A 55,775-nucleotide genomic window follows, 5' to 3' on the forward strand; every position below is an offset into this window, starting at 1 on the left:
CACGGCCACGGCATCCTTGCGGTCCTGCTCGGCACGGCAGGGCCCGAGGCGTTCGTCCTCCTCCCAGTTCTGCATGAACATCCCGGCCGGTTGCTCGCCGGCCCGCACCAGCAGCAGCGCGGCGACCGAGGAATCGACCCCACCGGACATGCCGACGACGATCTTGCGGGGTGGGTTCATCGTGGCGGGTCCAGCATTCCGGCGATCAGTGACAAGGGACGATGTGCGAGGGCAATGGCAGTGTGGGAGCGCAGCCGGTGCGCAATTGCATTTCCGCGAGGCCTGAACCGCGCACGGGCCGCACTCCTACAGCAACCGCACCGCATCCAAAGGCAGCCGCCTCCCCGACAGCCAGTCATCGATGCTGTCGAGCACGAGCGGGCTGCGCAGGCGGGCCTGCTCGGCGGCGAGTTCGGCGCGGCTCATCCACAGCGCGCGCACGATGCCCTGGTCGAGCGTACGCCTTTCGTCGTGGACGAGCGGGCGTGCTGCGAAGTTGAGCCGCACGAAATGGCTGCCCGTGCGTGGGCTGGTCCACTGCTGCACGCCGAGCAGGTGTTCGAGCTCTACCGTCCAGCCGGTTTCCTCGAGCGTCTCGCGCAGCGCCGCGGCCTGCAGGCTCTCGCCGGGCTCGAGGTGGCCGGCCGGCTGGTTCAGCACGAGCTGGCCGCGCGCACGCTCCTCGACCATCAGGAAGCGGCCGTCGCGCGCGACCACGGTAGCGACGGTGACGTGCGGGAACCAGGAGCGATCGTCGTCGCGGCCGGTGCTCTCTGCGGCAAGGGGAGTGCTCATGTGGCGCGCAGTCTACAGGATGGGTCGCGGCATCCGGCTTGAACCGGCGGCACCGCACCCTATACTGGCCGCAGCATCCTGTTCATCCGCGCGAGCGCATGTCTCCGACGCCCGACCACGAACACAGCCACGGTACCGCCATCGAGGTCGCTCCACCCCAGGTGGCGAAGCCGCCGATGTACCAGGTGGTGATCCTCAATGACGATTTCACGCCCATGGATTTCGTCGTCGTCGTGCTGGAGACGTTCTTTTCGATGGATCGTGAGCGCGCCACCCAGGTCATGCTCCACGTGCACACCCGCGGCAAGGGCGTATGTGGGCTGTACACGCGCGAGGTCGCCGAGACCAAGGTCACCCAGGTCAACGAGTTCTCGCGCAGCCACCAGCATCCGCTCCTGTGCACCATGGAAAAGGCCTGAGCGCTCCCCATATCCGTCGCAGCATTCACGTCCAGAGAGGCATCCGGGATGTTCAGCAAGGATCTCGAGCTCACCATCGGCCAGTGCTACAAGGAGGCGCGTGAGCAGCGCCACGAGTTCATGACGGTGGAGCACCTGCTGCTGGCGCTGCTGGAAAATCCATCGGCGATCGCGGTGCTGCGCGCCTGCAACGTCGATCTCGACCGGCTCGGCCGCGATCTGCGCTCGATCATCGTCGAGACGGTGCCCGTGTTGCCGCACGGCGACGAGCGCGACACCCAGCCGACGCTCGGCTTCCAGCGCGTGCTGCAGCGTGCCGTCTATCACGTGCAGTCCTCGGGCAGGAAGGAGGTGTCCGGCGCCAATGTGCTCGTCGCGATCTTCGGTGAAAAGGATTCGCACGCGGTCTATTTCCTCGCCCAGCAGGACGTGAACCGCCTCGACGTGGTCAACTACATCTCGCATGGCGTGGCCAAGCTCGGCCACGAACAGGGTCAGTCACAGACCTCCGGCACCGAGGGGCAGCGCGAGGGCGAGGGTGGCGAGGAGCCGAAGGGCAATCCGCTGACCGAGTACGCCAACAACCTCAACGAGCTTGCTCGTGAAGGCAAGATCGACCCACTGATCGGTCGGGCCGAGGAGATCGAGCGCACGATCCAGGTGCTGTGCCGGCGGCGCAAGAACAATCCGCTGTATGTCGGCGAGGCCGGCGTCGGCAAGACCGCGCTCGCCGAGGGCCTGGCCAAGCGCATCGTCGAGGGTGACGTGCCCGAGGTGCTTAAGGACGCGACGATCTACGCGCTCGACCTCGGTGCACTGGTGGCTGGCACCAAGTACCGCGGCGATTTCGAGAAGCGCCTCAAGGCCGTCATCGGGCAACTGAAGAAGGAACCCGGCGCGATTCTGTTCATCGACGAGATCCACACCATCATCGGTGCCGGTTCGGCCTCGGGTGGCACGATGGACGCATCCAACCTGATCAAGCCGATGCTCGCCTCGGGCGAAATGCGCTGCATCGGTTCGACCACGTTCCAGGAATACCGCGGCGTGTTCGAGAAGGACCGTGCATTGGCACGGCGCTTCCAGAAGATCGACGTGGTCGAGCCCTCGGTCGCCGACAGTATCGAGATCCTCAAAGGATTGAAGTCGCGATTCGAGGAGCATCACCACGTCGAGTACACCGGCGAGGCGCTGAAGGCTGCCGTGGATCTTTCGGTCAAGCACATCGCCGATCGCCTGCTTCCCGACAAGGCCATCGATGTCATCGACGAAGCCGGCGCGCGCCAACGCTTGCTGCCGGAGAACCAGCGCAGCGGTACGGTCGATGTTGCCGAGATCGAGTACATCGTCGCGCGCATGGCGCGCATCCCGCCGAAGCAGGTGTCCGCGTCCGACCGCGACGTGCTGCGCAATCTCGACCGCAACCTGAAGATGGTCGTGTTCGGCCAGGACGCGGCGATCGATGCATTGGCCAGCGCGATCAAGATGGCGCGATCTGGACTCGGCAACCCGAACAAGCCGATCGGCAATTTCCTGTTTGCCGGCCCGACCGGCGTCGGCAAGACCGAGGTCACGCGCCAACTCGCCCTGCAGCTTGGCGTCGAGCTGGTGCGCTTCGACATGTCCGAGTACATGGAGGCGCATTCGGTATCGCGCCTGATCGGCGCGCCGCCGGGCTATGTCGGCTTTGACCAGGGCGGCCTGCTGACCGAGCAGATCGTCAAGCATCCGCATTGCGTGCTCCTGCTCGACGAGATCGAGAAGGCGCATCCGGACGTCTACAACGTGCTGCTGCAGATCATGGACCGCGGCGTGTTGACTGACACCAATGGCCGCGAGGCGAACTTCCGCAACGTCATCCTGGTGATGACGACCAATGCGGGTGCCCAGGTCGCGGCGCGGCGCACGATCGGTTTCGTCGAACAGGATCATGCCACCGACGCGATGGAGACGATCCGCAAGACCTTCACGCCGGAATTCCGCAATCGTCTCGATGCGGTCGTGCAGTTCGGTGCACTCGACTTCGAGCACATCCTGCGCGTGGTCGACAAGTTCCTGATCGAGCTCGAACTGCAACTGCAGGAAAAGCACGTCAGTCTCGATGTCGACGCCGCCGCGCGTCGCTGGCTGGCCGAGCATGGCTTCGACCCGACCATGGGCGCACGGCCGATGGCGCGCGTGATCCAGGACCACATCAAGCGCGCGCTGGCGGACGAACTGCTGTTCGGCAAGCTCGCCGACGGCGGCAAGGTGCACCTGTCGTTGCGGGATGACACGCTGGCGGTGGACTGCGAACAGGCCGAGAAGATGCCGGTTCCGGTGGATTGAGCGGATTTCCTCGTTGCAGGAGCCCCTTCAGGGGCGATGCTCCTTCTTTGGAGGTTGTTCAGAAGGAGCATCGCCCCTGAAGGGGCTCCTGCACGGCAATGCCGCCGGCCGCGAACGGGTTTGCCCCGGTGTTTCGACGGTGGGGGCCGCCCACCATGCGCTCCACGCCCGATCGTGTAGAATGCGCCCCCTTTCGCCCCGCGGCAGCCCAACCCAAGCCGGGAAAAATGTCCAAAGACGACGTCATCGAAATGGAAGGTGCGGTCCTCGAGACCTTGCCCAACACCATGTTCCGCGTGAAGCTTGAGAACGGCCACGTGGTCACCGCCCATATCTCCGGGCGCATGCGCAAGAACTACATCCGCATCCTGACCGGCGACAAGGTCAAGGTCGAGATGACGCCATACGACCTGACCAAGGGTCGCATCACCTACCGCATGAAGTAGGCGCGGGCGCCGCCGGCGCCCCTTTGGCATGACACTCCGCGAGGCTGCGCGCCTCGCCGACGACGAAACCTTCCTCCCACGAACCCTCGCGCTCCGATCGGGCGACGAGCGCCTCGATGTGCGTGCTGAACGCCGCGCGTGGCAGCTCGTATGCGCCGAGCGTGACGAGGTGGTCCGAACTGACCTGCGCGTCCAGCAGCGGAAAGCCGGCACGGGCGAGGCCGTCGGCCAGCGCGAGCAGGGCGACCTTCGAGGCATGGTCGCGTCGGCTGAACATCGATTCGCCGAAGAACATGCGTCCGCGTGCGACGCCGTAGATGCCGCCGACGAGTTCGCCGCCGTCCCAGACCTCGACTGAATGCGCATGTCCAAGCCCGTGCAGGCGCACATAGGCCTCGAGCATCGAGTGCGTGATCCAGGTACCGCGCTGGCCGGCGCGTGGCGCCGCGCAGGCGCGCATGACTGATTCGAAAGCACGATCGGCCGAGATCGTCCACGGACAAGCGCGCAACCAGCGGCGCAGGCGTCGCGGCAGGTGCATCGCGCCGGTGTCGAACACCATGCGCGGATCCGGTGACCACCAGAGGATCGGTCCGCCAGGTGAGAACCACGGAAAGATGCCGCGCGCATACGCGTCGAGCAGGCGTGGCACGGACAGGTCGCCACCGGCAGCGAGCAGGCCGTTCGGTTCCGCGAGCGCCTGGTCGACCGGCGGGAAGGGCGTGTCGCCGGCGAGGATCGGGATCATGCGGCCTCGTCCCGCCCGGCATACGGAGAATGTGCGAGCAGATCGTCATGGTAGCGTTCGAGCGCAACCGCTTCGCGCCGCAGCGCGTCGGCGATTGCGGCACGGAAACGCGGGTCGGCGATGAAATGGAACGAGCGTGTGCGTACCGGCAGGAAGCCGCGCGCGATCTTGTGCTCGCCCTGTGCGCCCGGCTCGAAGCGGGCAAGGCCATGGCGCAGGCAGTAGTCGATGCCTTGGTAGTAGCAGGCTTCGAAGTGCAGGCCGGGCACGTGTTCGCTCGCGCCCCAGTAGCGGCCGTACAGCGTGTCATGGCCGCGCAGGCACAGCGCCATCGCGACCAGCGCGCCGCCGCGCCGACACAGGATCGCCACGACCTGGCGTGGCATTGCCACACCGAGATGACGGAAGAATGCCGAAGTCAGCGCCGCATGGTTGCCGTGCGCATCGAAGGTTGCCAGGTAAAGCCGGTGCAGCGCGCGCCAGTCGGCATCGTCGAGTTCGTCGCCATGGCGGACCTCGCAGGTGATGCCGGCGCGCGCCACCTGGGCGCGTTCGTGGCGGATGTTCTTGCGCTTCTTCGCGGTCAGCGCCCCGAGGAAGGCCTCGAAATCCGGCCAGCCACGGTTGTGCCAGTGGAACTGCCAGTCGAAGCGGGGCAGCCAGTCGAGGTCGTCGAGGATGGCGGTATCGATGTCGTCCACGAAGTTCACATGCGCCGACGACAAACCAAGGCGCTCGACCTCCTGCGTGATCGCCCCCACCAGCGCAGCGCATCGCCCCTGCACACCATCCCCGGCACCCGCCAGCAAGCGCGGCCCGGTCACCGGCGAGTACGGCACCGCACCGAGCAGCTTCGGGTAGTAGTCGAGCCCATGCCGCGCATACGCTCCGGCCCACGACCGGTCGAACACAAACTCACCATGCGAATTGCCCTTGAGATAGAGCGGCGCGGCTGCGACGAGCGTGTCGCCTTCGTACAGGCCAAGGTGATGCGCCTGCCAGCCGGCGTGGCGGTCGATGCAACCGGTCTGCTCGAGCCCGGCGAGGAAGGCGTGCGCGGTGAACGGATTCGCATGCGCACCGAGCGCATCCCACGCCGCCGCGGAGATCTCGTCGAGCCGCTCGTGGAAGCGCGCATTCATCGTGATCCCGGATCGCCCGTGAACGGGCTCCTGCATGAAACGCGATCTCCCGTAGGAGCCCCTTCAGGGGCGATGCTTCCACGTTCTCGCAACATCCGTTGCCCGTGAATGCGCTCCGGCCTTACCCGGCCAGGCCGAGCTTGTCGAGATACTTCTCCGCATCGAGCGCGGCCATGCAGCCGAAGCCGGCGGAAGTGATGGCCTGGCGGTAGACCTGGTCGGCGACGTCGCCGGCGGCGAACACGCCGGGCACGCTGGTCGCGGTGGCGCCACCATCGAGGCCGGAACGGATCGTGATGTAGCCGTTGCGCATGGCGAGTTGGCCTTCGAACAGGCCGGTGTTCGGCGTGTGGCCGATGGCGACGAACATGCCGCTGACGGCGATCTCACGCGTGCTGCCGCCCTGCGTGTCCTTCAGGCGCAGGCCGGTGACGCCGGTGGCGTCGCCGAGCACCTCGTCGACGGCATGGTTCCAGACGATCTCGATCTTGCCGGCGCGTTCCTTCTCGAACAGCTTGTCCTGCAGGATCTTCTCCGCGCGCAGCTTGTCGCGGCGGTGCACCAGGGTGACCTTTTTCGCGATGTTGGCCAGGTAAAGTGCTTCCTCGACCGCGGTGTTGCCACCGCCGATGACGGCGACGTCCTGGTCGCGGAAGAAAAAGCCGTCGCAGGTCGCGCAGGCGGATACGCCCTGGCCCTTGAACTTTTCCTCGGAATCGAGGCCGAGGTACATCGCGGTGGCGCCGGTGGCGATGACCAGAGCGTCGCAGGTGTACTCGCCGTTGTCGCCCTTCAGGCGCAGCGGGCGGTCGCGCAGGTCGGCGCTGTGGATGTGGTCGAAAACGATCTCGGTGTCGAAGCGTTCGGCGTGCTTCTGCATGCGCTCCATCAGGGCCGGACCGAGCAGGCCCTCGACGTCGCCGGGCCAGTTGTCGACCTCGGTGGTGGTCATCAGCTGGCCACCCTGGGCGAGGCCGGTGATGAGCGTCGGCTTGAGGTTCGCGCGGGCTGCATAGATCGCCGCGGTCCAACCGGCGGGGCCTGAGCCGAGGATGAGGAGGCGCGTGTGCTTCGGAGTGGTCATGTATAATCCCGGCCGCTTTTTTCCGGCCTGTTCGTGGCGGTTTGAAGGTTGTCGCGCGCGGCACTGGAACGTCCGCGACAGACCGGCAGGATGGGGGGAAGCTCCGGCTGAATCAAGGCATGCCTGCTTCGTTCGCAGGCCCGTGACATTCGCTGCACACGCATGCCGCACGCCTGCGGCAACCCATCTATCTGGAGAATCCAATGCGCATCGGTATTCCGTCCGAGACGAAGACGCTCGAAGGTCGCGTGGCCCTCGTGCCTGCCGCGTGCTCCGATCTCGTGCGCCGTGGCCACGAGGTCTATATCCAGTCCGGCGCCGGCCTGAAAAGCGGCTTCAGCGATGCAGACTTCGAGCGCAACGGCGTCAAGGTCGTGGCCGATGCGGCTGCGCTGTATGAAGTCGGCCAGCTCATCGTCAAGGTCAAGGAGCCGATCGCCGGCGACCTTGCCCTGCTGCGCAAGGACCACCTGCTGTTCTGCTACCTGCACCTCGCCGCCGAGCCGGCACTGACGAAGCGCCTGCTCGAGATCGGCCTGACCGGCGTCGCCTTCGAGTCGGTCGAGGAAGCCGACGGTTCGCTGCCGCTGCTCGCGCCGATGTCGATCATCGCCGGCCGCATCGCCACCCAGGTCGGCACCCATCTGCTGCACCAGCCGGAAGGCGGCAAGGGCAAGCTGCTCGGTGGCCTGCCGTCGACCGAGCGCGGCAAGGTCATCGTCTTCGGCGCCGGTGCTGCCGGGCGCAACTCGGCCGAGCTGGCCGCCGCGGGCGGCTCCAATGTCATCGTCTTCGAGAAGCGCCCGGACCGCCTGCGCGAGATGATGAACCTCGCGCCGAACGTGACTGCCCTGTATCCGTACGAGGAGACCGTGGCACGCGAGATCCGCAACGCCGACCTCGTGATCGGTGCCGTGCTGATCCCGAGCGCGAAGGCCCCGCGCGTCGTCACCGCCGACATGGTCAAGTCGATGGAGCCGGGTTCGGTGCTGGTCGACATCTCGATCGACCAGGGCGGCTGCTTCGAGACTTCGCGGGCGACGACCTGGAAGGAGCCGACCTACACGGTCGACGGCGTGACGCACTTCTGCGTGACCAACATGCCGGGCGCGGTGCCGCAGACCTCGTCGCAGGCGATCTCGGCGGCGATCCTGCCGTACGTGCTGCGCCTCGCCAGCGGCCCGGCCTGGCGCGACTACACCCCGCTCAAGGTCGGCGTCAATGTCGATGGCGGCAAGATCGTGCACCCAGCACTCGAAGGGGTTGTCTGATTGAAAACAATCGCTTGCGCCACGGTTTTCGGGTAACTTCGAGCCGTGGCGCGCGAATCCAAACCCCCGCAGAAGACCCCGCTCAGTGGCGCCGTCCAGCGTCGCCTGCGCGAGGTTGGCTTCCTGCTGCTCCTGCCGCTGGCGATCTACCTGTTCGCCTGCCTGTGGACGTATGACAAGTACGACCCGAGCTGGGCGTACGCGGGGCAGGCCGACCGTCCGATCGGCAACTTCGGTGGCGCGATCGGCGCCTGGATCGCCGGACTGCTGCTGTACTTCTGCGGCGTGCTTGCCTACGCCTTCCCGGCACTCCTGCTGGTGATCGGTGCCGGCGTGCTGCGCGAGGGCAGGGCCGAGCACACCCCTCTCGAACCCGCGTTGCGCCTGATCGGCGGCATCGCCTTCTTCATTTCCGGTGCGGCGCTCGCCCACCTGCATTTCGGTGGGCCGAGCGACCTGCCAGCCCAATCCGGTGGCGTGCTCGGCGCGCTGATCGGCGGCTCCCTGGTGAACGGCTTCGGCTTCTCAGGAGCGACCCTGTTCCTGCTTGCCCTGTTTCTCGTCGCCACCACGCTGGCCACCGGCATTTCGTGGTTCCGCGTGATGGATGCGATCGGTCGTGGCCTGATCAGCGCATTCAACTGGATCGTCGCCAAGTCCAGGCGTGCCGAGGACTGGAGCGCGGCGCGCCAGGCGCGCGTCGAGCGCGAGGTCGTGCGCAAGGTCGAAACGGTCAGGCAGTCGAAGCGCGAACCGATCCGCATCGAGCCGGTGCTCGCGCCGATCGAAAAAAGCGAGCGCGCCCATCGCGAGACACAGATCCCGCTCTTCTCCGGCGCTTCCGGCGAAGGCGAACTGCCGCCACTGGCCCTGCTCGACGAGCCCAAGCAGCAGGCCAGGGGCTATTCCGAGGAGACCCTCGAGGCGTTGTCGCGCCAGGTCGAACTGAAGCTCAAGGACTTCCGCATCGACGCCCAGGTGGTGGGCGTGTTTCCCGGACCGGTGGTCACGCGCTTCGAGATGCAGCCGGCGGCCGGCGTCAAGGGCAGCCAGATTTCGAGCCTCGACAAGGACATCGCCCGTGGCCTGTCGGTGATGAGCGTGCGCGTGGTCGACGTGATTCCCGGCAAGTCGGTCATCGGTCTGGAGATCCCGAACGCCAACCGCGAGATCGTCTACCTTTCGGAAATCCTGCGCTCGGACAAGTACGACGCGACCAAGTCGCCGCTCGCGCTCGCGCTCGGCAAGGACATCGGCGGGCGTCCGCACGTGGTCGACCTCGCCAAGATGCCGCACCTGCTGGTCGCCGGCACCACCGGCTCGGGCAAGTCGGTGGCGCTCAACGCGATGGTGCTGAGCCTCTTGTACAAGGCCAGCGCCGCAGACGTGCGCATGATCATGATCGACCCGAAGATGCTCGAGCTGTCGGTCTACCAGGGCATTCCGCACCTGCTCGCGCCGGTCGTCACCGACATGAAGGAGGCCGCCAACGCGCTGCGCTGGTGCGTCGCCGAGATGGAGCGTCGCTACAAGCTCATGGCTGCGGTCGGCGTGCGCAACCTTGCCGGCTTCAACAAGAAGGTCAAGGACGAGGACGCGCGTGGCCAGCCGCTGCTCGACCCGCTGTTCCGCCCGGACGCCTCGCAGCCGTCGATGAAGGCCGAGCCGCTCAAGCCACTGCCGTACATCGTCGTCATCATCGACGAGTTCGCCGACATGATGATGATCGTCGGCAAGAAGGTCGAGGAACTGATCGCACGCCTCGCGCAGAAGGCGCGTGCCGCCGGCGTGCACCTGATCCTGGCCACGCAGCGCCCCTCGGTCGACGTCATCACCGGCCTGATCAAGGCCAACATTCCGACCCGCATCGCCTTCCAGGTATCGTCGAAGATCGACTCGCGCACGATCCTCGACCAGTCCGGCGCGGAAACCCTGCTCGGCCACGGCGACATGCTGTATCTGCCGCCCGGCACGGCCACGCCCGAGCGCGTGCACGGCGCCTTCGTCGACGACCACGAGGTGCACAAGGTCGTCGAATGGCTGCGCGCGCAGGGTGCGCCCGACTACATCGAGGGCGTGCTCGAGGAGACCCAGTCGATGGGCGATGGCCGCGTGATCGGCGAGACCGGCTTGCCGCAGGACGCCGACGAAGGTGAGGGCGGCGAGGACAACGCGCTGTACGACAAGGCGGTACGCATCGTCACCGAGACACGCCGTGCCTCGATCTCGGGTGTGCAGCGCCACCTGCGCATCGGCTACAACCGCGCCGCGCGCCTGATCGAGCAGATGGAACGCGACGGCGTCGTCAGTGGCCCGGAGCACAATGGCAATCGCACGGTCATCGCGCCGCCGCCGCCGAGGGATTGACGGAACGAATCGCGCCTGAAGGCGCTCCTACAGGCTTCCGCCATCCATGGCGTGGTTGCCACCGGTGAAAGAGGAACATCCCATATGTTGCGCCTGCTGGTTCTTCTTGCGCTCCTGCTGCCGCTTTCGGCGAACGCCGATGACGCGCGCGTGCGCATGCAGTCGTTTGCGCAGGACCTGCATTCGCTGAGCGGCGCATTCGAGCAGTCGGTGACCGGTGCCAGAGGCAGCCGTGGCGAGCCGTCGCGGGGCACGCTGGCGCTCAAGGCGCCGCGCCAGTTCCGCTGGCAGACCACGGCGCCATTCGAGCAGACCATCGTTGCCGACGGCGCGCGCGTATGGGTCTACGACCCCGATCTCATGCAGGCCAGCGTGCGCAGTCAGAGTGCGGAGGAGGCACAGAGTCCACTGACGGTGCTGACCGACCTCTCGCGCCTCGATGCCGACTTCACCGCGAGCGAGGCCGGCGAGCGCGAAGGGTTTGCCTGGCTGCGCCTCGTGCCGAAGGCCGATGAAGCCGAATTCGCGTTCGCCGAACTCGGCTTCGACCACGACGGCGCGCTGGCGCGCATGCGTTTCGAGGACGCACTCGGCAACACCACCGAGATCCGCTTTTCCGGCTGGCAGCGCAACCCGAAACTGCCGGACGACACCTTCCGCTTCACCCCGCCACCCGGCGTCGACGTGGTCGGCGATCCGGGCAAGGATGCGGAAGTCATCCCGCTGCTCGACTGAAACGCGTTACGATCGACCGATGCCACGCTTCCCGGCCATCGTCCTGCGCCTGCTGCTCGTGTTCGCCCTGGTCGCGAACGGCATCGGTGTGTCGGCGTATGCGATGCATGTGCAGGGTGGGGCGGCCGAGCTCGATGCGATGGCCGACACCGACATGCCCTGCCATGGCGGCGCCGGTTCCGGCATGGACCAGCCCGACGCGGTTGGGCAGGGCGCAGCGCACGACTGCTGCGGCAAGACCTGCGCCTGTGATTTCGCCGCCGCCGCGGCGCTCGCACCGGTGGCATGGCGGGTCGTCTCGGCCCCGGCACGCGTCGACCGCGACGCCTTCGATGCCGGCTTGCCGGCATCCGCACGCGCCAGCCTGCCGTTGCGACCTCCGATCGCCTGATCCGCCGCGCATCGCGGCCGAACTCCGACGCGGGCCACGCCGGCCCGTTCGTCTGATCGGACCTGTCCGCTTCCGGGAAACTCGAAAGAGCTCTCAAAGTTCCTCATCCCGGCTTCCGCCGGGATGAGGATCAAGAGCAGAGTCGTTCGAGGTTCCCTTCTGCACAGATGCAGGAGATTCCCATGAAATCCGCAACCCGCGGGGCCGTGCTCGGCCTCGCCGTCGCCGTGTCGGCTTGCGCACCGTTCGAGGCGCGCCGCGGCATCGACGAAACGCGTGCGCTCACCGCCGCGCGCGGCGTCGATCTCGACATGGCGGCGGCAGCCGACTGCACGACGCCGGCCAACGCCCTGGCTCAGACGTCAATGGCTCTGCTCGACAGCGATCGCGCACTTGCCGTCGCGCTGGCCTGCAACGCCACGCTCGCCGCCGAACAGGCCCGCCTTGGCATCGCCAATGCCGAAGCCTTCGAGGCGCGTCGCCTGGCCAATCCTGAATTGAGCCTCGGTGCGGCCAGGGTCGATGGTGGCGGTACGCGCATCGATTTCGGCATCGCCCAGAACTTCACCCAATTGATCCTGCGCGGAGCGCGCACGCGCCTCGCCGAGGGCGAGTTCCTGCGCGCGCAGCAATTGCTGGCCGGTCGCGTGATCGAACTGGCCGCCGAGGTCGAGACGGCGCGCGTGCAACTGGTAACGGCACGCCAGCGCGTGCAGGCGCGTGCCTTGATCGCCGAGGCCAGCGACGCCGCGGCCGAACTGGCCGAACGCTATCGTGCGGCCGGCAACCTGCCAGCGCGCGAGGTCGCGTTGGCGCGGGCACGTGCGGCCGAGGCCAGCGCGGCGCGCCGGCGCGCCGACGAGGAAGTCGCCGCGGCGCGCGCACGACTGCAACGGCTGCTCGGTGTGACCCATCTCGACGCGGACCTGGTCGGCGACGCCTCACTCGTACCGGTTGCGATCGGCGAAACGCCCGACGCCCTGCGCATGCGTGCGCTGCAGCAGCGTCTCGATCTGGTTGCCGCGCGCGGTCTCGTCGATCTGCTCGCCGACAGTGCGCGCACGACGCAGCGGCTCGGCTGGCTCGGTGCGTTCGAGGTTGAAGTCGAAGGCGAGCGCGAGGCCGGTACGACGCGCCTGGTCGGCCCGACCCTGACGATCCAGTTGCCGCTGTTCCAGCAGGGACAGGGCGCACGTGCACGCGCCGATGCGCTGGTTGCCTGGAGCCGCGCCGAACGACGCCGGCTCGAGATCGCGGTCGCCAGCGAGGTCGATGAAGCGATCGCGCGGCTCGACGCCGCGGCATCGCGTGTCGCCGATTACCGCGAACGCATTCGGCCCGCGCGCGCGGCCGTGGTCGCGCGCATGCAGGAAGAGGTCAACTGGATGCTGCGCGGCGTGTTCGACCTGATCGATGCACGCATCGACGAACTCGAGGCCGCAGCCGATACCTTCGAGGCGCTCGGCGACTACGCGCTCACGCGCGCCGCGCTCGAACGTGCGACCGGCGTGCGCCTGCCGCGCGAGACGCAGCGGGTGATCGAGGCTTCAACCCTGCTCGGCGATGGCGCCGATCTCGTCGCGCCGCCGGTTGTGAATCCATCCTCAACACCGGGCGGCGATGCCCAACCCCACCACGAACACGGAGAACAGCCATGAGCCTGAGCAGACGCGAATGGTTGAAGCGCGCCGGTGCCACGGCCCTCGTGCCGGCGGCCGCCAGCGTGGCCGGCGCGGCGGCCGCGCAGGAACACGGCCATGAAGCACGCCCCATACCCACGGCGCCGAAACGCAGCGGCTACACACCCGTACGCACGCTCAACGGGCGCACGCTGGCGCACCGCATGGTCGATGGGGTCAAGGAGTTTCACCTGATCGCCGAGGAGATCGAGCACGAATTCGCGCCCGGTTGTGTGGCGAAGTGCTGGGGCTACAACGGTTCGACGCCGGGGCCGACGATCGAGGCGGTGGAGGGCGACCGCGTGCGCATCCTCGTCAGCAATCGCCTGTCTGAGCCGACCACGATCCATTGGCACGGCATCCTGCTGCCTTCCGGCATGGACGGCATCGCCGGCTTGACCCAGCCGGCGATCGCACCCGGCGAAACCTGGGCCTACGAGTTCGTCCTGCGCCAGCATGGCACGCATCTGTACCACCCGCATGCCGATGAGATGACCCAACTCGCCTTCGGCATGATGGGCTTCTTCATCATCCATCCGAAGGACGGCGAGATCGAACCGGTCGACCGCGACTACGCGATCCTGCTGCACAACTGGGCGCTGCACCCGGGCACCTACCGGCCCGATCCGGCGATCATGACCGAGTTCGACCTGTGGACCTTCAACAGCAAGGTGTACCCGGCGATCGAACCGCTGGTCGCGCGCAGTGGCGAGCGCGTGCGCATCCGGGTCGGCAACCTGTCGATGTGGAATCATCCGATCCACGTCCACGGCGTGCAGTTCGAGGTCACCGGCGGTGACGGTGGACGTTGGCCCGAGCGCCAGTGGCGCACCGAGGTCACCGAGATCGTCGGCGTCGGCCAGACCCGCGACCTCGAGTTCACCGCCGTGCCGGGCGATTGGGCCATGCACTGCCACATGTCACACCACACGATGAACGCGATGGGGCACGACCTGCCGAATGCGGTCGGGGTCGATCAGGACGGTGTCGAGGCGCGCCTGCGCAAGCTGCTGCCGGGCTACATGGCGATGGGCCGGGATGGCATGCACGGCCATCAGCGGCACGCGCAGATGATGCGCGGCCCGGTCAACACGCTGCCGATGATGATGGGCAAGGGCCCGTTCGGCGACATCGAGATGGGCGGCATGTTCACGGTGATCAAGGTGCGCGACGACCTCGCTGCCGGCGACTACCGCGATCCCGGCTGGTACCGCCACGCGCCGCACGAACTCGCACGGCGCGTGGCGGCAGCACCGACGCGTGAACGGCACGAGCCGGGATGACCGGCCGAGCGCATGCGATCCTCGCGCGGGCGTGAGGGCCGGGCGCACGCCCGGCCATGCGAAGGCAAAGCGCACGCATTCTCATCCCGCCATCGGTTTCTCCGTTCGGGCACACTCCCGCGGTTCCCGCACGGATCCGTCGTGATGAAAGGCCACCCCGAAGTCGTCGAGTACCTGGTGTTCCTGCTGCGTGGCGAGCTGGCCGCGCGTGACCAGTACTTTGTCCATTCGCGCCGCTACGAGGACCTGGGCCTCAAGGCACTGCATGCGCGCATGCATCACGAAATGGAGGAGGAGACCCAGCATGCCGATGCGCTGCTGAAACGTATCCTGTTCCTTGAGGGCAAGCCCGACATGCGCGCGGACGCGTTCGAGCCGGGCACGACCGTCGAGGACATGCTCCAGCGCGATCTCGACACCGAGTACGCCGTGCGCGCCCACCTCGCCAGCGGCATCGCCCTGTGCGAGCGGCACGGCGACTACGTCACCCGCGACATCCTTGCCGCCCAAATCAAGGACACCGAGGAAGACCACACGCACTGGCTCGAGCAGCAACTGCGCCTGATCGGCATGCTCGGTCTGCCGCTGTACCTTCAGAGCCAGCTCGAGGGTAGTTGATCCCGCTCTGCGATGTTGCCCTCCGGCCAGGTTGGTCCACCTGCGGGGTCGGCGTCGATGCGCGCGGCCGTCGGCGGGGCACCTGTTCCGACCGCGGCATGCCAGGTCGTGGCCTTGCCTTGCGCTGCGTCAAGTCCCATCCGCACGGCTTGGCTACAGTGAAGGCATGCCCATCTTCGCCGGCACGGCGATGCTGGCCATTGCCGAGGAGCAACGATGTCATCTGCCTACATCACCCATTCCGACTGCGCGCGCCATTCGATGGGCGCCGACCATCCCGAATGCGCAGCGCGGCTGGGGGCGATCAACGACCACCTGCTGGTCAAGGGTCTGCTCGACCACATGATCGAGGTCGATGCGCCGCTGGCCAGCGAGGCGCAGCTGGCGCGCGCGCACAGTGCGCTGTATGTACGCGAGTTGATGGCGATGGCGCCACACGAAGGATTCGTGCACGTCGATCCGGATACCAGCATGAATCCGCACACCTTGCCGGCCGCCTTGCGCGCAGCCGGTGCGCTGATCGAGGCAACCGATCAGGTGCTCGGCGGGCGCGTGGCGACGGCGTTCTGCAACGTTCGCCCGCCGGGCCACCATGCCGAGCGCGCGGCGGCGATGGGGTTTTGCTTCTTCAACAACGTCGCCGTTGGCATCCATCACGCACTCGATGCGCATGGGCTCGAACGCGTTGCCCTGGTCGATTTCGATGTGCACCACGGCAATGGCAGCGCTGACATCTTCCGCGACGATGCGCGTGTGCTGATGTGCTCGATCTTCGAGAAGAACCTCTATCCGTTCAACGGCGAGACGGCGACCGGTGCGAACATGGTCAATGTTGGGCTTGATCCGGGGTCGAGCGGCGAGGCGTTCCGCAAGGCCGTGCAGGATTGCTGGCTGCCGGCACTCGAAGCCTTCCGGCCACAACTCATCTACGTCTCGGCCGGATTCGATGCGCACCGCGAGGATGACATGGGACATCTCGGCCTGGTCGAAGCCGACTATGCCTGGGTCACGCGCTGCCTCATGGACGTCGCCGCGCGCCATTGCGGCGGCCGCGTGATCTCCTGTCTCGAGGGCGGCTACGTGCTGAGCCCGCTGGCGCGCAGCGCTGCTGCGCACATCCGCGTGCTGATCGGGGCCGACTAGGGATTGACAGGAACATCCCTAGGGATTCCGGCGTTCCGGTAACATCCGCGCGCTTCCACTTCCGGTTCGTGCCGTTTCGTGAATTCCGTTTTCGCCAGCGTTGTCGGCGGTGTCGGCATGTTCCTGCTCGGCATGGTGCTGATGACCGATGGGCTCAAGGCGCTCGCCGGCGATGCGCTGCGGCGCCTGCTCGAACGCTTCACCGGCAGCCGCCTTTCAGCAGTCGCCACCGGTGCGGCGATCACTGCGATCGCACAATCGTCGAGCGCGACCACGCTGGCGACGATCGGTTTCGTCTCGGCTGGCCTGCTCAGCTTCAACAACTCGATCGGCGTCATCATCGGCGCCAACCTCGGCACGACCACGGTCGGCTGGATCATCTCGCTGTTCGGCCTCAAGTTCTCGATCGGTGCATTCGCCATGCCGTTCATCGGCCTTGGCGCCTTGTTGCGTCTGCTCGGCCGCGACCGCGTTGCCCAGGCCGGCAGTGTGATCGCGGGTTTCGGCCTGCTGTTCGTCGGTATCGATGTGCTGCAGACGGGAATCGCCGGTTTTTCCGATCGCATCGACCTCGGCCGCTTCGGCGCGGCGGACCTCCTGCCGCGCCTGCTGCTGGTGCTGGTCGGCCTCGTGCTGACCGTCATCGTGCAGTCCTCGGCCGCGGCGGTGGCGACGATCCTTGCCGCACTGGCGGGTGGCGCAATCGATACCGAACAGGCCGCAGCCCTCGTGATCGGTGCCAACATCGGCACGACGGCGACCGCCGTGGTCGCCGCGATCGGTGCCAGCGTGCCGGCACGGCGCACCGCCCTGGTGCACGTGATGTTCAACCTGGTCACCGGCGTGATCGCTTTCTTCATCCTGCCGTGGTTCGTCGAGCTCGCCGAATACATCACCGGCGATACTGGCAGCGGCGCAGACCACGCCTTGACGATCGCGGCTTTCCACACGGGTTTCAGCGTGCTCGGTGCATTCGTGTTCGTGCCACTGGTGCCGCAGCTGGCCAGCCTGTGTGTGCGCATGATCCCCGAGCGCCGGCCGGCACTGACGCGCCATCTCGATCCGAGCTTGCGCGAGGTTCCGGCATTGGCGATCGGCGCAGCGGTCACGACCCTGCGTGGCGTGCTCGGCGAGGCGGCCGCAGCGACCGGACAGGGACTGACCACCTCGGTGCGCGTGCCGGCGGCGACCTATGCGCAGTGGCGTGAAGCCGCCGAAGCAGCCGGTGAGCTGATTGAGCGCCTGCCGCCCGGCGATCCGCGTACATTGCGGAACCTCACCGACACGCTGCACTTGCTCGACCACGTGCGCCAGTTCGTGCGCAGCGCGAGCAAGCCGGGGCGCTATGAACCACTCGACCTCGTGCCGATGCTGCGCGAGCGGGCCGACCAGCTCGGGCATGCATTGCTGGGCGTCGCTCCGCTGCTGGCGGGCGATGCTGCCGTGTCGCCCGATCTCATCCCCGCCACGCCGCTGGACACCGGGAGCGCACTGCGCGCCGCCATCCTCGCCGCCTCGGCGGACGGCCTCATCGAGGTCGATGAGGCGCTGGCCGCGCTGAACGCGCAGCGCTGGCTGGAACGCATGAACCACCACGCACGACGCGCCTTGCATTACCTTGATGCGCTGGCACCGCAGCCAGCAGCCGATGCGCAGTCGGCCGCACCGCTGGATGACCGCGGCGGAACAGCGCAGCCCGCTTGAACCGGCCGTTTGCTACCCCATGCAGGCGGGATCACGCCGGGGAAAATTGGGGGAAGACCATGGCCACACGTACCAGCAATCGGGTCACCGCGACACGCCGCCGGGCGGCGGCAAGGAAGGACGCGCCGAAGAAGCCAGCGAGCCGGATCAAGGCGGCGCGTGGTGACGCGATCGGGAAGGCGACGGCGCAACAGGCCGTGGCCGCAGCACACGCGATCAATGCCGCGACGGCGACCGACATCGCCGCGCGACCCAAGCGGATGCGCGACATCGACAGCGCCGCGCAGTCACTGGACGCGTTCTTCGCGGGCCTGTCGCCGGACGACGCCAGCGCTTTGCGGCGCACGCTCGCCGATCGCGAGCGTCTGGCTTTCCACGGTGGCGAGGGCGCGATTTCTCCGGATGACCAGCTGTCCGATACCTGGCGCGAGGGCGGCTATCCGTACCGCAACCGCATGCTGCGCAAGAACTACGAGCGCCTGAAATACCAGTTGCAGGTCGAGTTGCTGAAGTTGCAGGCCTGGGTCAAGGAGAGCGGTGAGCGCGTGGTGATCCTGTTCGAGGGGCGTGACGCGGCCGGAAAGGGCGGCACGATCAAGCGCTTCATGGAACACCTCAATCCACGTGGCGCGCGCGTGGTCGCGCTGGAGAAACCGAGCGAGCACGAGCGCGGCCAATGGTATTTCCAGCGATACGTGCAGCATCTTCCGACCGCTGGTGAGATCGTCCTGTTCGATCGCAGCTGGTACAACCGCGCCGGCGTCGAACGCGTGATGGGCTTCTGCACGCCCGATGAATACACCGAGTTCATGCGCCAGGCACCCGAGTTCGAACGCAACCTCGTGCGCAGTGGCATCCACCTGGTCAAGTTCTGGTTCTCGGTCAGCCGCGACGAGCAGCGCCGGCGTTTCCGCGAGCGCAAGGCACACCCACTGAAGCAATGGAAGCTATCGCCCATCGACATGGCCTCGCTCGACAAGTGGGATGATTACACCAAGGCCAAGGAGGCGATGTTCTTCCACACCGACACGGTCGATGCGCCTTGGACGGTGGTGAAGTCCGACTGCAAGAAGCGCGCGCGCATCAATGCGATGCGCTATGTGCTGCATCGGCTGCCATACCACAACAAGGACATCGAGCGCATCGGCGCGCTCGATTCCCTGTTGGTTGGCCGCGCCAATGCGGTCTACGAGCGCGGTGAACGCAGTGCGCTGGTGACGCCCTGAGGGACGCCCAGGTCAATGCGCTTCGTGGCTGAGGGTTCTCCCACAAGGCTTCGGTTTCGCGGGAGCGACTTCAGTCACGAATTCGCACATCATTGGCCGTTCCGTCCGGGAGTCCTCAGATGACGACGATACCGTTCTATCCGATCGGCACGCCCGGCCAGCCCTGGGGTGAGACCGAGCTGGCCACGTGGCGCGGCCGACAGGTGCGCCAACGCAGCTATCGCGACGATGTCGTGCGCCGCATCGACACCTTGCGCGCGCGCTTCGAAGTCATCGAATACGGCCACATCGACTACGCCGGCGAAGCGTTTCCGCTGCTCGCGTTGAAGACCCACGCTTGGGACGAGACGCTGCCGATCGCGCTGGTCACAGGCGGCGTGCATGGATATGAAACCAGTGGCGTGCACGGTGCGCTCGCCTTCGTCGAGGCGCATGGCGAGGACTACGCCGGGCGCATCAATCTGGTCGTCGCACCCTGTGTGAGCCCATGGGCCTACGAGCGCATCCATCGCTGGAACTACGACGCGATCGATCCGAACCGCTCGTTCGGCGCCGACGGCAAGGCTGAGGAATCGCGCGCACTGCGGCGCTTGGTGGCGCCCCTGCACGGGCGCGTGCTCATGCACATCGATCTGCACGAGACCACCGACACCGACGAGAGCGAGTTCCGTCCGGCACTGGCGGCGCGTGACGGCAAGCCGTTCGTGCCCGGTGAAATCCCGGATGGCTTCTACCTGGTCGATGACAGCGCCAACCCGCAACCGGCGTTTCAGCAGGCGATCATCGAAGCGGTAGCCAAGGTGACCCACATCGCCCCGGCGGACGAGCGCGGCCAGATCATCGGTTCGCCGGTGGTCGCACCCGGCGTCATCGAATACCCGCTCGAGCACCTCGGCCTGTGTGCCGGCATCAGTGGCGCACGCTACACGACCACCACCGAGGTCTACCCGGACAGCCCGCGTGCGACGCCGGCACAGTGCAATGCCGCCCAGGTGGCGGCCGTGCGTGCGGCGATCGGCTATGCCCTGGCGCCGAACCGACAGGATGATCGTCAAGGTCGCGGCTGATTCCGCTGGGGGCAACCGCTACAATGCCGCGCTTTGTCCTTCCGGAATCCCGCCATGGCCGCTGCCCCGCTCAATCCCGTCGATCTCTACGATGTGCGCTCCCTGCTCAGCGAGGAGGAGCGTGCCGTGCAGGACACGGTGGCGCGCTTCACCGACGAGCGCGTGCTGCCGATCATCGGCGACTGCTTCGACCGCGGCGTGTTTCCGACCGAGCTGATTCCCGAGATGGCCGAACTCGGCCTGCTCGGTTCGAGCCTGCCGACCGAGTACGGCTGCGCCGGCCTCAATGGCGTCGCCTACGGCCTGATCTGCCAGGAGCTCGAGCGTGGCGACTCCGGTCTGCGCAGCTTCGCCTCGGTGCAGTCCTCGCTGTGCATGTACCCGATCTACGCCTATGGCAGCGAGGAGCAGCGTCGCCGCTGGCTGCCCGACATGGCCGCCGGCAAGGTCATCGGCTGCTTCGGCCTGACCGAACCGCAGGGCGGCTCCGATCCGGCCAGCATGCGCACGCACGCGAAGAAGGATGGCGCCGACTGGATCCTCAACGGCTCGAAGATGTGGATCACCAACGGCAACCTTGCCCACATCGCGATCGTCTGGGCGCAGACCGACGACGGCATCCAGGGTTTCGTCGTCGAGAAGGATTTCGCCGGCTACACCGCGCAGGAAATCCACAAGAAGATGAGCCTGCGCGCGTCGGTCACCTCGGCGCTGTACTTCGACAACGTGCGCGTGCCGGAGGCGAACCGCCTGCCCAACGTGAAGGGCCTCAAGGGGCCGCTCGGCTGCCTCACCCAGGCGCGCTACGGCATCACCTGGGGGCCGATCGGCGCGGCCATCGCCTGTTATAGCGAGGCGCTCGAGTACTCGAAGACGCGCATCCTGTTCAAGCAGCCGATCGCCGCGCGCCAGGCCGTGCAGATCAAACTCGCCGAGATGGCCCGGCGCATCACCCTGGCCCAGCTCCTGTCGTTGCAGCTCGGTCGCCTCAAGGACGCCGGCACGATGCAGCCGACCCAGGTCTCGCTGGCCAAGTGGAACAACTGCCGCATGGCCATCGACATCGCCCGCGAGGCACGCGACATCCTCGGCGGCGCCGGCATCACCACCGAACACTGCCCGATCCGCCACGCGCTGAACCTCGAATCGGTCATCACCTACGAAGGCACGGAGACTGTGCACCAGCTCGTGGTCGGCCGCGAGGTGACCGGGATCAACGCGTTCTGAGCCCTGTTCGCGGCACCGTGATCCAGCGCAAGCGCAATGCCCTCATCGCCTTCGCTGCCAGCCTGTCTGCTGTCGTCGTGACACTGTTCGGCTGGCAGGCTTGGCTGCAGCATCAATCGCGGCTCGAGCGCGAGGTGGCGGAATCCGCGCAGCGGGTGGCGCTGACGCGCGGAAACGGGCTGGTTGATCAATTGGTGGCCGAAGAGCGTGCGATCGAGACGGTGCGCGGCGATCTTGTCGCGGCGTCGATGGCCCGGACGGCGGTGGCCGAGGCATACCTGGCGAGCGGACGGATGCCTGCTTCAAATGCCGCAGCCGGGTTGCCTGACCCGGTGCACTACCGCGGTGGCAGCATGTACAGCCTGAGCGTCGGTGAAGGGGGGCGGATCGTGATGAGCTTCGACGCGACCTCTGGCAAGGAAGGTGGCACGATCGAACTCCTGCCGGACCTCGCCGGTGTCGAGGCGATGGGTGTCGAGTGGCATTGCACGACGGCGGACTACGCCTGGATCGGACGCGCGCTGCCGTCCTGCGAGTTCATCGCGGAGCAGGCCACCGGTGCTCCGCTGGAGTCGGAATCGCCACCATGAGTCGTATCGATCTGCGTCTGGAAACACCGCGACTGCTTCTGCGACCGCCGCAGCGGGAGGATTTCGAGCCGTGGGCCGCGTTCTCCGCCGACGAACTGGCCACGCGCCACATCGGCGGCGCACAGGTGCGTCCGATCGCCTGGCGCAATTTCCTCACCATGGTCGGCGCCTGGCAGATCCAGGGCTTCGGATTCTTTTCGGTGATCGAGAAGGCGACCGGGCAATGGGTCGGACGCCTCGGGCCATGGATGCCGGACGGCTGGCCCGGTACCGAGGTCGGCTGGAGCCTGGTGCGCGCAGCCTGGGGCAAGGGTTATGCGACCGAAGGTGCGACCGCGGCGATGGACTGGGCAGTCGCCACGCTCGGCTGGAGCGAAGTGATCCACACGATCGATCCTGCCAACGAGGCGTCGAAGGCCGTCGCGCGCCGCCTCGGCTCGCGCCTGCTGCGCATGGGACACCTGCCAGCGCCGGCCGACTTCGATGTCGAGATCTGGGGCCAATCGCGCGAGGAATGGCTGGCACGTCGCGCGGCACCCGTGCCGGCATGACCGCGCCGCAAGGGCATGAAACCGCTGCTTGACGGTTCGGGAAACGATGGCTCAGCCGGGCTTGCCGGTTTCATGGATTGATGTTCGACCGCACCTCGTGGCTGCGTCGATGCGCGAGCCCGCCGGCAATGCGGTGCGACCGGGGCGGATCGACGTGACGGCCTGATCATCGCTCTTAGCCGATCGCCTCGTCGACCGTGCCGGTCGATGTGTCGATCGATTGGCAGGGCTGCGCCCACTGCATCGTGGGTCGCGCAACCAGTGGCGGGCACGCCTTCGCCGAGTCCCGAGGCGGCGGGTTTGGCGGGCGTTGCCATGTCCTCGGCTGCCGTGCCCTGGCACCGCTACAATGATGGTCTTGCCCTTGCTATCCAATGTCATGGCCGTCGTTCCTTCCATCGCTCCCCGTGTCATCACTGCCCGTCACCGCGGCCTCAACCGTGCCGAGATCTGCGATCAGAACTTCGTCGAGTTCGTGCGCGAGTGGGATGGTCGCGTGCAGCGGCGGCCGGCGGACGATGCGCCGGTGCTGCCCGACAGCACACTCGATGCGCATGGTTTTCTGGAGCTGTTCGAGTCGCAACTGATCTCCCGTCACCTTGACTTGATGGCACGCGTGCTGCGCGTGCAGAACAAGGTGTTCTACACGATCGGTTCGAGCGGCCACGAGGGCAATGCGATGGTTGCCCGCCTGACCAGGCACACCGACCCGGCCTTCCTGCACTACCGCTCGGGGGCCTTCATGGCCGAGCGTTTCCGCAAGCTGCCGGGCATGGATCCGGTCATGGACTCGGCGCTGTCGTTCGCGGCGAGCAAGGACGATCCGGCCTCGGGCGGGCGCCACAAGGTGTGGGGCTCGAAGCCGCTGTGGGTGCTGCCGCAGACCTCGACGATCGCCTCGCACCTGCCCAAAGCACTGGGCACGGCGCTGGCGATCGAACAGGCGCGCCGCATCGGTCGTGCCTTGCCGATCCCGACTGATTCGATTGCGATCTGCTCTTTCGGCGACGCCTCGTCGAACCACGCAACTGCGCAGACGGCATTCAATGCGGCGGCCTGGTCGGCCTACCAGAAGCTGCCGGCACCGGTGCTGTTCGTCTGCGAAGACAACGGCATCGGCATCTCGGTGAAGACGCCGGACGGCTGGATCGCGCGCAACTTCTCCGGGCGTCGCGATCTCGACTATTTCCACGCTGATGGCCTCGACCTCGCCAAAGGCCATGCGGACGTCGCGCGCGCGGTCGAGCATTGCCGATCGACGCGCCGCCCGACCTTCCTGCACCTGCGCACGACGCGCATCATGGGTCATGCCGGCACCGACTTCGAGATCGAGTGGCGCAGTGTCGAGGAACTGGTCGCCGTCGAGGCCACCGATCCGCTGCTGCGCTCGGCCGCGATTGCGCTCGAATCGGGCCTGTACACGCCGGAGTCGCTGCTCGCGCAGTACGAAGCGATCCGGGCGCGCTGTTTCGCCGCCGCCGAGGAAGCCGACCGTCGACCGAAGCTGATCACGCTTGCCGAGGTCGTGGCGCCGCTGGCGCCGTACACGCCGGATGCGGTTGCCGCCGAGGCGACCCGCGCCGGCGATGCCGCGCGTCGGCTCGAAGTGTTCGGAGGCGAGGACAAACTGCCCGAGAAGCAGCCGCCGCGCCACCTCGCCATCCTCATCAACCAGGCCCTGCACGATCTCATGGGCAAGTACCCGGAAACGCTGCTGTTCGGCGAGGACGTGGCGCAGAAGGGCGGTGTGTACACGGTGACGAAAGGCCTGCACAAGGCATTCAAGGGCGCGCGCGTGTTCAATACCCTGCTCGACGAGACGACCATCCTCGGCCTCGCCCAGGGCTACGCCAACCTGGGGTTCCTGCCGATTCCGGAGATCCAGTACCTCGCCTATTTCCATAACGCCTGCGATCAGATCCGCGGCGAGGCCGCCTCGCTGCAGTTTTTCTCCAACGACCAGTACCGCAACCCGATGCTCGTGCGCATCGCCGGTCTCGGCTACCAGCGTGGTTTCGGCGGGCACTTCCACAACGACAATTCGATCACCGCCCTGCGCGACATTCCGGGCCTGGTGGTCGGCTGTCCGAGTCGTGGCGATGACGCCGCGACCATGCTGCGTACCCTGGCGGCGTTGGCCAAAGTCGATGGTCGTGTGGCCGTGTTCCTTGAACCGATTGCCCTGTACATGACCAAGGATCTGCATGCCCCCGGGGATGGCGAGTGGTCGTTCGCCTACCCGCCACCCGGCGAGGCGATGCCGCTCGGCGAGGGCAGGGCGTATGGTCCGCAGGACGCCGAACTCCTGATCCTCACCTACGGCAACGGCGTGCCGATGAGCCTGCGCGCGACGCGTGCTTTGGAAGCGGAAGGCCGCAGTGTGCGCGTGATCGACCTGCGTTGGCTGGTGCCGCTCAACGAGGCGTACATCGTCGCCGAGGCGCGGCGCGCGAAGCGTATTCTCGTCGTCGACGAGGGGCGCCGCTCGGCGGGTATCGGCGAGGGCGTCATCACGGCGATCGTGGAAGGCGGTTGTGCGGCCACGCCGCTGGCGCGCGTGGTCGGGGCCGACACCTACACTCCGCTGGCCGGCGCCGCCTGCGCCGTGCTGCCGAGCGATGCCGAGGTCGTTGCCGCCGCCCGCTCCCTGCTGGGCGATTGAGGGGCCGGTGGGATCGATCCAAGTGGAGCGTGAGGGGGGAATCCCCTATCATCGCCGCCGATGAGCGTTCAGCAGTCGCAAACCATCCTCTTTGCCGACGTCTCCGGCAGCACCAAGCTGTTCGAGACGCGCGGCGACGTGCGCGCGCGAGGCATCATTGCCGCCGTACTGAACGCGCTCACCGAAGTCGCCCATCGTCACGGTGGCCGCGTGGTCAAGACCATTGGCGACGAGGTGATGTGCACGTTCCCGGGTGCTGCGAACGGCCTGCTTGCATCAACCGACATGCAGCGCCGGGTCAAGTCGGAACCGGATTTCCTCGTCGAGAACATCGGCATCCGCATCGGCCTGCACCACGGCGAGGCCTTGGTCGAGGACGGTGACGTGTTCGGCGACGCGGTCAACGTCGCCGCGCGCATGGCCGCCCTGGCCAAGCGTGACCAGATCGTCGCCACAGCGAGCACTTCGTCCGGGATAACCAACGCGGCCGGCCTGCGTGTGCGCTCGATCGGTACGGCGCGCGTGTCGGGCAAACTGCTGCCGATCGAAATCGTAGACGTGATGTGGCAGGAGGATGTCTCGCACGTCACTACCGTGCAGCGCGTCGTCCAGTTTGCCGATGCGCCGGTCGAGCGCATGCGTCTCGTGTTGATGTACCGGGGGCAGGCATTCACGATCGACGAACTCGCCGATCCATTCACCCTAGGTCGTGAGCCAGGACACAGCCTCACCGTCGATGCCGACTGGGTGTCGCGCGACCACGCCATGATCGAATGGAAGCGTGGGCATTTCGTCTTCACCGACCGTTCGACCAATGGCAGCTGGGTCGCCATCGGCAACGAGGAGGTGTTCGTCCACCGGGATGTCTTCCACCTGCGCCGCTCAGGCACGATCAGCCTCGGCCAGGCGCCCGCCGCCGGCCCGACCGATCTTATCCAGTTCGAGTGTCGTTGATCGCGGCGTATCGGGCTGTTTCCTGCGAAGAATTGTGCTGCGGGAAACGCCTTCAGGCGTGATGCTTCTTCTTCGTTGGGGTGTTGTACGGCAGGGGCATCGCGGCTGAAGCCGCTTCCTACAGCCGCTTCCTACAGCCGCTTCCTACGACCGCTTCCTACGACCGCTTCCTGCGCGCGCTTCCTGCGGGGTGGGGTGGGTTTGGTGGCTGTAGGAAACGCCTTCAGGCGTGATGCTTCTTCTTCGTTGGGGTGTTGTACGGCAGGGGCATCGCGGCTGAAGCCGCTTCCTACAGCCGCTTCCTACAGCCGCTTCCTGCGGGCGCTTCCTGCGGGGTGGGGTGGGTTTGGTGGCTGTAGGAAACGCCTTCAGGCGTGATGCTTCTTCTTCGTTGGGGTGTTGTACGGCAGGGGCATCGCGGCTGAAGCCGCTTCCTACAGCCGCTGCCTACGGGCGCTTCCTGCGGGCGCTCCCTGCGGGGCGGGGCGGGTTTGGTGGCTGTAGGAAACGCCTTCAGGCGTGATGCTTCTTCGGTGGGGTGTTGTACGGCAGGGGCATCGCGGCTGAAGCCGCTTCCTACAGCCGCTTCCTGCGCGTGCTTCCTGCGGGGTGGGGTGGGTTTGGTGGCTGTAGGAAACGCCTTCAGGCGTGATGCTTCTTCTTCGTTGGGGTGTTGTACGGCAGGGGCATCGCGGCTGAAGCCGCTTCCTACAGCCGCTTCCTGTGGCCGCTTTCTACAGCCGTTTCCTACGGGCGCTTCCTGTGGCGGGTTCCTGTGGCCATCTCGATGGGCGTTTCCGCGGCGCGGATCAGGCGGCTTCGAATCCGTGCGCGAACAGGCGGTCGAAGTCGTTGCTGTAGTCGGGCGGCAGGTCGGTGCCTTGGAAGATGCCGAGCGGGCTGTAGTTCGCGTAGCCCGGGAAGATGTAGCCGAGGTGGTTGTTGCCGGCACGGCGGATCAGGGCTTCCGACAGCACGCGGCGGAAGTCGACGGTGACCTGCACGTCCTCGCCTTCGAACAGGGCTTCGCCGACCAGGCCGGCGAACTGCTGGCGACCATAGACCTGGCCGCCGTTCACGGAACCGCCGAGTACCATCATCACGTTGCCGTAGCCGTGATCGGTGCCCCCGCTGCCGTTCATACGCAGGCGTCGGCCGAACTCGCTCATGACGATGATACTGGTGCGCTGCGCGAAGTTGTTTGCGCCGGTGCCGTTGAGATCCTGGTAGAACGCGCCGAGGCCGTCCGACAGCGACTGCACGAGGATACCGAACGGGTCGTAGCTGTTGGTCGGCACGCCCTGACCGTTGTGGGTATCCCAGCTGGCCAGGTCGATAGCGGCTACGCGCAGGCCGAGGTCGGCCTTGAGCAGTTGGGCAATCATCTTGAGCTGATTGCCGAAGTTGTCGGTCGGATAGACCGCGCCGTTGGCCGGTGCGTAGTTGCCGAAATTCATGGGCCGCACGATCGACAGCGCATCGAGTGTCTGCCGGCCGGCTGCTTCCAGCGCGGAATTGCCGGCCCAGAGTTCGGGCAGGCGCTCGACCTGGCCGAGGAAGCCATTCGGAGCGCCACCGCTGTAACGATCGCGGTGGTTCCAGTTCCACGCCGACCAGTCGAGCTTGAAGTCGCCGCCGTTGCCCATCGTCACCGATTCGGTGCTGGCGACGAGACTGTTGGCGGTGATGCTGCCGGCCGAGAGTGCCGGGATCGTGATATTGGCGGGCAGGCCGGCACTGGCCAGGTGGCGGGTCAGCCAGCCGCTGCCGATGCCGGTCGCGCCTGGCGTGCCGTATTCCATGGTCTGTTGCGCATCGAAATGGCTGCGCGTGACCGGATGCGGCATGCCCGCGCCGATGACCACGGCCAGCTTGTTCTGCTGGTAGAGCGTGTTGAGCTTCGCCGCACGCGGGTGCAGGCCCCAGGTTGCTTGCGGGCTGTCGGAGTTGGCCAGCGCGAACGCCGCCCCGTTGCCGCTGACCGGGATGCGCAGGGTCGGGCGCGCCGCTTCGTAATGACTGCGGTCGTTGCCGCTGATCGGCGGGATCAGGCTGAGACCGTCGCAGCCACCGCGCAGGTAGACCACCACGATCGTGTCGTAGTTGTTGGCTTCGGTCTGGCCGAAGGCAAGGCGTGCGCCCGGCACGAGGCCGGCAGTCAGTGCGCCGGTGGCGCAGGTCTTGAGGAAGTCACGGCGATCGAAGGCGTTCATGGCGGTCACCGGCGGAAGTAGTCGGCCGACATGAGGATCATGCCGACAGCGGTGCGCAGGCGTTGCTGCGTGTAGTGGGCTTTGAGGTTGGGCGTGGGATTGTTTCCCGCCCAGCTGTCGGTGGTGATGTCGATCGCCTCGGACGCCGTGGCGTTCTGCTGCAGGAAGCTTGTCACCACGCCATAGGTCGGTTCGGGGCGATAGCCAAGCAGGCGGTCGCACCAGTAGCCCATGATGGCGCCGGCCGTGCGCGCCGAAACCGTCGGGAAAGCCGCAATGGTCTGTGCGACGATGTCGCTGACCAGAGCCGAGCTGCCGTCGTTGTTGACGCGCATCTCGGGCAGCCAGGAGAGGATCTTCAGTGTCATTGCCAGCGAGCCGGTACTGGCCCAGGCGCCCTGACGATCCGGGTAGCCGTTCGGTGGGCCCCAGTAGAACGAGCGGTGCCCGCATAGCTGCATCTGGTAGACGAAGCGCTCGGTAAGTGTCCATGCACTGGTGTTGTCCGGGCGCGGATGAAAGTCGGACTGCAGGCCGCGCAGGCCGCCCATCGTCGTTTCGAATGGGCGCTTCATGCCGAGGCCCCAGGCATTCTTGAATTCGCTGCTGAGTAGGATCGTGCGCAGCATGCGCGTGATCTGGTCCGGCGCACTGATGTTGTTGGAGAAATCGAGCGCAACCGCATCGATCAACGCCTGCGAGGGCGCGTCGCCGACGAAGCGGCGGCACATCTTGGTGGCGATGAATTTCGCCGTGCCGGGATGCGCGACGAGACGGTCGAACACGGCGTGCCCGTCGGCCATCGCCGGCTGGTTGTTCGGTGGGATGTACAGGCCGAGAAAGATCTTGTTGCGGCGGTCGTGCCAGTCGGCGCGGTAGATGAACGTGCCGTCGTTGTCGTTCGGGTATTGCCAGTAGCCGTTCTTGATCGTCCAGCCGGTCAGGGCGGCGGCGGCTTCGTAGACGTCGTTGTCGACGTAGCCGGCCGGCACGCTGCCGGGGCAATGGATCGTCGTGGTCAGGCATGGCACGTCGAACGGCGGATTGGGGCCGAAGTAGTTGCCGACGCCGAGCGTGTGCAACTCGATCAGCTCGCGTGCGTAATTCTCGTTGAAGTCGGCTCCGCGGCTGGCGTAGTTGTCGAGGTAGAGCTGCATCGCCGTCGAGGTGGCGACCTGTTCGAGCATCGTGCGGAAGTTGCCGAACGCGTTCGTGCGGATCACGTCGCGGTCGTAGTGCACGAAGATCGGCGCGATGTCGTAGTCGAAGCCGAACACGCTGAAATGATCGTGCCAGAAATTGACCACGCGCTCGAACAGCTGGCGCTTGCTGTAGACCGCGCGAATGATCGTCGCGCATTCGGTCTCGTAGGCTGGCAGCATGCGCGTGTAGTACGGCGGGTTGTTGCGGACGTGGTCGTTCCAGAGCTGTGGCAGTGTCTTGTTGAGCGTGCTGAAACCACCGGCGGCGAGACGGTTGGTGCAATCGGTGTCGGTGATCGACGCCGGTGCCAGCTGTTGGTCGACCCAGGCCTGCCACTTCGCGTCCATCGTCGCGCCGGGCAGGGCGAGGAACTCGGCGTCGAGGGGTGTGCTGTAGCCGAACGTGGTCTTGTTGAGCCAGCGCACGCGCTCGGGTGGGATGGCGAAATCGACCTGTGTGCCGGGGTCGACGGCAGCCGAGGCGATCGGCGCCTTGCCGGGATGGCGCATGGTCGGAACTGGGGTGCTGTCGAGGCCGACGGCCGCCTTGAGCATGCCGAACAGCGAGCGGCGTGCGGTGGAAACGGGCGTCGAGGCAAGGGCAGTCGACATGGCGGGCTCCGCGGAGACGAGGGGCTGTGCCTGGCACGAATATCGCGCAGTGTAGCGGTTTGCTCGTGGCAGCGAGTGTGACGATCGGCGCGGAATGCGGGGCGTGCAAGACGGTGTGCTGGAGCGGTGCTGACGTCGTCCGCGGGAGTCCCGTCCAGGCAAGGAGAGCGACGCCAGGGCGGACAGGGTTCTGGATGACCTGATCGGTCCGTTCGCGGCTGAAGCAGCGCCCACGGAGTCGAAGCCTTGCGGGAGCGGCTTCAACTGCGATCCGGCCCGGCAGAACGAGTGTGTTGTGATTCCTCGGGCGGGCTACGCCAGCGTGGCCGCTTGCGGCACGATACGCGGCTCGGGTTCGAGTTCGACGCCGAAGCGATGCCGCACGCGGTCGATCACATGCCGGGCAACGCGCCAGACATCGGCACCGCTCGCACTGCCGTGGTTTACCAGGACCAGTGCGTGCAGATCGGAAACGCCAGCATGGCCGTCGCGCCAGCCCTTGAGGCCGGCCGCTTCGATCAGCCAGGCGGCGGAGAGCTTCACGCGCTCCCCGGCCGGCCAGGTCGGCAGGGCCGGATGGAGGGTGCGCAGCATCGCCGCGGTTTCCGCGTCGACCAGTGGATTCTTGAAGAAGCTGCCGGCATTGCCGATCACCGCCGGATTCGGCAGCTTGCGCGTGCGCAGCCGTGCGACCGCTTCGGCAATGCGCGCGGGTGTGACCGTTCCGCCGAGCGCGGCGAGTTCGTCCGCGATTCCGGCGTAGTCGATGCGCGGCGCGGCCTCGCGCGGAAGGTTGAAATCGACGGCGGTGACGAGCCAGCGGTCGGGTTCGCGCTTGAACAGCGAATCGCGGTAGGCGAAGGCGCACTCGGCGTGGGTGAGGGTGACATGCTGCCGTTCGTGGCGGTCCCAGGCGCGCACGCTGGCGACATGCTCGCCGACCTCGACACCGTATGCGCCGATGTTCTGGATCGGCGCGGCGCCGACCGATCCGGGAATCAAGGTGAGGTTCTCGAGTCCAGCGTAGCCTTGCACCAGCGACCAATGCACGAAATCGTTCCAGTTTTCGCCGGCGGCCACGCGCACGCGGTCGGACGCCGGCGTGCTTTCAACGACCTTGATGCCGCGCGTGGTCATCACCAGCACGATGCCGGGCCAGTCACCGGCGAACAGCAGGTTGCTGCCTTCGCCGAGGACGAGCACGGGTTGCGTGTGCAGGCCGCGGAAGGCGAACACCTCGGCGAGCGCATCGTCGTCGTGGATGTCGACGAGCAGATGGGCACGCGCCTTGACGCGGAAGCTGTTGCGCCCTTCAAGGGAGGCGTTCTCGACGATCGTGTAGCCCGCTCCGGCGGCGATGGCGGCGTCCACGGCGTAGCCGCTCATGGACGTGCTCCGAGTTGCGCACGCAGCGCCGTGACGCATTCAGCGACGAGGCCGGGACCGCGATAGACGAGGCCGGTGTAGACCTGCACCAGGTTCGCGCCGGCGTCGATCTTGGCGGCTGCGTCGTTGCCACCGAGGATGCCACCGACGCCGACCAGCGGCAGGCGCGTGCCGAGGCGCCGGCGCATGCCAGCGAGCACGTTGGTCGATTTCGCGAACACGGGTCGCCCGGAAAGCCCGCCGCTCTCATCCGCATGGCGCGCGCCGGCGATCGCTGCGCGTTCAATTGTCGTGTTGGTGCAGATCAGGCCATCGATCGCGCTCGCAGCGAGCACTTCGGCGATGGCGTCGAGTTCGCTGTCGTCGAGGTCCGGCGCGATCTTGAGCAGGATCGGCTTGCGTGCGCCGTGGCGTCCGGCGAGGCGTTCGCGCGCGTCGCAGAGTTCGCCGAGCAGTCGCCGCAGAGCGTCCTCTCCCTGCAGGTCGCGCAGGCCCTGGGTGTTCGGCGAGGAGATGTTGACGGTGACGTATCCCGCACGTGCGTAGACGCGTTCGAGGCAGAACAGGTAGTCGTCGACCGCGCGCTCGTTCGGCGTGTCCTTGTTCTTGCCGATGTTGATGCCGAGCACGCCACTCCAGCGCGTGCGCTCCGCATTGGCGAGAAGGGCATCGACGCCGGCATTGTTGAAGCCGAGTCGGTTGATGATCGCGGCGTGCTCGGGAAGGCGGAACAGGCGGGGCCTCGGGTTGCCGGGCTGTGCGCGCGGGGTGGTGGTGCCGACTTCGATGAAGCCGAAGCCGAGCGCGGCCAGCGCGTCGACGTGCTCGGCATTCTTGTCCAGGCCGGCGGCAAGGCCGACCGGGTTGGTGAACTCGATGCCGAACGCGCGGGTTGGCAGTGCTGCCGGGCGGCGCGCGAGCAGGCCGCCGAGACCGCTTGCGGCGGCGACGTCGAGCGCACGCAGGGCGAGGCCGTGCGCACGTTCCGCGTCGAGGCGGAACAGCAGGTTTCGGGCGATGCTGTACACCTGGTCAGTGCCAGTTGCCGAGGGCCATGCCAAAGAAGACGATCATGAGAATGAACCCGATCACGACGAGGATCGACACGACCAGTTGCACGTAGCCGAGCACGAGTCCGGCGATCGCCAGGCCATCGCCGCCGACGGTGCCGGGAATCGCGCGGCGGATCTCGCCGCGGGCGAGGTGGCCACAGACGATTGCGACGATCGCGCCGATGATCGGCAGGATGGTCCAGGCAAGGATGCCGCTGACGAGGCTGACCACGGCGGTGCCGCTGGTTTGGGTAGGGATCGTGTTCATGCTGTCCTCCGCCGCGCAGTGTAGCGGCTGGAGGACGCGCGTGCGGCATCATTCAGGGCGTTGCGGGCGGCAGTTCGAGGCGAAAAACCGGCAGCGCAGGCTCCTGGCCGGGTGGCAGCGCGGTAGGCGCAGGTTCGCCGGCGTCACCGAGCGAGCGCGTGAATCGCCACAGTGCCTCGAGGTCGGCGTCGCTCATCGTGTTGAGCGCCCAGTAGGGCATCGGTGGGCGCAGCACCGCGTTGCGCGCATAGCGCTTCCATTCGTCGAGCCCGAGCCGGCCGAGGGTGAGACGCAGGTTGGAGGGATAGGTCGTGCCCCATGGACCGGAGAAGCCCACGCGGTCACCGAGCAGCCACTGTGCCTCCGGTACCTTGCCGCCGCTGGGGCCGAAGCCGGCCGTGTGGCAGTCGTTGCAGCCCGCGATCATCACCAGGTAGCGGCCACGGGCGACTGGGTCGTCGCCGGCTCCGTTGGCCAGCACGGGGGCGGCAAGGGCGAGCGCGCCCGCCAGGATGCCGAAGCGTTTCATGTCCGAGGCTCCACTGCCGGCGGGATGCCGGCGCGCATGAACCAGGACGGAAAGGCGCACGCATTCCTGTCACGCCGCACGCGACGGCGGCTGGCGGGTCTTGCGTTCGAACTCAGCGATAGTCGCGGTGGCAGCTCTCGCAGGCGTTGGCGGCACGCGTCAGTGCTTCGCCCTGCGCCTTGCAGTCTGCAGCGCCGTCGCGCGCAGCGATGGTTGCCTGCTGCAGCTCGTCGACATACCTGGCGAAGACGCGGTCGGGTGGATCGCCATGCGGTATGGCATGTGCGATGTCGCCGCCGAGGCTGACGAGGATGGCGAGGCGGCGTTCGTTGCCGGCACAGCCGGCATCAAGGGCGGCCGTACGGGCATCGCCGAGCTGGGTCTTGAGGACGCGCATCAGGGCCTTGGGATAGGCGTGGCGCTGGCCGAGGATCGTCGCTGCAGTCATCGCGCAGATCGCGCCGACGAGGATGCCGATGGCGAGGACGATGGCGAAGCGCATGCGCAGGGGCTCCTTGGCGACGAGGTCCGCAGTGTAACCTTGGGGTTTGCCGAGTCCACGCGCATGAACCGGGCCATCGACGATTTCGCCACGATCGACCAGCGCTTCCATGGCGTCGAGCGCTTGTATGGCGCCGGAGCCGTTGCAAGGTTTGCACGAGCGCGAGTGGCCGTGGTTGGTATCGGAGGGGTGGGTTCATGGATCGTCGAGGCACTGGCGCGCAGCGGCGTCGGCCGGCTCGTGCTGATCGATGCCGACGATATCTGCCTGAGCAACACGAACCGCCAGTTGCATGCGCTGGAAGGCCACTACGGCCAGCCCAAGGTCGAGGTCATGGCAGCCCGTGCGCGCGCGATCAATCCGCGCATCGAAGTCGAGGCGATCGCCGAGTTCCTGACTCCGTCCAACCTCGAACGCCTGCTCGGCAGCGGGCACGATCTCGTCATTGACGCCTGCGACGCATTCCGCGTGAAGGTCGAGACGATTGCCTGGTGTCGGCGGCGCAAGCAGCCGCTGGTCGTCGTCGGATCGGCCGGCGGTCGCGTCGATCCAACCCTGATCCGCGTGCGTGACCTGTCGAAGACCGAACACGACGCACTGCTTGCCTTGGTGCGCAAGAAGCTGCGCGAGGAGTTCGGTTTTCCACGCGGGCCCAAGCGCTATTTCAGCGTGCCTGCCGTGTATTCACTCGAGAACGTGCGCTATCCGCAGGCCGACGGCAGCGTATGCGGCACGCGGCCAGTGACCAACGACGGCGGCATGAGGCTCGATTGCGGTGCCGGCCTTGGCGCTGCGACCCATGTAACCGCGAGCTTCGCGTTCGCAGCGGTCGCGCGCGCGCTGGAGAAATTGCTGGATGCCAAAGACCCGCAGGAGCCCGTTCACGGGCGACCGGGCGTGGCGACGATGCAAAAGCATAGCCCCTGAAGGGGCTCCTGTCGCGCAGGTTTTTTTCGCAGGAGCCCGTTTACCGGCGATCCAACGAAAGACGGAAGCATCGCCCGTAAACGGGCTCCTACAGGCCGAACAGGCGCTCGGCGTTGCGCGTGGTCGCCGTTGCGATCATGTCGGCATCGACATTGCGCAGGCGCGCCACGCAGTCGAGCACGTCGACCAGATGTGCAGGTTCGTTGCGTTCGCCGCGATGCGTGGCCAGCGGTTGGTCGGGCGAGTCGGTTTCGAGCAGCAGGAACTCTAGCGGCATGCTGGCAACGATGCCGCGCAGGCGCTGCGCGCGTTCATACGTGACCGGGCCACCGATGCCGAGCATGAAGTCGAGGCGCCACAAGTGTTCGGCCTGTTCTCGACTGCCGGAGAAGCTGTGCACCACGCCACGCAACCCGCCGACGCGGCGCAGCGTGGCGATGACTTCGTCGACGGCCTTGCGTGCATGCACGATCACCGGCAGTCCGAGTTCGCGTGCGAGTTCGAGCTGGCCCAGGAAATAGTGGCGCTGGGCCCGTGCATCGAGGCCCTCGACATGGAAGTCGAGGCCGCATTCGCCGATGGCCACGCAATCCTCGTCGGACGCCCATTCCGCGAGGGCGTCAAGATCATCCGGGCGATGCTCCTCGATATACATCGGATGCAGGCCATAGGCCGGGTGCAGGCCGGCCCGTGCCCCGCACAGCGCGCGCAATGGCCCCCAGCCAGCTGCCGCGATCGCGGGTACGATCTGGCGTCGAACGCCGGCCGCGTGCGCCCGGGCGATGGCGGCGTCACGGTCGCCGGCAAAAGCAGCAACGTCGATGTGCGAGTGGCTGTCGACGAGGTCGTGCATGCCGGGTGGGACGCAGCGGTTCGGATCAGCGCGCGAGCAGCCAGGCAGCGAGGCCGAGGAACATGGCCAGGCTGACGACGTCGGTGGCCTTGGTCAGGAAAATGCTCGACGCGGTGGCCGGATCGGCGCCGAGGCGACGCAGTATCTGTGGTACCCCGGCGCCAACGACGCCGGCCAAGCCACAACTGCCGGCCATCGCCGCCCAGGTGATCAAGGCCAAGGTCGGGGCATCCGGATTTCCCTGGAACCGTGCCAACAGGTACATCGCGAGGCCGCCGACGAAGCCGGTCAGCGAACCGTTGGCCAGGCCGAGCCAGCATTCCTTGGCGAGCAGGCGCCAACCCTGGCCGCGCTTGAGTTCGCCAAACATCATGCCGCGCAGGGTGACGGCCAGTGCCTGGCAGCCGGTGTTGTTGCACTGGTCCGAAAGTACCGGCAGGAACACGGCGAGCAGGACGATCTGGTTGATCGTGTCCTGGAACAGGCCGACGACCGTCGCGGTGATGAAGGTGGCGATGAGGTTGAGCTGCAGCCACGGGTGGCGGAAGCGCAGGCTGCGCGGCCACGAGGTGGTCAGGCGTTCCTCCTTCTCGACACCGACCATCGAGCCCGCCTGGGCGCTGATCTCGAAGGCCTGTTCGGCGAACAGCACGGCGCCGCGGACGACACCGATCAGGCAACCCTCTGCATTGCAGACCGGATAGACCGGATAGTGCCGATGCACGACCTCGCGCATCGCGTCGACCAGTGCCGTATCCGGCTGCAGCGAGAACGGGCGTGCGACCATGATCTCGTCGAGGCGCGCGTCGGGCGTGGCGAACACCATCTCGCGAAAGGTGACCACGCCGGCCAGCTTGCCTTCCCCGGCGACGACGAAGACATAGGTCATCAACGTGCGTGTGGCCATGGGACGAAGGCGCTCGAGCACGTCGGCGACGCGCGCATCGGCGACGAACGTTACCGGCACCGGTTCCATGATCCGCCCGACCGATCCCTCCGGCCAATTGCGGTTTTCGTGCCATTGCTCGTAGTCGTCACTGGTGGCGGCGGCAATGCGCGTGCGGCGATCGGGGCTGAAGCGATCCAGTATCGCCAGCGCGCGGCCGGGCCCCAGCGCCAGCAGTACGTCGCCGATCTCGCCATCGGCCAGGGTTGCGAGGCGCCGCGCGGCCGCATCGGCGTCCATGTCGCGCAACTCGTCGGACAGCATGGTGCGGTCGTGCATCGGGGTTCCTGGCGTTGCACATTCGGGGCACTCGCGCCGGATGCTCGCAAGGCCGCGGTGGCGCGGCGATGCTAACCCGAAGGCATCACGTGTGCACGTACGGGATGGAGATGCGGGCCGGCAACATTGACGTAACCTTTGCATTCCGGCAGGGCCGGATTGGGCCGGTGTTCATCGACACCCGCCGATCCTGACCGCGTCGACCGACCGTTCAGTCAGGATCTGTGGGCATCGGGCGGCATCCAGCATTGCAGAATCGAGGAGGCAGTCATGTTCAAACGCATTTTGGTGGTGGGCGTCGTTGTTGCCGTGGCTGCCGCGTTCATGCCGGCGCAGACGGCAGAGGCGCGCGATGGTTACTACCGTCGTGGTTGTGACACATGTGGGCGCGTTGTCGCCATCGAGTCGGCCGGGCGTCGCGACAACCGCGTTGGTGGCGGTGCCGTTCTCGGCGCGATCGTTGGTGGTGCGCTCGGCAACCAGGTCGGCAAGGGCGATGGCCGCAAGGCGGCCACGGTCGTCGGCGCGCTTGCCGGTGGCGCGATCGGTCATGACATCGAGAAGCAGGGGCGTCGTTCGAACTACTACTACCGAATCTCGGTGCGAATGGATCGCGATGGCCGCATCCGCACCTATGATCAACATGACGTGTACGGACTGCGCCGCGGCGATCGTGTCTACATCGATCGCGGTGAGGTCATCCCTGCGCGGTGACCGCTCCTGGACATGCGTTCAATGCAAACGCCGGCGTCAGCCGGCGTTTGCATTGCTCGATAAGGTTCGCAAGCCACCTCGGGGGTGCTGATCAGTTGACGCGATAGAAGCTGTGCGCGCCGATGGTGGCGATGCGCTCGCCCGTGGCCCAGCTTGGTGAGGCGAATTCCTCGGCGACGAAGTGGCTGGCGTCAGGCACGACGAATTCGCGCTTGTCTTTCGGCCGTTCCCACATCCGCAGCATGTTGTCGGCAACAAGCCAGGCTTTCTTCCATGCCTGAGGGTTGCGCAGCATGTAGTTCTTGTTGGTCGTGGCCACGGCGAACTGACCTGGTGCATTGACGACGCGACAAACGTCGTCGCCCCAGCGTCCACTTTCACGGCGGCGCATCGCGACTTCGGCGACCGCAGCCTGGCCCAGCTGTGACTCGCTGCGGGCCTCGAGATAGATCATCGCCGCCAGACATGTACGGTCGGCATCGTGTTGCGGCAGGATCGAAGCCAGCCAGAGCAGCCAAGCCAGTTTCATCGTTTGGTTCTCCTCGATCTGGCGAGGCGGCGACCGCTGCCCTTGCGGAATGCGGTACCGCGACGCCGGGACGGGGCGCCATATGCCGGCACGCCTTCGCTCCACATGCAACGACGCCATGACCGCAGCCGTGGCATCGATACGTTTCCGGGGTTGTGCGACCGGCGCGCAAGCGCTGCAGCGGTCTCCGGTCCTGGCGTCTGCCCATCGCGGCAGTCGCACTCGACCGGTATCGACGGAGCTTCGGGAGGCCCGAATGGTTCCGCCACAGATGTCCAGTTTTCGTTCGGCGCCACAGGCGGCGAACGAGGCGGGCGGAGACTACGCCATGCGCGCCGTGCTTGTCACGCCCCAAGGGGCGCTTTCCTGAACATTGCGTTCAGCATCGCGGCGAAACAAAAAATGCAACAATTGGCCACTGTGATAATTGTGCTGAATTTTCAATTTACTGAGATTTATAGCCGTGGAAACCTGAAAGCAGTTCTTGGCTGCCAGCGTATTCCTCGGGCGTCGCCGGCACGAAGCGGGTGACGCCGATCTCAAGCAGCAGCTCGGCGAGGTCCGGTTCGTCGGCGAGCTTGAGCAGCGCGGCGCGGACCCGGTCGCGTACCTCGACGGGCACGCTCGGCGAGGCGAGCAGGGCCGGACCGGGATACTGCCGGGACGTGTGGATCGAAATGAGGTTCGGATATGTGTCCTTGAGCCAGGTCGGAACGATTGCTGCGTCGACTTCGCCGTCAAACAGGATCTGCACGCCGTCGCGCCACGAACGTGCGGTGGACATGAAGCGCGGCTGCTCGATCGGGTTCGGATAGAACTGGGCGAGCAGGGCATAGCCGAGGCTGGGTGCGGGCATTGTCGCGATGCGCTTGTCCTTGAGTGCGCCGAGGCCCTGCCCCTCGTATTCGAGGCTGGCCAGCGTGTAGCTGCTTGGTTCGGCTGTGCGCACCAGCGGAACGAAGCCGAGGCGGGAGATCCGATAGTCGGCGAAGTGCGCTTCGTCGAGGGTGAACTCCGTGATGTTCTCCGTCGCGATATTGCGCCAATAGACACCATAGTTCGGTGGCGTGACGAGGACGAACTTCTCGCCGGTCTCGCGCGCAAGATACTCGACCAGCGGCTTGTAGATGGCACGCGCCGCGTCGGGGGCGTAGATAGGTTCGGGACTGAAACGGTATTCGGCGGCGATGCTGCTGCCGGCGGCGAATAAGCTTGCCGCCAGCACGCAAAGCCGGCGCATTGCATGACGCGCGATCAGCAGGTGCCTGTTCATGCTCGTGTCCCCCTGGGTGCGCGCTATATCACGCTCCTGCGAGGATTGCTAGGGACTGATCAGAACCTCCCTGGAGGTCGGTGCTTCCAGCATCCGGATCAGGGCACTCCGAGGGCTTCTGCGGTAGCCCCGCCGTCGAGATTCAGCGTCCTTGCGGACAATGCCGATTCGTCGACAACGGCGAGGGCGAGCATCGAATGGCTTTCGCGTGCGGCGGCGTACAGCATTGTTCCGCATGCCGCTCCGGCATGGAGAATGCGAGTGCCGGGGGGCGGAACCTTCGTTGCGTCGACGCGCAGGCGCAGGCAATGGCGTTTGTTGCCGCCTCGATAATGTAGACGCGCGACGATCTCCTGGCCCGGATAACAGCCCTTGTCGAGGCGCGTCGCGCCGATCCGGCTCAGCCCGAGGGCGGCAGCAGTGAATTCACAGGCGAGGCGTGCATCGAGCCAGGGCAGTCCGGCGTCGATGCCGGCCAAGGCGAGAGAGGCGGGCAGGTCGTCGACGGTGGCGCCGAACCCGACGGCCGGCGCGTCCACTTGCAGGCGCCAACCAGGCAGCAGCGGCAGGTCCACGGCCGGACCTGCACCGACCACGGCGGGTGCCAGCAAGTGCCCCTGGTCGCCACGATCGCGCACCGTGACGCGGCTGCGCAGCAGGTAGCGTGCAAGGTCGCGCGCCATCGATGCGGCACCGCCGAGCGGCAACCACGCGACGAAACGGTGTGCCTCGACGCAGGCCAGCGCGAACACGTGGCGTGCACGTCCCTGCGGGTCGAGCCAGGCGCTCCATTGTGCGTCGCCGACGGCAAGGCCTTCGACATCGCTGCCGAACTGCGCATGCGCGAAGGTTCGCGCATCCTCGCCGATCAGTTCGACAAGATTCGTGCGGTACGTGTCGGCGGGATGGGTCGATGTCATGCAGGCCCAGCAGGTCGCGGTGAAGGGGTCCCGGTCACGGTGTTGCCGTGGGTGCGTTGGATTGCGGCTGGAGTCGCTCCCGCACGGCATCGGTTTCGTGGCAGCGGTTGCAGCCACGTTGGGGGTTGGTCACGGCATCCAGGGCGAAATCGATCAGAGCATTACCGCTGTCGGACATGCAAGCGCGGTTGTCAGGATGCGATGCGGGCGTTAACATTTCGTGCGCATTTTTCCAGCCCATGCCCACGTCGAATCCTCCACCCGCACCGCATATGCCCGTGCCGACTCCGAACGAGCCGGTCGACGAAGGGCGCGTGTGCGAGCGGCCGGTCGAGATCGGTGGGCGAGGCGGTCCCGATCCCGTGCGTTACGGGGACTGGGAGAAGAACGGTCGCTGCATCGATTTCTGATGCGCGACACGGTTCCACCCTACAACGCCAGCCACCGGCGCCAGCACAAGGCCAGCCCATGACGCAGACCGTTCGACCGTTGTCTCCGCATCTGCAGGTATATCGCTGGCAGATCCAGATGGTGACCTCGATCGTGCATCGCGCGACCGGCATCGCCCTGGCCGCCGGCAGCCTGCTCGTAGTGGGCGCGCTGCTCGCGCTGGCCGCTGGACCCGAGGCCTGGTCCCGCGTGACCACGCACGCTGGCGCCTGGTATGGCCTGGCCTTCCTGTTCGCCTGGACCTGGGCCCTGGCCTACCACCTGCTCAACGGCCTGCGTCACCTGCTGCAGGATGTCGGCTGGGGTTATGCGATTGCCCAGTTCGTGCGCAATGGCTGGCTGGTGGTGATCGGCAGCCTCGTGCTGACGGCGATCACCTGGGGCCTGCTCGCCGCGCGTGGGGTGCTCGCATGAGCACGTCGAACCGCCTGCGCACGCCGCTCAAGAACGCCCGTGGTCTCGGCTCCGCCAAGTACGGCACGCATCATTTCGTTGTCCAGCGCATCAGCGCCGTCGCCTTGCTGTTCCTTTCGATCTACGTGCTTGGCCTGCTCGTCAGCTTGGTCGGAGCGGATTACGCGACGGTACGGGCGACGGTCGCTCACCCCTGTCATGCGGTGCTGCTGTCGGCGTTCGTCGTCACCGCGTTCTGGCACGCACAGCTTGGCCTGCAGGTGGTCATCGAGGACTATGTGCGCGCATCGGGCATGGCAGTGGTTGCCCAATTGCTGGTGCGTTTCATCTGCGCGCTTGCCGTGATCGCCGGCCTGTTCGCCATCGTCCGCATTGCTGCAGGGGCCTGACCGCATGACCGCGTACAAGATCCAGGAACACAGCTACGACATGGTCGTGGTCGGCGCCGGCGGCGCGGGTCTGCGCGCGACCTTCGGCCTCGCCTCGAAGGGCCTGCGTACGGTCTGCCTGACCAAGGTCTTCCCGACACGTTCGCATACGGTCGCCGCCCAGGGTGGCATTTCCGCCGCGCTTGGCAACATGGGCGAGGACGACTGGCGCTACCACTTCTACGACACGATCAAGGGCTCGGACTGGCTCGGCGACCAGGACGCGATCGAGTACATGTGCAAGGAAGCGCCGGCGGCGATCATCGAACTCGAACACTATGGCCTGCCGTTCTCGCGCACCGAGGATGGTCGCATCTACCAGCGCCCGTTCGGCGGCATGACCACGCGTTACGGCGAAGGCCCGCCGGCACAGCGCACCTGTGCGGCGGCCGACCGCACCGGCCACGCCATGCTGCACACGCTCTACCAGCAATCGCTGGCGCATGATGCACAGTTCATGATCGAGTACTTCGCGCTCGACCTGATCTGGGACGAGGAAGGCGTCTGCCGCGGCGTGCTCGCGCTCGATATGGCCGAGGGCACCTTGCACCTGTTCCGCGCGCATGGCGTGGTGCTGGCCACCGGCGGGTATGGTCGTGCCTATTTCAGCGCGACCTCGGCGCATACCTGCACCGGCGACGGCGGAGGCCTGGTGCTGCGCTCCGGCCTGGCCCTGCAGGACATGGAGTTCGTGCAGTTCCACCCGACCGGCATCTACGGCGCGGGTTGCCTGATCACCGAGGGTGTGCGTGGCGAAGGCGGCATCCTCAGGAACTCCAGCGGCGAGCGCTTCATGGAGCGCTACGCGCCGCACTACAAGGATCTTGCCTCGCGCGACGTCGTTTCGCGCTCGATGACCATCGAGATCCGCGAAGGCCGCGGCGTGGGCGAGCACAAGGACCACATCCTGCTCGACCTGACCCATCTCGGTCCCGAGGTCATCCACGAGAAGTTGCCCGGCATCGCCGAGAGCGCGCGCATCTTCGCTGGTGTCGACGTGACGAAGCAGCCGATTCCGGTGCTGCCGACCGTGCACTACAACATGGGTGGCATCCCGACCAACTACCACGGTGAGGTCGTGCAGAAGGTCGGTGACGATCCCGACCGCGTCGTGCCTGGCCTGTATGCGATCGGCGAAGCGGCTTGCGTATCCGTGCACGGCGCCAATCGCCTCGGATCGAATTCGCTGCTCGACCTGGTGGTGTTCGGTCGTGCGGTGGCCAACCGCTGTGCGGCAACGGTCAGGCCCGGTGCACCGCACAAGCGTCTGCCGGCCTCGGCCTGCGATCAGGCGCTGGCCAATCTCGACCGCCTGCGCAACGCCAACGGCTCTTCGCCGACGGCCGAGATCCGCCTGGAGATGCAGCGCACCATGCAGAGCGATGCTGCCGTGTTCCGCACTGCGAAGACCCTGCAGGAGGGATGCGCGAAGATGGCCAAGGTGTTCGCCCGCTTCGAGGACGTGCGCGTCAGCGACCGCTCGCTGGTATGGAACTCCGATCTCATCGAGACCTACGAGTTGCAGAACCTGCTGTACAACGCCGTGGCAACGATCAACTCTGCCGAACAGCGCCACGAGAGTCGTGGCGCGCACGCGCACGAGGATTTTCCGGAACGCGACGACGTGAACTGGCAGAAGCACACCCTGGTCAGCGTCGATGCAAAGGGCGCGACGAAATTCGATTTCCGGCCCGTGCACATGAACACGCTGAGTGACGATGTGGAACCGGTGCCGCCGAAGGCGCGGGTCTATTGAAGCCGGGAATGGGGAATAGGGAACGGGAAAGCGGATTGGCGCGTTGCCTGGCTCTTCACCATTCCCGATTCCCCATTCTCGATTCCCGGCTTCTCCGCACGATCGGTTTTCGTATCGTCATGGTGAGATGGGTTTCAGCTTCGTTTTGCGTTGTACCGGCGTCCTCCAGACGGTCGGATTTCGTATCGTCATGGTGAGATGGGTTTCAGCTTCGTTTTGCGTTGTACCGGCGTCCTCCAGACGGTCGGATTTCGTATCTACGTTGGGGTATTTCAAACATGGCCGAATTCTCCCTCCCGAAAAACTCCCGCGTTCAGAAGGGCAAGCGTTTTCCGGCCAAGCCTGGCGCGAAGGCCGTGCGCGAGTTTCGCGTGTATCGCTGGAATCCCGACGATGGCGCCAATCCGCGCATCGACACCTACGAGATCGACCTCGCCAGTTGCGGTCCGATGGTTCTCGATGCGCTGATCAAGATCAAGAACGAGATCGACCCCACGCTCACCTTCCGCCGTTCCTGCCGCGAGGGCATTTGCGGTTCGTGCGCGATGAACATCGACGGCACCAACACGTTGGCCTGCACCAAGGCGATCGAGGACTGTGGCAAGGGTGACGTGGAGATCTATCCGTTGCCGCACATGCCGGTGGTCAAGGATCTCGTCCCCGATCTCACGCACTTCTACGCACAGTACGCCTCGATCAAGCCGTGGCTGCGCACGCAGAGCGCGCCGCCACCGAAGGAACGCCTGCAGGCAAAGGACGATCGCGCACGCCTTGATGGTCTCTACGAGTGCATTCTCTGCGCCTGCTGCTCGACCAGTTGCCCGAGCTACTGGTGGAACGGCGACCGCTATCTTGGCCCGGCGATCCTGTTGCAGGCCTACCGTTGGATCGTCGACAGCCGTGACGAGGATACCGGCGCACGGCTCGATGACCTCGAAGATCCATTCAAGCTCTACCGCTGCCACACCATCATGAACTGCGCGCGCACCTGCCCGAAGGGCCTCAACCCGGCCAAGGCAATTGCTGAGATCAAGAAGCTGATGGTCGAGCGTCGCGCCTGAGTGGCGGATGGGACATCGCGGCCGGTTTTCAACAGCGAAGCCGGCCAGCCGCTCCCGCAGAGTTGGCGGTTTGGGGATGCTCTGATCTCGCGTCGGACTATCCTCGCCGGTGTATCCCGCATGCAGAAGGTGCGATGCAGATGAACCCGATCCTCGGCCCCGTTCTTGCCATGGTCGGCCTGACCCTGGTCGTGTGGATTGCGCTGTTCGTGCAGCGCCTCGGTGAAATGCGCCGCCGGCGGATCGATCCGCAACGGCTGGCCTCGGCGGCTGCGGCGACGGCCCTGCTCGAGGACCGGCGTGCGGCCGACAATTTCCGCAATCTGTTCGAACTGCCGGTGCTGTTCCTTGTCGCCGCGCTGGCCGCACTGGCGACCCAGGTGGTCGATGCCGTCCTGGTCGGCCTTGCCTGGACGTTCGTCGCCCTGCGTGCCGTGCACAGCCTCGTGCATTGTTCCTACAACCGCGTGATGCACCGCTTCATCGCCTACCTGCTGTCGTCGCTCGTGCTGTGGGTGATGTGGGTGAAGCTCGCCTGGGTGTGGCTGGCTTGAACGCCGAGCTTTCGCGCCTGCGCTGGCGTTGCCGCCGCGGCACGCGCGAACTCGACCAGGTGCTGGGCGGCTGGCTGGACGCACGCTATCCGTCCGCGAGCGAAAACGCCCGCGCGGCATTCGCGCGCCTTCTTGAGCGGCAGGATCCGGAGCTGTGGGACTGGATCATCGGTCACGGCAGGCCGGAGAACCGGGACGAAGCAGCCGTCATCGATGAAATCCGCACCTGCCATCGCCCTTGACCTCGTGCCGTCGCGGCGCCTTGCGCTCGGTGCGGTCGTCGTCGTTGTCCTGGCTCTCCTTGCGATCGCGGCAAGTGCACTGCCAGTGTGGCTTGGTCTCGTGCTGGCCATCGGCCTTGTCATCCATGCGATCGTCACGCTGCGCCGTTTCCTTTCGCCGCGCTGGTCGCGTCTCGCGCGCGATAGCGGCGGTTGGCAGCTCGCTGATCGCGAACACGAAACGGCCGTCGCCGAACTTCGCCACCATGCGCGTCTCGGTCCCCTCGTTGTGTTGGCCTTCGATGTGCCGGGGCATCGGGCCTTCCGCTTCGTCGTCGACCGCGTCGCCGTGAATGCGGATGACTGGCGTCGCCTCGTGCTCACCCTTGCCCGTGAACCACTCCGTCCGTAAACGGGCTCCTACCGCTTGAGGGCACGCACCTCGACACCGGACGCTTCCAACGCCCTGCGCAGGCGGCGGGCGAATTCACCGGCATCGGCGCGGTCGCCGTGCACGCACAGGGTATCGGCACGGATGCGCAGGGTCTCGCCGGTGCGCGCGGTCGCTTCACCGCGTATGGCGATGGCGAGGGCCTGCGCGACAGCGGTGTCGATGTCGTCGATGACGGCGCCGGGCTCGCCGCGCGGGGACAGGCGGCCGTCGGCTTCGTAGCGACGGTCGGCGAAGGCCTCATGGGCGACGCGCAGGCCAAGGCGTTGGCCTGCCGTGGGCAGTTCGCTGCTGGCGAGGCCGACCAGGATGAGGCCGGCATCGACTTCGACGATGGCTTGTGCGATTGCCTCGGCCAGCACAGCGTCGCGCGCGGCCATGTTGTACAGCGCGCCATGTGGCTTGACGTGGCTGAGGCGCGTGCCGGCAGCATGGGCGAAGGCAGCGAGGGCGCCGATCTGGTAAATGACCAGGGCCCGCGCCTCGGCGGGTGTGACTGACATTTCGCGGCGACCGAAGCCCGGCAGGTCGGGCAGGGATGGATGTGCGCCGATGCTGACGCCGCGCCTGACGGCGGCCTCGACCGTGTGCCGCATGGTCAACGGATCGCCGGCATGGAATCCGCAGGCGATGTTGGCCGAGGTCACGCATTCGAGCACGGCCTCGTCGGACGCTGTCGAGCTGCGGTCGACGCTCTCGCCGATGTCGCTGTTGAGATCGATCTTCATCGTTCGCGGATGGCGGTCAGGAGTCGTTCGAGTCGGAGCCGTTGCCGGCGGGCGGCGTCGATGGCCTCATCAAGGCCAGCCTCGACGAAACGCACCTCGTCCCCGGGGCGGCGCTGGGCGAGACGCGTGAAGTCGGCAGCGGCGAGCTGACCGATGCGCGGATAGCCGCCGGTGGTCGGTCGTTCCGCCAGCAGCATGATCGGCTGGCCACCGGGAGGCAACTGCAGGGTGCCGTCGGCGACGGCCTCGGAAACGAGTTCGAGGGGGTGTGCAAGCCGCAACGGCACGCCCTCCAGCCGCAGGCCGACGCGGTTCGAATCCCGCCCGATGTGGAACGTCGCGCCGAACAGCGCTGCACGTGAATCGACATCGAGGGCGTCGAAGTGGTGGCCACGCACCAGGCGCAGCGGGCGTCGCGTGTCGACATCGAACCAGGGGCGCGGATCGACGCTGAACGGCACGCCGCGGGGCGGCATGGTGCTGGCCCGCGATGCGTCGCCGAAGGCGAGCACGTCACCCACGGCAAGCGCTGGCGGGCCGAGGCCGGCATTGAGGTCGGCACTTGCGCTGCCGAGTACGCGGGTCACGGCGAAACCGCCACGAACGGCCAGGCAGGCGCGCGCGCCGCGCGCAAAGCGCCGACAATCGAGCACCTGCCCGGCCACGACATCGATGCCGCGCCAACCATCGAGGCACTCGCCGTCGAGTCGGGCATCGACCTCGGCGCCGCACAGCGCGATGCGCACGGCGCGTTCGAACTCGAGGACCGGACCGACCAGGTTCATCTCGAGGATTGGCGCTGACGGCACATTGCCGACCAATGCATTGGCAATCACCAGTGCTGGCATGTCGATCGCCCCGGCATGGCCGACGCCGAGCGCGGCGTGGCCGTGGCGACCAAGATCCTGCACGCTGGTCAGCAAGCCCGGCTTGACGATGCGCAGGCTCATGTTGCGGCCCCACGTGGCCAGGCCTCGAACGTCGCCGCGTCGATGGCGACGAAGCGCACACGGTCGCCGGGTGCAAGCAGGGTCGGGCACGTGGCGCGCGCGTCGAACAAGGCAAGCGGCGTGCGCCCGAGCAGTTGCCAGCCACCGGGCAGTTCGCGCGGATAGATGCCGGTCTGCGCGCCACCGATCGCCACCGAGCCGGCTGGCACGCGCAGGCGAGGTTCGGCGTGGCGCGGCATGTGCAGGGCAGGGTCGAGGCCGAGCAGGTAAGCGAAACCTGGCGCGAAGCCGAGCATGGCGACGCGGTATTCGACCGCGCAATGGCGCGCGATTACCTCGTCGGGCGTGAGGCCGGCATGTGCGGCGACGGCGTCCAGATCCGCGCCGTGCGCGCCGCCGTAGCAGACGGGAATCTCGACGCAGGTGCGAGAGTCGCTGCTGGATGCTTCGCCAGCCTCGGCGAGTTCGGCATCGATGCGCGCGGCGAGTGCGCGCCATGGCGGCGTGTCGCCGCGCTCCCACGTGGCCATGTCGAAGGCGACCGCTAGCGAGGCGTAGGCTGGTACCAGATCGTGGATGCCAGGCAGGGCGGCCCTGCGCAAGGTCGCCGCCGCGGCGTGCACGCGCGCGTTCAGGGCGGCATCGATCGCGGCGCCGAAGCGCAGTACGAGCATCGATTCGCCGAGTGGTTCGTACTCCACGCTGCTCAGCCGACGAGTGCGGTCCGCAATGCGTCGATGCCGGCGCGCACGGTGTCCGCTGAGTAGGGCTCACGCTCGCCGCGGCCCCAGACCGGCTGCGGCCAGGCGGCATCTCCGACCTGGCGCGCGATCACGTGCACGTGCAGCTGCGCGACCACGTTGCCGAGTGCGGCGATGTTGAGCTTGTCCACTGCGTGCAGGCGTTGCAGGGCTCGGCCGGCGCGATGGATCTCGTCGAGCAGAAGCTGCTGCGCATCGAGGTCGAGGTCGAGCAGTTCGCGCAGACCGGCACGACGCGGCACGAGGATCAGCCACGGCCAACGCGCATCGTCCATCAGCAGCACGCGCGACAGCGCCAGGTCGGCGACGACGTGCGTGTCTCCGGCCAGTCGCGGGTCGAGCGTGAAAGCGTCATTCATACCTTGCCCGCGAGGTGGCGGTTGAGGAATTCCAGGGTGCGCTGCCAGGCCAGCGTGGCGCTGACGGGATCGTGGTCGGCGCGCTGGTCGCAGTTGAAGCCATGGCCTGCCGGGTATGTATGGACCTCGGCATGTGGCAGGGCCTCGCGATGGCGCTGCACGGCCTCGGGCGGGATCGAAGCATCGCGCTCGCCGAAGTGGAACTGCAGTGGCACGTCGGTCGCCTCGCCGAGCCAGGCCACATTGCGCGCACCGTAGAAACTGACTGCCGGCAATCCGTGGCGCAGCGCGGCGAGCAGGGCGACGGTGCCACCCCAGCAGAAGCCGACCACGCCGATGCGTCCGGCCGAGGCGATTGCCTCCGCCGCCGCCATGACATCGGCGACCGCGCGCTCGAGGCCGAGTTCGCCGGCCAGCGCGCGCCCGCGGGCGATGCCGGCCTCGTCGTAGTCGAGTTCGACACCCTGCTCGAGATGGTCAAAGAACGCCGGCGCAATGGCGACATGGCCGGCCTCGGCGAGCCGCTCGACCAGGTTGCGCACGTGCGCATTGACTCCGAAGATCTCCTGGGCGACGACTACGCCGCCCTTCGGCATGCCCTTCGGCCGCGCGATCCACGCGGAAATGCAGTGCATGCCAGCCGTCGCGATCTGCAGGCGTTCGCCGATGCTCATGGGCGGCTCCCCCGTTGTCAGGCCGCCGCAGCGTAGCGCATGACGCGATTGCGGCCAGCGGCCTTGGCGGCGTACATCGCGCGATCGGCCGCGTCGAGCAGGGCGTCGACACTGGGCTGCGCGAGTTGGCTGGCCGTGGCGAAGCCGATACTGACCGTGATGCGGGTCGGCGCGACGCGCACACTGGTGAGCTGGTCCTCGACCTCTTCGCGCAGGCGCTCGGCGACCGCGCGGGCAGCGTCGGCCGAATGTCCTTCCAGGCCGATCACGAACTCCTCGCCACCGAAGCGACCGAGCATGTCCCCGGCACGCAGGCAGGTACGGATGGCGGCGATGCCGGCCACCAGCACGCTGTCGCCGCGCAGGTGGCCGCAGGCATCGTTGATGCTCTTGAAGTGATCGAAGTCGAGCACCAGTACGGCGAACTCCCGCCCTTCGCTGAGGCAGGCGGCAAGGCGCTGCTCGAGTTGCTCGTGCAGATGGGCGCGGTTCCAGACACCGGTGAGCGGATCGGAGATCGCCGCCTGGTAGAGCGCGTCTGCGCGTTCGCTGAGCTGCTGGTTGGCTTCGGCGAGGGCCTTGCGCTGTGCCTCGACCTCGGCGTTGCGCGTGGCCAGCGCGGCATTCAGGCGGCGCATGCCGGCGAAACGCCAGGCGCTGAGCGCGAGCAGCAGCAGCAAGCTGGCCAGCGCGCCGTAGCTCAGGTGCTGGCGCAGTTCGCGCGCATGCAGATTGGCCGCCTGCAGCTCATTGTCCTTTTGCAGCAGGGCGAGTTGCTGGCTGGCGTTGGTGCGTGCGTGGCGCGCCTGGAGCGCCGCGAGCTGGCGGCTGGCACTCGTACCGAGCAGGAGCTCGCGCTGTTCGGAATGGCGATGGGCGTAGCGCAACGCTGCTTCGATGTCGCGCTGGGCGATCGCGATGCGCTCGCGGATTGCGTAGGCCTGGGCCAGTTGCGGGCGCAGCTGGATCCGCTCGAGATGCGAGATCGCCTCGTCGACGTAGCCGCGTGCGCGCAGCAGGTCGCGGCGCTCCAGGGCCAGTTCGGCGAGGTGCAGCAGGGCGCGTGCGGTGATCTCGCTCTGCCTGATCTCACGGCCGATCGCCAGCGCGGCTTCGAGGTGTTCCGCAGCCGGCTCCAGGCGGCCGAGACCGAGCAGGGCGCGACCGATTTCGAGGTTCTGCAATCCTTCGTGCGAGCGAGCGCCGACGGCGATGTCGATGAACAGGCCTTCTTCGGCGAGCTTCAGGGCTGCGGCGTGGTCGTCGACATCGTTGAGCAGACTGGAATAGCTGCCGATCACCGAGGCATAGACCTCGGGGTCGCCACGCGAATCCGCGGCGGCAACGGCACGCTCGAAGTAGTCGCGCGCGGTCTGCTCGTCCTCGATCTCGCGATGCAGCAGGGCGATGTTGCGATAGCTCGTCTCGAGCTGGTCGCGCGTTCGTTCGCGAATGTCCAGTGCCTGCAGGTTGACATTGAGCGCTTCGGCGAAATCGCCACGGTCACGCAGCACGGTGCCGAGGCTCGACAGCGCGCGTGCCAGATAGATCTCGTCGCCGCTGTCGCGCAGCAACCGGATCGCGCGCTGGTGCCAGTCCATCGCGGTGTCGAAATGACCTTGCCTGCGCGCCAGCGTGCCGAGCAGGCCGAACGCGACCGCGCGCATCCGCACGTTGGTCGATCCGCCGTCTTCGAGGATGGCCAGCATCGCCTCGGCATGGCGGGTCGCCGCCGGATAGTCGCCAATATGCAAGGCGTTGTTGGCGAGCTGGTTCAGCGTGTCGATCTGCAGGTGGCGATCGCTGATGCGGATGGCGCCGATCTCGACGCGATGCCAGGCGGGTGTCGCCAGGCGATTGGCGCCGACCGCGGTGAGCAGGTGTGCCTGGATCTGCGACAGTGCGACCGACACGCGCGTCGCGCCGAGGCCATCCATCAGCAGTCGCGGAGTTTCGAGTCGGGCATGCAGGCCGGTGGCGACGCGCTGCGCGCCCAAGGTGGCGGCGGCATGCGGATGGCGCGCGGGATCGGCTGTGGTCGGGAGTCTGGCGTGGTGATCACTCGCGCCGGTCAGGACGGTGAGGGCCGCAACGGCAGCCAGCAACCAGCCCAGCAGGCATGTGCGGCCCTGCGTGTACTCGGTTTGGCGTGCGCCCATGTGTTTCCGGTTCCCGTTCCCGGCCCAGTCAGCCCGCCACGTTACCCCGGGCAGGCGCGCCAAGGATACACTGGTGCACAATTTTGACAGTTCCGGCAGGCCTGCATGTCGCGTCGTTCCCCGAAGATCGGTTTCGTCAGCCTCGGCTGCCCGAAGGCCCTGGTCGATTCCGAGCGCATCCTGACCCAGCTGCGCGTCGGAGGTTACGCGATCGTGCCGCGCCACGAGGAGGCCGACGTCGTCGTCGTCAACACCTGCGGCTTCATCGAGGCTGCGGTCGAGGAATCGCTCGAGGCGATCGGCGAGGCTATCGCCGAGAATGGCCGCGTCATCGTCACCGGCTGCCTCGGCAAGCGTGCCGAACTGATCCGTGAGGCACACCCGGGCGTGCTCGCAATTACCGGTCCGCAGGACTACGCAAGCGTGCTCGGCGCCGTGCATCAGGTACTGCCGCCGAAACATGAACCCTTTCTCGACCTGGTGCCACCAACCGGGCTCAAGCTCACCCCGAAGCACTACGCGTATCTGAAGATTTCCGAGGGCTGCAACCACCGCTGCACGTTCTGCATCATTCCGTCGATGCGTGGCGACCTCGTCTCGCGGCCGGTCGACGAGGTGCTGGCCGAAGCCGAACGGCTGGTGAAGGGTGGCGTGAAGGAACTGCTGGTGATCTCGCAGGACACCAGTGCCTACGGCGTCGATCTGCGCTATGCCGAACGCGAATGGCGCGGGCGCCGCTACGCCACGCGCATGACCGCGCTGTGCGAGGGCCTGGCCGAGCTCGGCGTATGGACGCGCCTGCACTACGTCTATCCGTATCCGCACGTGGACGAGGTCATCCCGTTGATGGCAGAGGGGCGCCTGCTGCCCTATTTGGACATTCCGTTCCAGCACGCCAGCCCGCGCATCCTCCGCCTGATGAAGCGACCCGGCGCGGTCGACAAGGTGCTTGCGCGCGTGCGTGCCTGGCGCGCGGCCTGTCCCGAATTGACCATCCGCAGCACCTTCATCGTCGGCTTTCCGGGCGAGACCGAGGCCGAGTTCGAGGAACTGCTCGACTTCCTGCGCGAAGCCGAACTCGACCGCGTCGGTGCATTCGCCTATTCGCCGGTTGAGGGTGCAAAGGCCAACGATCTGCCGTCGCCGGTGCCGGAGGCGGTCAAGGAGGAACGCCTGGAACGCTTCATGGAAGTGCAGGCTGAAATCTCGGCGCTGCGCCTCGGCCGCCGCATCGGTACCACGCAGCGCGTGCTGGTCGATGCAGTCGAGGATGATCTCGCGATCGCACGCTCCTCGGCCGATGCGCCGGAGATCGATGGTGTCGTGCACATCGAGGATGGCGGCAGGCTCAGGCCCGGCCAGTTCGTCGACGTCGAGATCGTCAACGCCGACACGCATGACCTGTTCGCGCGCCTCGCCCCGCAGCCGGCGAAGAAACGCCTGCCGCCGATCGTCGCCACGACCACTTGATGGCCGCGCGCCGGCGCTTCGTTGCACCGGAGCCGGCCGACGTGGATGCGGGCGTGTTCGTGCGCCTGCCGCTGGCCGACTGGGTTGCGGTCTGGCCGACGCTCATGCCGTCGCCGGCCTGGCCGACGATCGCGGCTTTCGAGGCGGCGCGTCGCGCCGCACAGGACGAGGATGGGGTCGAACGTCCGCAGTTCGTCGCCCAGGATCGCGCCGTGCTCGACGACGGCCTGCACTACGAACAACGCATCGCCGCCGGCCGCCTCGCCACGCGCCTTGGCAACTGGCACGACCTGTTCAACGCGCTGGTCTGGCTGCGCTGGCCGCGCATCAAGCATGCGCTCAATGCGGGCCAGTGCGCCGGCATCGCCGAAGTCGGTTGCAGTCTGCGTACCCGCGCGCAATGCGCCTTGACCCATTTCGACGAGGCCGGCGTGATCGTCGCCTGCGCCGACGCGGACCTGCTGGCGGCATGGGATACGCATGACTGGCCGGCGTTGTTCGGCACGCACGCGGCGGCCTGGGGCGAGCGCATCGTCGCCCTCGTGTTCGGCCATGCCCTGCTCGAACACGCGCTCGTGCCGGCGCAGTACCTGGTCGGCAAGGCCATCGTCTTGCAGGCCACGTCTGACGACGTGCGGGCGCTTGCGCGTGGTGACGCCACCGCGCGTTCCGCCCTTGATGCGCGGATCGCCGCGCTGGTGCGGACCATGCCGGCCCTCGCCGATCCGCAGCAGTTGCGTCCGTTGCCGTTGTCCGGCATTCCGGGCTGGCATGCCGGCGTGCAGGATGCCGCGTTCCACGCCGAGGCGCCGTGTTTCCGGCCGCTGCGCGCCGGGCGGCGCTATCCGCCGGCGTGGCCGCTGCACGACAAGAATCTCCCGTAGGAGCCCCTTCAGGGGCGATGCTTTCACCTGAAGAAGAAGCATCGCCCGTGAACGGGCTCCGGGGCGTTGCCGTGGGCGCGCTGCGGGAACTTTTTGGGGTGCTTTGCGGTACATTCCGCAGCCGCTCGCAATCCCGGCTTTTCGTGCCCCCGGTCAGGTTCCCCGGTGGTGATGGCATGCCGGCGATTTGCAAGCCAGGCCTGATCGCGCCGCGGTGCTTGCCGCCGCGCCATGGATTCGTCAACCAGGGTGAGCAGACGATGATAGAAACCCACGCACTCGGGAAACGCTACGGCGGGTTCACCGCCGTCGATGGCATAACGTTCAAGGTCGAGCCGGGTCAGGTGCTCGGCTTTCTCGGTCCGAATGGCGCCGGCAAATCGACCACGATGAAGATGATCGCGGGCTTCCTCGCGCCGACCTCCGGCAGCGCGAAGGTCTGCGGCTTCGATGTCGAGCAGCAACCGCTGGACGCCAAGCGCGTGGTCGGCTACCTGCCGGAGGGTGCGCCGAGCTACGGCGAGATGAGCGTGCGTCAGTTTCTCGATTTCATCGCCGACATGCGTGGCGTGGCGGCCGACCTGCGTCGACGCCGCCTCGACGACGCGATCAGCCGGCTCAATCTCGAAGGCGTGCTCGAGCAGCCGATCGAGACGCTGTCGAAGGGTTTTCGCCGCCGCGTCGGCCTTGCCCAGGCGATCGTCCACGATCCGAAGGTGCTGATCCTCGACGAACCGACAGACGGCCTCGACCCGAACCAGAAACATGAAGTGCGCACTCTGATCAACGCGATGTCGCGCGACAAGACGATCATCGTCTCGACTCACGTGCTCGAGGAGGTCCATGCCGTCTGCAACCGCGCGATCATCATCGCGCGCGGGAAGATCCTTGCCGACGCGACGCCGGCCGAGCTCGAGGCGCGTTCGCGCTACCACCAGGCGGTGTCGCTGTCGGCCGCCAACGTCGAGGCTGCGCGTGCGGCACTGGCGGCGGTGGCCGACGTCGCCGCGATCGAGGTCGATGCGCAGGACCAGCGTATCACCGCGTTCCCGAAACCGGGTCGGCAGATCTTCGCTGCAGTCAACGAGGCCCTGAAGGCGAAGGAGATTGTCGTGCGCGAACTGGCCCTCGAAGGAGGTCGTCTCGACGAGGTGTTCCGCACGATCACCGAGGGCAACGCCGAGGAGGCTCGCGCATGAATCCGACCTTCACCGTATTCAGGCGCGAACTGCGCAGCTACTTCGCCACGCCCGTGGCCTATGTGTTCATCGTGATCTTCCTCGTGCTTTCGAGCGCATTCACGTTCTATCTTGGCAATCTCTACGAGCGTGGCCAGGCCGACCTGCTGCCGTTCTTCACTTTCCACCCTTGGCTGTACCTGTTCCTGGTGCCTGCGGTGTCGATGCGCCTTTGGTCCGAAGAGCGCAAGAGCGGCACGATCGAGCTTTTGCTGACCCTGCCGGTGACGATGTGGCAAGCGGTGCTCGGCAAGTTCCTCGCCGCCTGGGCCTTCATCGCCATCGCCCTGGTGCTGACCTTCCCGCTGTGGATCACGGTCAACTATCTCGGCACGCCCGACAACGGCGTGATTCTCGCCAGCTATGTCGGCTCGCTGTTGATGGCCGGTGCCTTCCTCGCCATCGGTTCGTGCATCTCGGCGGCAACACGCAACCAGGTGGTCGCCTTCATCCTCACCGTGGTGGTCTGCTTCGTGTTGGTCATGGCCGGTTTCCCGCTGGTACTCGACGCCTTTGCCGCATGGGCGCCGCAGGGCCTCGTGGATGCGGTCGCGAGCCTGTCGTTCCTGACCCATTTCGCCT

The 55,775-nt window shown here is 66.8% G+C and carries 57 protein-coding genes (2 of these 57 running past the window's edge); 33 read left to right on the top strand and 24 right to left on the bottom strand.

Going from position 1 to position 55,775, the window contains the following annotated elements; genetic code table 11:
• Together mnmA and KF907_RS10405 are read right to left on the bottom strand one after the other, a co-directional pair.
• Positions 1-180, bottom strand: the 5' end (the start) of a protein-coding gene (mnmA, locus tag KF907_RS10400; RefSeq protein ID WP_291220066.1) for a tRNA 2-thiouridine(34) synthase MnmA. Its footprint begins 927 nt before the window's first position; only the first 180 of its 1,107 coding nucleotides appear in the window; the start codon lies at positions 178-180; its stop codon lies off the left edge, out of view.
• A gap of 126 nt (positions 181-306) precedes the next feature.
• Positions 307-795, bottom strand: a complete 489-nt coding sequence (locus KF907_RS10405; RefSeq protein WP_291220067.1) for an NUDIX hydrolase — start codon at positions 793-795, stop codon at positions 307-309.
• A gap of 98 nt (positions 796-893) precedes the next feature.
• Between KF907_RS10405 and clpS the strand changes: the two genes are divergently transcribed.
• The 3 genes from clpS (at position 894) to infA (ending at position 3,988) form a co-directional block, all read left to right on the top strand.
• Positions 894-1,214, top strand: coding sequence for an ATP-dependent Clp protease adapter ClpS (clpS, locus tag KF907_RS10410; RefSeq protein ID WP_291220068.1), 321 nt, complete (start codon positions 894-896; stop codon positions 1,212-1,214).
• Between the two features lie 48 nt (positions 1,215-1,262).
• A complete protein-coding gene (clpA, locus tag KF907_RS10415; protein ID WP_291220069.1) occupies positions 1,263-3,542 on the top strand; it encodes an ATP-dependent Clp protease ATP-binding subunit ClpA in 2,280 nt (759 codons plus the stop codon).
• Positions 3,543-3,769: 227 nt separating this feature from the next.
• Positions 3,770-3,988, top strand: coding sequence for a translation initiation factor IF-1 (gene infA / locus KF907_RS10420; RefSeq protein WP_092409181.1), 219 nt, complete (start codon positions 3,770-3,772; stop codon positions 3,986-3,988).
• Here the strand turns inward: infA and aat are convergent.
• From aat to trxB, 3 genes are all read right to left on the bottom strand, one after another.
• Positions 3,969-4,736, bottom strand: a complete 768-nt coding sequence (aat, locus tag KF907_RS10425; RefSeq protein ID WP_291220070.1) for a leucyl/phenylalanyl-tRNA--protein transferase — start codon at positions 4,734-4,736, stop codon at positions 3,969-3,971. The genes infA and aat overlap by 20 nt on opposite strands.
• Positions 4,733-5,878: a GNAT family N-acetyltransferase gene (locus tag KF907_RS10430; RefSeq protein ID WP_291220071.1), complete on the bottom strand. Its 1,146-nt coding sequence runs from the start codon at positions 5,876-5,878 to the stop codon at positions 4,733-4,735. The genes aat and KF907_RS10430 overlap by 4 nt, the downstream gene beginning before the upstream one ends.
• 121 nt (positions 5,879-5,999) lie before the next feature.
• On the bottom strand, positions 6,000-6,962 hold the full coding sequence (trxB, locus tag KF907_RS10435; RefSeq protein ID WP_291220072.1) for a thioredoxin-disulfide reductase: 963 nt from the start codon (positions 6,960-6,962) through the stop codon (positions 6,000-6,002).
• A gap of 203 nt (positions 6,963-7,165) precedes the next feature.
• Here trxB and ald point away from each other — a divergent pair, with 203 nt between their 5' ends.
• The 16 genes from ald (at position 7,166) to KF907_RS10515 (ending at position 26,430) form a co-directional block, all read left to right on the top strand.
• The gene (gene ald, locus KF907_RS10440; RefSeq protein ID WP_291220073.1) at positions 7,166-8,233 is read left to right on the top strand and encodes an alanine dehydrogenase; all 1,068 of its coding nucleotides are present in this window, start codon (positions 7,166-7,168) and stop codon (positions 8,231-8,233) included.
• A 45-nt stretch (positions 8,234-8,278) separates the two neighbouring features.
• Complete coding sequence (locus KF907_RS10445; protein WP_291220074.1) at positions 8,279-10,600, top strand: DNA translocase FtsK; 2,322 nt, start codon at positions 8,279-8,281, stop codon at positions 10,598-10,600.
• An 84-nt stretch (positions 10,601-10,684) separates the two neighbouring features.
• Positions 10,685-11,335 carry an outer membrane lipoprotein periplasmic chaperone LolA gene (gene lolA / locus KF907_RS10450; protein WP_291220075.1) on the top strand — a complete coding sequence of 217 codons (651 nt, stop codon included), beginning with the start codon at positions 10,685-10,687 and terminating at the stop codon, positions 11,333-11,335.
• Between the two features lie 19 nt (positions 11,336-11,354).
• A complete protein-coding gene (locus KF907_RS10455; protein WP_291220076.1) occupies positions 11,355-11,726 on the top strand; it encodes a CopL family metal-binding regulatory protein in 372 nt (123 codons plus the stop codon).
• A gap of 182 nt (positions 11,727-11,908) precedes the next feature.
• A complete protein-coding gene (locus tag KF907_RS10460; protein WP_291220077.1) occupies positions 11,909-13,384 on the top strand; it encodes a TolC family protein in 1,476 nt (491 codons plus the stop codon).
• Entirely contained in the window at positions 13,381-14,688 is a 1,308-nt protein-coding gene (locus KF907_RS10465; protein ID WP_291220078.1) for a multicopper oxidase family protein, read from the top strand. Before KF907_RS10460 ends, KF907_RS10465 begins: the two co-directional genes overlap by 4 nt.
• A 144-nt stretch (positions 14,689-14,832) precedes the next feature.
• Entirely contained in the window at positions 14,833-15,306 is a 474-nt protein-coding gene (gene bfr, locus KF907_RS10470; RefSeq protein WP_291220079.1) for a bacterioferritin, read from the top strand.
• A 216-nt stretch (positions 15,307-15,522) separates the two neighbouring features.
• Positions 15,523-16,449 (top strand): histone deacetylase family protein, encoded by a 927-nt coding sequence (locus tag KF907_RS10475; RefSeq protein ID WP_291220080.1) that lies wholly within the window; start codon positions 15,523-15,525, stop codon positions 16,447-16,449.
• A gap of 78 nt (positions 16,450-16,527) precedes the next feature.
• Positions 16,528-18,153 (top strand): Na/Pi cotransporter family protein, encoded by a 1,626-nt coding sequence (locus KF907_RS10480; RefSeq protein ID WP_291220081.1) that lies wholly within the window; start codon positions 16,528-16,530, stop codon positions 18,151-18,153.
• Positions 18,154-18,212: 59 nt separating this feature from the next.
• Positions 18,213-19,379: a polyphosphate kinase 2 gene (gene ppk2 / locus KF907_RS10485; RefSeq protein ID WP_291220082.1), complete on the top strand. Its 1,167-nt coding sequence runs from the start codon at positions 18,213-18,215 to the stop codon at positions 19,377-19,379.
• 119 nt (positions 19,380-19,498) lie between these two features.
• Complete coding sequence (locus KF907_RS10490; protein ID WP_291220083.1) at positions 19,499-20,446, top strand: M14 family metallopeptidase; 948 nt, start codon at positions 19,499-19,501, stop codon at positions 20,444-20,446.
• Between the two features lie 54 nt (positions 20,447-20,500).
• Entirely contained in the window at positions 20,501-21,673 is a 1,173-nt protein-coding gene (locus KF907_RS10495; protein WP_291220084.1) for an acyl-CoA dehydrogenase family protein, read from the top strand.
• A 17-nt stretch (positions 21,674-21,690) separates the two neighbouring features.
• Positions 21,691-22,263 (top strand): pilin, encoded by a 573-nt coding sequence (locus KF907_RS10500; protein ID WP_291220085.1) that lies wholly within the window; start codon positions 21,691-21,693, stop codon positions 22,261-22,263.
• Positions 22,260-22,814, top strand: a complete 555-nt coding sequence (locus KF907_RS10505; protein WP_291220086.1) for a GNAT family N-acetyltransferase — start codon at positions 22,260-22,262, stop codon at positions 22,812-22,814. Before KF907_RS10500 ends, KF907_RS10505 begins: the two co-directional genes overlap by 4 nt.
• A gap of 379 nt (positions 22,815-23,193) precedes the next feature.
• Positions 23,194-25,476, top strand: a complete 2,283-nt coding sequence (locus KF907_RS10510; protein WP_291220319.1) for a thiamine pyrophosphate-dependent enzyme — start codon at positions 23,194-23,196, stop codon at positions 25,474-25,476.
• Between the two features lie 60 nt (positions 25,477-25,536).
• Positions 25,537-26,430 carry an adenylate/guanylate cyclase domain-containing protein gene (locus tag KF907_RS10515; protein ID WP_291220087.1) on the top strand — a complete coding sequence of 298 codons (894 nt, stop codon included), beginning with the start codon at positions 25,537-25,539 and terminating at the stop codon, positions 26,428-26,430.
• An 809-nt stretch (positions 26,431-27,239) separates the two neighbouring features.
• On the opposite strand, the gene KF907_RS10520 is transcribed toward KF907_RS10515, so the two are convergent.
• The 7 genes from KF907_RS10520 to KF907_RS10550 all read right to left on the bottom strand — a co-directional run bounded on the left by KF907_RS10520 (position 27,240) and on the right by KF907_RS10550 (position 34,194).
• Entirely contained in the window at positions 27,240-28,643 is a 1,404-nt protein-coding gene (locus KF907_RS10520; protein WP_291220088.1) for a DUF1501 domain-containing protein, read from the bottom strand.
• Positions 28,644-28,648: 5 nt separating this feature from the next.
• Entirely contained in the window at positions 28,649-30,457 is a 1,809-nt protein-coding gene (locus KF907_RS10525) for a DUF1800 domain-containing protein (protein ID WP_291220089.1), read from the bottom strand.
• A 312-nt stretch (positions 30,458-30,769) separates the two neighbouring features.
• A complete protein-coding gene (gene murB / locus KF907_RS10530; protein ID WP_291220090.1) occupies positions 30,770-31,843 on the bottom strand; it encodes a UDP-N-acetylmuramate dehydrogenase in 1,074 nt (357 codons plus the stop codon).
• The gene (locus KF907_RS10535) at positions 31,840-32,871 is read right to left on the bottom strand and encodes a quinone-dependent dihydroorotate dehydrogenase (RefSeq protein ID WP_291220091.1); all 1,032 of its coding nucleotides are present in this window, start codon (positions 32,869-32,871) and stop codon (positions 31,840-31,842) included. Before KF907_RS10535 ends, murB begins: the two co-directional genes overlap by 4 nt.
• A 4-nt stretch (positions 32,872-32,875) precedes the next feature.
• Positions 32,876-33,163: a DUF4190 domain-containing protein gene (locus KF907_RS10540; protein WP_291220092.1), complete on the bottom strand. Its 288-nt coding sequence runs from the start codon at positions 33,161-33,163 to the stop codon at positions 32,876-32,878.
• Between the two features lie 52 nt (positions 33,164-33,215).
• Complete coding sequence (locus tag KF907_RS10545; RefSeq protein WP_291220093.1) at positions 33,216-33,692, bottom strand: cytochrome C; 477 nt, start codon at positions 33,690-33,692, stop codon at positions 33,216-33,218.
• Positions 33,693-33,804: 112 nt separating this feature from the next.
• Positions 33,805-34,194: a hypothetical protein gene (locus KF907_RS10550; protein ID WP_291220094.1), complete on the bottom strand. Its 390-nt coding sequence runs from the start codon at positions 34,192-34,194 to the stop codon at positions 33,805-33,807.
• Positions 34,195-34,257: 63 nt separating this feature from the next.
• Here KF907_RS10550 and tcdA point away from each other — a divergent pair, with 63 nt between their 5' ends.
• Entirely contained in the window at positions 34,258-35,121 is an 864-nt protein-coding gene (tcdA, locus tag KF907_RS10555) for a tRNA cyclic N6-threonylcarbamoyladenosine(37) synthase TcdA (protein WP_291220095.1), read from the top strand.
• A gap of 88 nt (positions 35,122-35,209) precedes the next feature.
• Here tcdA and KF907_RS10560 read toward each other — a convergent pair whose 3' ends face one another.
• Both KF907_RS10560 and KF907_RS10565 read right to left on the bottom strand, forming a co-directional pair.
• Complete coding sequence (locus KF907_RS10560; RefSeq protein WP_291220096.1) at positions 35,210-35,974, bottom strand: TatD family hydrolase; 765 nt, start codon at positions 35,972-35,974, stop codon at positions 35,210-35,212.
• 25 nt (positions 35,975-35,999) lie between these two features.
• Positions 36,000-37,199: a magnesium transporter gene (locus KF907_RS10565; RefSeq protein WP_291220097.1), complete on the bottom strand. Its 1,200-nt coding sequence runs from the start codon at positions 37,197-37,199 to the stop codon at positions 36,000-36,002.
• Between the two features lie 270 nt (positions 37,200-37,469).
• Between KF907_RS10565 and KF907_RS10570 the strand changes: the two genes are divergently transcribed.
• On the top strand, positions 37,470-37,913 hold the full coding sequence (locus KF907_RS10570; RefSeq protein WP_291220098.1) for a glycine zipper 2TM domain-containing protein: 444 nt from the start codon (positions 37,470-37,472) through the stop codon (positions 37,911-37,913).
• 91 nt (positions 37,914-38,004) lie between these two features.
• Here KF907_RS10570 and KF907_RS10575 read toward each other — a convergent pair whose 3' ends face one another.
• The 4 genes from KF907_RS10575 to KF907_RS10590 form a co-directional block, all read right to left on the bottom strand.
• Positions 38,005-38,442, bottom strand: a complete 438-nt coding sequence (locus KF907_RS10575) for a cell wall hydrolase (RefSeq protein ID WP_291220099.1) — start codon at positions 38,440-38,442, stop codon at positions 38,005-38,007.
• A 445-nt stretch (positions 38,443-38,887) separates the two neighbouring features.
• Complete coding sequence (locus KF907_RS10580) at positions 38,888-39,715, bottom strand: phosphate/phosphite/phosphonate ABC transporter substrate-binding protein (protein WP_291220100.1); 828 nt, start codon at positions 39,713-39,715, stop codon at positions 38,888-38,890.
• Positions 39,716-39,813: 98 nt separating this feature from the next.
• Entirely contained in the window at positions 39,814-40,635 is an 822-nt protein-coding gene (ygfZ, locus tag KF907_RS10585) for a CAF17-like 4Fe-4S cluster assembly/insertion protein YgfZ (RefSeq protein WP_291220101.1), read from the bottom strand.
• Between the two features lie 34 nt (positions 40,636-40,669).
• On the bottom strand, positions 40,670-40,876 hold the full coding sequence (locus KF907_RS10590) for a hypothetical protein (RefSeq protein ID WP_291220102.1): 207 nt from the start codon (positions 40,874-40,876) through the stop codon (positions 40,670-40,672).
• 31 nt (positions 40,877-40,907) lie between these two features.
• On the opposite strand from KF907_RS10590, the gene KF907_RS10595 reads away from it, so the two are divergent.
• The 8 genes from KF907_RS10595 (at position 40,908) to KF907_RS10630 (ending at position 45,931) form a co-directional block, all read left to right on the top strand.
• Positions 40,908-41,045 (top strand): DUF1674 domain-containing protein, encoded by a 138-nt coding sequence (locus KF907_RS10595; protein ID WP_343214758.1) that lies wholly within the window; start codon positions 40,908-40,910, stop codon positions 41,043-41,045.
• Between the two features lie 58 nt (positions 41,046-41,103).
• Positions 41,104-41,499: a succinate dehydrogenase, cytochrome b556 subunit gene (sdhC, locus tag KF907_RS10600; protein ID WP_291220104.1), complete on the top strand. Its 396-nt coding sequence runs from the start codon at positions 41,104-41,106 to the stop codon at positions 41,497-41,499.
• Complete coding sequence (sdhD, locus tag KF907_RS10605) at positions 41,496-41,888, top strand: succinate dehydrogenase, hydrophobic membrane anchor protein (RefSeq protein ID WP_291220105.1); 393 nt, start codon at positions 41,496-41,498, stop codon at positions 41,886-41,888. The genes sdhC and sdhD overlap by 4 nt, the downstream gene beginning before the upstream one ends.
• 4 nt (positions 41,889-41,892) lie before the next feature.
• Positions 41,893-43,683, top strand: coding sequence for a succinate dehydrogenase flavoprotein subunit (gene sdhA / locus KF907_RS10610; RefSeq protein WP_291220106.1), 1,791 nt, complete (start codon positions 41,893-41,895; stop codon positions 43,681-43,683).
• A 278-nt stretch (positions 43,684-43,961) separates the two neighbouring features.
• Positions 43,962-44,744, top strand: coding sequence for a succinate dehydrogenase iron-sulfur subunit (locus KF907_RS10615; RefSeq protein ID WP_291220107.1), 783 nt, complete (start codon positions 43,962-43,964; stop codon positions 44,742-44,744).
• Positions 44,745-44,878: 134 nt separating this feature from the next.
• On the top strand, positions 44,879-45,298 hold the full coding sequence (locus tag KF907_RS10620; protein WP_291220108.1) for an MAPEG family protein: 420 nt from the start codon (positions 44,879-44,881) through the stop codon (positions 45,296-45,298).
• Positions 45,295-45,540: an FAD assembly factor SdhE gene (locus KF907_RS10625; RefSeq protein ID WP_291220110.1), complete on the top strand. Its 246-nt coding sequence runs from the start codon at positions 45,295-45,297 to the stop codon at positions 45,538-45,540. The genes KF907_RS10620 and KF907_RS10625 overlap by 4 nt, the downstream gene beginning before the upstream one ends.
• On the top strand, positions 45,512-45,931 hold the full coding sequence (locus KF907_RS10630) for a protein YgfX (protein ID WP_291220112.1): 420 nt from the start codon (positions 45,512-45,514) through the stop codon (positions 45,929-45,931). Before KF907_RS10625 ends, KF907_RS10630 begins: the two co-directional genes overlap by 29 nt.
• An 8-nt stretch (positions 45,932-45,939) precedes the next feature.
• Here KF907_RS10630 and KF907_RS10635 read toward each other — a convergent pair whose 3' ends face one another.
• Genes KF907_RS10635 through KF907_RS10660 form a run of 6 tightly spaced genes read right to left on the bottom strand, consistent with a single transcriptional unit; the run spans position 45,940 to position 51,601 of the window.
• Complete coding sequence (locus KF907_RS10635) at positions 45,940-46,698, bottom strand: LamB/YcsF family protein (RefSeq protein ID WP_291220114.1); 759 nt, start codon at positions 46,696-46,698, stop codon at positions 45,940-45,942.
• Positions 46,695-47,648 (bottom strand): 5-oxoprolinase subunit C family protein, encoded by a 954-nt coding sequence (locus KF907_RS10640; RefSeq protein WP_291220116.1) that lies wholly within the window; start codon positions 47,646-47,648, stop codon positions 46,695-46,697. The genes KF907_RS10635 and KF907_RS10640 overlap by 4 nt, the downstream gene beginning before the upstream one ends.
• On the bottom strand, positions 47,645-48,349 hold the full coding sequence (gene pxpB / locus KF907_RS10645; protein ID WP_291220118.1) for a 5-oxoprolinase subunit PxpB: 705 nt from the start codon (positions 48,347-48,349) through the stop codon (positions 47,645-47,647). The genes KF907_RS10640 and pxpB overlap by 4 nt, the downstream gene beginning before the upstream one ends.
• Before the next feature lie 5 nt (positions 48,350-48,354).
• Positions 48,355-48,768, bottom strand: coding sequence for an HIT domain-containing protein (locus KF907_RS10650; RefSeq protein ID WP_291220120.1), 414 nt, complete (start codon positions 48,766-48,768; stop codon positions 48,355-48,357).
• Positions 48,765-49,436 carry a dienelactone hydrolase family protein gene (locus tag KF907_RS10655; protein ID WP_291220321.1) on the bottom strand — a complete coding sequence of 224 codons (672 nt, stop codon included), beginning with the start codon at positions 49,434-49,436 and terminating at the stop codon, positions 48,765-48,767. The genes KF907_RS10650 and KF907_RS10655 overlap by 4 nt, the downstream gene beginning before the upstream one ends.
• Positions 49,437-49,459: 23 nt before the next feature.
• Entirely contained in the window at positions 49,460-51,601 is a 2,142-nt protein-coding gene (locus tag KF907_RS10660; RefSeq protein ID WP_291220122.1) for a tetratricopeptide repeat-containing diguanylate cyclase, read from the bottom strand.
• Positions 51,602-51,706: 105 nt separating this feature from the next.
• Here KF907_RS10660 and rimO point away from each other — a divergent pair, with 105 nt between their 5' ends.
• From rimO to KF907_RS10680, 4 genes are all read left to right on the top strand, one after another.
• On the top strand, positions 51,707-53,071 hold the full coding sequence (rimO, locus tag KF907_RS10665; RefSeq protein ID WP_291220124.1) for a 30S ribosomal protein S12 methylthiotransferase RimO: 1,365 nt from the start codon (positions 51,707-51,709) through the stop codon (positions 53,069-53,071).
• Positions 53,071-53,955, top strand: a complete 885-nt coding sequence (locus KF907_RS10670; protein ID WP_291220126.1) for a DUF3025 domain-containing protein — start codon at positions 53,071-53,073, stop codon at positions 53,953-53,955. Before rimO ends, KF907_RS10670 begins: the two co-directional genes overlap by 1 nt.
• Before the next feature lie 260 nt (positions 53,956-54,215).
• Positions 54,216-55,154, top strand: coding sequence for an ABC transporter ATP-binding protein (locus KF907_RS10675; RefSeq protein ID WP_291220323.1), 939 nt, complete (start codon positions 54,216-54,218; stop codon positions 55,152-55,154).
• Positions 55,151-55,775, top strand: the 5' portion of a protein-coding gene (locus tag KF907_RS10680) for an ABC transporter permease subunit (RefSeq protein WP_291220128.1). Its footprint extends 110 nt past the window's final position; only the first 625 of its 735 coding nucleotides appear in the window; the start codon lies at positions 55,151-55,153; the stop codon falls past the right edge of the window. The genes KF907_RS10675 and KF907_RS10680 overlap by 4 nt, the downstream gene beginning before the upstream one ends.

The sequence above is a fragment of the Dokdonella sp. genome, assembly GCF_019634775.1.
GTDB lineage: Bacteria > Pseudomonadota > Gammaproteobacteria > Xanthomonadales > Rhodanobacteraceae > Dokdonella.

Excerpts from the sequence above, each read along its gene's own strand:
- KF907_RS10465 (WP_291220078.1), top strand. The coding sequence starts at position 13,381 with ATGAGCCTGAGCAGACGCGAATGGTTGAAGCGCGCCGGTGCCACGGCC.
- aat (WP_291220070.1), bottom strand. The coding sequence starts at position 4,736 with ATGATCCCGATCCTCGCCGGCGACACGCCCTTCCCGCCGGTCGACCAG.
- KF907_RS10650 (WP_291220120.1), bottom strand. The coding sequence starts at position 48,768 with ATGAATGACGCTTTCACGCTCGACCCGCGACTGGCCGGAGACACGCAC.
- KF907_RS10430 (WP_291220071.1), bottom strand. The coding sequence starts at position 5,878 with ATGAATGCGCGCTTCCACGAGCGGCTCGACGAGATCTCCGCGGCGGCG.
- ald (WP_291220073.1), top strand. The coding sequence starts at position 7,166 with ATGCGCATCGGTATTCCGTCCGAGACGAAGACGCTCGAAGGTCGCGTG.
- KF907_RS10510 (WP_291220319.1), top strand. The coding sequence starts at position 23,194 with ATGGCCGTCGTTCCTTCCATCGCTCCCCGTGTCATCACTGCCCGTCAC.
- KF907_RS10660 (WP_291220122.1), bottom strand. The coding sequence starts at position 51,601 with ATGGGCGCACGCCAAACCGAGTACACGCAGGGCCGCACATGCCTGCTG.
- KF907_RS10630 (WP_291220112.1), top strand. The coding sequence starts at position 45,512 with ATGAAATCCGCACCTGCCATCGCCCTTGACCTCGTGCCGTCGCGGCGC.
- KF907_RS10455 (WP_291220076.1), top strand. The coding sequence starts at position 11,355 with ATGCCACGCTTCCCGGCCATCGTCCTGCGCCTGCTGCTCGTGTTCGCC.
- sdhD (WP_291220105.1), top strand. The coding sequence starts at position 41,496 with ATGAGCACGTCGAACCGCCTGCGCACGCCGCTCAAGAACGCCCGTGGT.
- KF907_RS10590 (WP_291220102.1), bottom strand. The coding sequence starts at position 40,876 with ATGGGCTGGAAAAATGCGCACGAAATGTTAACGCCCGCATCGCATCCT.
- murB (WP_291220090.1), bottom strand. The coding sequence starts at position 31,843 with ATGAGCGGCTACGCCGTGGACGCCGCCATCGCCGCCGGAGCGGGCTAC.
- KF907_RS10550 (WP_291220094.1), bottom strand. The coding sequence starts at position 34,194 with ATGCGCTTCGCCATCGTCCTCGCCATCGGCATCCTCGTCGGCGCGATC.
- KF907_RS10570 (WP_291220098.1), top strand. The coding sequence starts at position 37,470 with ATGTTCAAACGCATTTTGGTGGTGGGCGTCGTTGTTGCCGTGGCTGCC.
- trxB (WP_291220072.1), bottom strand. The coding sequence starts at position 6,962 with ATGACCACTCCGAAGCACACGCGCCTCCTCATCCTCGGCTCAGGCCCC.
- KF907_RS10670 (WP_291220126.1), top strand. The coding sequence starts at position 53,071 with ATGGCCGCGCGCCGGCGCTTCGTTGCACCGGAGCCGGCCGACGTGGAT.
- KF907_RS10615 (WP_291220107.1), top strand. The coding sequence starts at position 43,962 with ATGGCCGAATTCTCCCTCCCGAAAAACTCCCGCGTTCAGAAGGGCAAG.
- KF907_RS10540 (WP_291220092.1), bottom strand. The coding sequence starts at position 33,163 with ATGAACACGATCCCTACCCAAACCAGCGGCACCGCCGTGGTCAGCCTC.
- KF907_RS10580 (WP_291220100.1), bottom strand. The coding sequence starts at position 39,715 with ATGAACAGGCACCTGCTGATCGCGCGTCATGCAATGCGCCGGCTTTGC.
- tcdA (WP_291220095.1), top strand. The coding sequence starts at position 34,258 with ATGAACCGGGCCATCGACGATTTCGCCACGATCGACCAGCGCTTCCAT.
- KF907_RS10620 (WP_291220108.1), top strand. The coding sequence starts at position 44,879 with ATGCAGATGAACCCGATCCTCGGCCCCGTTCTTGCCATGGTCGGCCTG.
- sdhC (WP_291220104.1), top strand. The coding sequence starts at position 41,104 with ATGACGCAGACCGTTCGACCGTTGTCTCCGCATCTGCAGGTATATCGC.
- bfr (WP_291220079.1), top strand. The coding sequence starts at position 14,833 with ATGAAAGGCCACCCCGAAGTCGTCGAGTACCTGGTGTTCCTGCTGCGT.
- lolA (WP_291220075.1), top strand. The coding sequence starts at position 10,685 with ATGTTGCGCCTGCTGGTTCTTCTTGCGCTCCTGCTGCCGCTTTCGGCG.
- KF907_RS10475 (WP_291220080.1), top strand. The coding sequence starts at position 15,523 with ATGTCATCTGCCTACATCACCCATTCCGACTGCGCGCGCCATTCGATG.
- rimO (WP_291220124.1), top strand. The coding sequence starts at position 51,707 with ATGTCGCGTCGTTCCCCGAAGATCGGTTTCGTCAGCCTCGGCTGCCCG.
- KF907_RS10515 (WP_291220087.1), top strand. The coding sequence starts at position 25,537 with ATGAGCGTTCAGCAGTCGCAAACCATCCTCTTTGCCGACGTCTCCGGC.
- KF907_RS10575 (WP_291220099.1), bottom strand. The coding sequence starts at position 38,442 with ATGAAACTGGCTTGGCTGCTCTGGCTGGCTTCGATCCTGCCGCAACAC.
- KF907_RS10565 (WP_291220097.1), bottom strand. The coding sequence starts at position 37,199 with ATGCACGACCGCACCATGCTGTCCGACGAGTTGCGCGACATGGACGCC.
- KF907_RS10595 (WP_343214758.1), top strand. The coding sequence starts at position 40,908 with ATGCCCGTGCCGACTCCGAACGAGCCGGTCGACGAAGGGCGCGTGTGC.
- KF907_RS10405 (WP_291220067.1), bottom strand. The coding sequence starts at position 795 with ATGAGCACTCCCCTTGCCGCAGAGAGCACCGGCCGCGACGACGATCGC.
- ygfZ (WP_291220101.1), bottom strand. The coding sequence starts at position 40,635 with ATGACATCGACCCATCCCGCCGACACGTACCGCACGAATCTTGTCGAA.
- clpS (WP_291220068.1), top strand. The coding sequence starts at position 894 with ATGTCTCCGACGCCCGACCACGAACACAGCCACGGTACCGCCATCGAG.
- clpA (WP_291220069.1), top strand. The coding sequence starts at position 1,263 with ATGTTCAGCAAGGATCTCGAGCTCACCATCGGCCAGTGCTACAAGGAG.
- ppk2 (WP_291220082.1), top strand. The coding sequence starts at position 18,213 with ATGGCCACACGTACCAGCAATCGGGTCACCGCGACACGCCGCCGGGCG.
- KF907_RS10460 (WP_291220077.1), top strand. The coding sequence starts at position 11,909 with ATGAAATCCGCAACCCGCGGGGCCGTGCTCGGCCTCGCCGTCGCCGTG.
- infA (WP_092409181.1), top strand. The coding sequence starts at position 3,770 with ATGTCCAAAGACGACGTCATCGAAATGGAAGGTGCGGTCCTCGAGACC.
- KF907_RS10675 (WP_291220323.1), top strand. The coding sequence starts at position 54,216 with ATGATAGAAACCCACGCACTCGGGAAACGCTACGGCGGGTTCACCGCC.
- KF907_RS10495 (WP_291220084.1), top strand. The coding sequence starts at position 20,501 with ATGGCCGCTGCCCCGCTCAATCCCGTCGATCTCTACGATGTGCGCTCC.
- KF907_RS10640 (WP_291220116.1), bottom strand. The coding sequence starts at position 47,648 with ATGAGCCTGCGCATCGTCAAGCCGGGCTTGCTGACCAGCGTGCAGGAT.
- sdhA (WP_291220106.1), top strand. The coding sequence starts at position 41,893 with ATGACCGCGTACAAGATCCAGGAACACAGCTACGACATGGTCGTGGTC.
- KF907_RS10525 (WP_291220089.1), bottom strand. The coding sequence starts at position 30,457 with ATGTCGACTGCCCTTGCCTCGACGCCCGTTTCCACCGCACGCCGCTCG.
- KF907_RS10505 (WP_291220086.1), top strand. The coding sequence starts at position 22,260 with ATGAGTCGTATCGATCTGCGTCTGGAAACACCGCGACTGCTTCTGCGA.
- KF907_RS10560 (WP_291220096.1), bottom strand. The coding sequence starts at position 35,974 with ATGCACGACCTCGTCGACAGCCACTCGCACATCGACGTTGCTGCTTTT.
- KF907_RS10490 (WP_291220083.1), top strand. The coding sequence starts at position 19,499 with ATGACGACGATACCGTTCTATCCGATCGGCACGCCCGGCCAGCCCTGG.
- KF907_RS10545 (WP_291220093.1), bottom strand. The coding sequence starts at position 33,692 with ATGAAACGCTTCGGCATCCTGGCGGGCGCGCTCGCCCTTGCCGCCCCC.
- KF907_RS10520 (WP_291220088.1), bottom strand. The coding sequence starts at position 28,643 with ATGAACGCCTTCGATCGCCGTGACTTCCTCAAGACCTGCGCCACCGGC.
- KF907_RS10635 (WP_291220114.1), bottom strand. The coding sequence starts at position 46,698 with ATGAAGATCGATCTCAACAGCGACATCGGCGAGAGCGTCGACCGCAGC.